This window comes from Pseudomonas mendocina, from assembly GCF_003008615.1.
GTDB lineage: Bacteria > Pseudomonadota > Gammaproteobacteria > Pseudomonadales > Pseudomonadaceae > Aquipseudomonas > Aquipseudomonas mendocina_C.
Genome location: NZ_CP027657.1, coordinates 3,566,227 through 3,622,116, shown reverse-complemented (window position 1 = coordinate 3,622,116; position 55,890 = coordinate 3,566,227). Strand labels below are relative to the sequence as shown.

General features: G+C 58.6%; 59 protein-coding genes, 1 tRNA gene and 2 pseudogenes (2 of these 62 cut by a window edge). 50 read left to right on the top strand and 12 right to left on the bottom strand.

The features are described 5' to 3' along the window. Positions 1 to 200, top strand: partial view of a redox-regulated ATPase YchF gene (gene ychF, locus C7A17_RS16955; protein WP_106739116.1) — the final stretch only. It extends 901 nt beyond the left edge of the window; the window shows 200 of its 1,101 coding nt (coding positions 902–1,101); its start codon lies off the left edge, out of view; it ends in the stop codon at positions 198 to 200. A 218-nt stretch (positions 201 to 418) separates the two neighbouring features. Here ychF and C7A17_RS16950 read toward each other — a convergent pair whose 3' ends face one another. Both C7A17_RS16950 and C7A17_RS16945 read right to left on the bottom strand, forming a co-directional pair. After that, a complete protein-coding gene (locus tag C7A17_RS16950; RefSeq protein WP_106739115.1) occupies positions 419 to 2,161 on the bottom strand; it encodes an ATP-dependent nuclease in 1,743 nt (580 codons plus the stop codon). A 12-nt stretch (positions 2,162 to 2,173) separates the two neighbouring features. Beyond that, positions 2,174 to 3,178 (bottom strand): DNA cytosine methyltransferase, encoded by a 1,005-nt coding sequence (locus C7A17_RS16945; protein WP_106739114.1) that lies wholly within the window; start codon positions 3,176 to 3,178, stop codon positions 2,174 to 2,176. A gap of 788 nt (positions 3,179 to 3,966) precedes the next feature. Between C7A17_RS16945 and C7A17_RS16930 the strand changes: the two genes are divergently transcribed. From C7A17_RS16930 to C7A17_RS16890, 8 genes and pseudogenes are all read left to right on the top strand, one after another. Continuing rightward, the gene (locus C7A17_RS16930; protein WP_106739112.1) at positions 3,967 to 4,467 is read left to right on the top strand and encodes a BRO-N domain-containing protein; all 501 of its coding nucleotides are present in this window, start codon (positions 3,967 to 3,969) and stop codon (positions 4,465 to 4,467) included. Next, complete coding sequence (locus C7A17_RS27120) at positions 4,467 to 4,739, top strand: FitA-like ribbon-helix-helix domain-containing protein (RefSeq protein WP_234035809.1); 273 nt, start codon at positions 4,467 to 4,469, stop codon at positions 4,737 to 4,739. The genes C7A17_RS16930 and C7A17_RS27120 overlap by 1 nt, the downstream gene beginning before the upstream one ends. A 239-nt stretch (positions 4,740 to 4,978) precedes the next feature. Then, positions 4,979 to 5,256, top strand: a pseudogene (locus C7A17_RS16915) (type II toxin-antitoxin system RelE/ParE family toxin). After that, positions 5,256 to 5,543: a HigA family addiction module antitoxin gene (locus C7A17_RS16910; protein ID WP_106739111.1), complete on the top strand. Its 288-nt coding sequence runs from the start codon at positions 5,256 to 5,258 to the stop codon at positions 5,541 to 5,543. The pseudogene C7A17_RS16915 and the gene C7A17_RS16910 overlap by 1 nt, the downstream one beginning before the upstream one ends. Further along, entirely contained in the window at positions 5,486 to 5,752 is a 267-nt protein-coding gene (locus tag C7A17_RS27345; protein ID WP_394337044.1) for a YhfG family protein, read from the top strand. The genes C7A17_RS16910 and C7A17_RS27345 overlap by 58 nt, the downstream gene beginning before the upstream one ends. Before the next feature lie 300 nt (positions 5,753 to 6,052). Beyond that, positions 6,053 to 6,892, top strand: coding sequence for a restriction endonuclease (locus C7A17_RS16900; protein ID WP_106739109.1), 840 nt, complete (start codon positions 6,053 to 6,055; stop codon positions 6,890 to 6,892). Between the two features lie 15 nt (positions 6,893 to 6,907). Further along, entirely contained in the window at positions 6,908 to 8,005 is a 1,098-nt protein-coding gene (locus tag C7A17_RS16895) for a nucleoid-associated protein (RefSeq protein ID WP_106739108.1), read from the top strand. Continuing rightward, the gene (locus C7A17_RS16890) at positions 8,002 to 8,982 is read left to right on the top strand and encodes a GTP pyrophosphokinase (protein ID WP_106739107.1); all 981 of its coding nucleotides are present in this window, start codon (positions 8,002 to 8,004) and stop codon (positions 8,980 to 8,982) included. The genes C7A17_RS16895 and C7A17_RS16890 overlap by 4 nt, the downstream gene beginning before the upstream one ends. Here C7A17_RS16890 and C7A17_RS16885 read toward each other — a convergent pair. Beyond that, entirely contained in the window at positions 8,979 to 9,440 is a 462-nt protein-coding gene (locus C7A17_RS16885; protein WP_106739106.1) for a hypothetical protein, read from the bottom strand. The two genes, C7A17_RS16890 and C7A17_RS16885, sit on opposite strands and share 4 nt — an antisense overlap. Before the next feature lie 439 nt (positions 9,441 to 9,879). On the opposite strand from C7A17_RS16885, the gene C7A17_RS16875 reads away from it, so the two are divergent. The 14 genes and pseudogenes from C7A17_RS16875 to C7A17_RS16810 all read left to right on the top strand — a co-directional run bounded on the left by C7A17_RS16875 (position 9,880) and on the right by C7A17_RS16810 (position 18,547). After that, positions 9,880 to 10,152 (top strand): MerR family transcriptional regulator, encoded by a 273-nt coding sequence (locus tag C7A17_RS16875; protein ID WP_080558732.1) that lies wholly within the window; start codon positions 9,880 to 9,882, stop codon positions 10,150 to 10,152. Beyond that, positions 10,145 to 10,267 (top strand): annotated as a pseudogene (locus C7A17_RS27205) (Arc family DNA-binding protein); the annotation flags it as partial. The gene C7A17_RS16875 and the pseudogene C7A17_RS27205, both read left to right, overlap by 8 nt. 34 nt (positions 10,268 to 10,301) lie before the next feature. Further along, positions 10,302 to 10,676 (top strand): lysogeny maintenance protein PflM, encoded by a 375-nt coding sequence (gene pflM, locus C7A17_RS16870; RefSeq protein WP_234035808.1) that lies wholly within the window; start codon positions 10,302 to 10,304, stop codon positions 10,674 to 10,676. 4 nt (positions 10,677 to 10,680) lie between these two features. Next, entirely contained in the window at positions 10,681 to 10,998 is a 318-nt protein-coding gene (locus C7A17_RS16865; protein ID WP_106739104.1) for a hypothetical protein, read from the top strand. A 253-nt stretch (positions 10,999 to 11,251) separates the two neighbouring features. After that, positions 11,252 to 11,632, top strand: coding sequence for a hypothetical protein (locus C7A17_RS16860; protein WP_106739103.1), 381 nt, complete (start codon positions 11,252 to 11,254; stop codon positions 11,630 to 11,632). A gap of 15 nt (positions 11,633 to 11,647) precedes the next feature. Then, positions 11,648 to 11,827, top strand: a complete 180-nt coding sequence (locus C7A17_RS16855; protein WP_106739102.1) for a hypothetical protein — start codon at positions 11,648 to 11,650, stop codon at positions 11,825 to 11,827. Positions 11,828 to 11,838: 11 nt separating this feature from the next. After that, complete coding sequence (locus tag C7A17_RS16850; RefSeq protein WP_106739101.1) at positions 11,839 to 12,087, top strand: hypothetical protein; 249 nt, start codon at positions 11,839 to 11,841, stop codon at positions 12,085 to 12,087. Between the two features lie 5 nt (positions 12,088 to 12,092). Then, a complete protein-coding gene (locus tag C7A17_RS16845) occupies positions 12,093 to 12,353 on the top strand; it encodes a major capsid protein (RefSeq protein WP_106739100.1) in 261 nt (86 codons plus the stop codon). Between the two features lie 176 nt (positions 12,354 to 12,529). After that, positions 12,530 to 14,101: a hypothetical protein gene (locus C7A17_RS26800; protein WP_158704673.1), complete on the top strand. Its 1,572-nt coding sequence runs from the start codon at positions 12,530 to 12,532 to the stop codon at positions 14,099 to 14,101. A 5-nt stretch (positions 14,102 to 14,106) separates the two neighbouring features. Beyond that, positions 14,107 to 14,466, top strand: a complete 360-nt coding sequence (locus C7A17_RS16830) for a DUF2523 family protein (protein WP_106739097.1) — start codon at positions 14,107 to 14,109, stop codon at positions 14,464 to 14,466. Positions 14,467 to 14,468: 2 nt separating this feature from the next. Beyond that, entirely contained in the window at positions 14,469 to 15,770 is a 1,302-nt protein-coding gene (locus C7A17_RS16825) for a zonular occludens toxin domain-containing protein (RefSeq protein WP_106739096.1), read from the top strand. Positions 15,771 to 15,891: 121 nt separating this feature from the next. After that, a complete protein-coding gene (locus C7A17_RS16820; protein ID WP_106739095.1) occupies positions 15,892 to 17,175 on the top strand; it encodes a hypothetical protein in 1,284 nt (427 codons plus the stop codon). Continuing rightward, entirely contained in the window at positions 17,172 to 18,170 is a 999-nt protein-coding gene (locus C7A17_RS16815; RefSeq protein WP_106739094.1) for a phage integrase, read from the top strand. Before C7A17_RS16820 ends, C7A17_RS16815 begins: the two co-directional genes overlap by 4 nt. 50 nt (positions 18,171 to 18,220) lie before the next feature. Further along, positions 18,221 to 18,547 carry an excalibur calcium-binding domain-containing protein gene (locus C7A17_RS16810; protein ID WP_106739093.1) on the top strand — a complete coding sequence of 109 codons (327 nt, stop codon included), beginning with the start codon at positions 18,221 to 18,223 and terminating at the stop codon, positions 18,545 to 18,547. Between the two features lie 78 nt (positions 18,548 to 18,625). Here C7A17_RS16810 and C7A17_RS16805 read toward each other — a convergent pair. Beyond that, a tRNA-Met gene (locus C7A17_RS16805) sits at positions 18,626 to 18,702 on the bottom strand. Positions 18,703 to 18,937: 235 nt separating this feature from the next. Here C7A17_RS16805 and C7A17_RS16800 point away from each other — a divergent pair. Then, positions 18,938 to 19,165, top strand: coding sequence for a hypothetical protein (locus C7A17_RS16800; protein WP_106742981.1), 228 nt, complete (start codon positions 18,938 to 18,940; stop codon positions 19,163 to 19,165). Here the strand turns inward: C7A17_RS16800 and C7A17_RS16795 are convergent. Beyond that, a complete protein-coding gene (locus tag C7A17_RS16795) occupies positions 19,162 to 19,518 on the bottom strand; it encodes an excalibur calcium-binding domain-containing protein (RefSeq protein ID WP_106739092.1) in 357 nt (118 codons plus the stop codon). The genes C7A17_RS16800 and C7A17_RS16795 overlap by 4 nt on opposite strands. Positions 19,519 to 19,661: 143 nt before the next feature. Between C7A17_RS16795 and C7A17_RS26940 the strand changes: the two genes are divergently transcribed. Next, positions 19,662 to 19,835, top strand: a complete 174-nt coding sequence (locus C7A17_RS26940) for a hypothetical protein (RefSeq protein ID WP_199796333.1) — start codon at positions 19,662 to 19,664, stop codon at positions 19,833 to 19,835. A 26-nt stretch (positions 19,836 to 19,861) separates the two neighbouring features. Further along, complete coding sequence (locus C7A17_RS16790; protein WP_106739091.1) at positions 19,862 to 20,308, top strand: hypothetical protein; 447 nt, start codon at positions 19,862 to 19,864, stop codon at positions 20,306 to 20,308. A 52-nt stretch (positions 20,309 to 20,360) separates the two neighbouring features. On the opposite strand, the gene C7A17_RS16785 is transcribed toward C7A17_RS16790, so the two are convergent. Next, complete coding sequence (locus tag C7A17_RS16785; protein WP_106739090.1) at positions 20,361 to 21,275, bottom strand: DMT family transporter; 915 nt, start codon at positions 21,273 to 21,275, stop codon at positions 20,361 to 20,363. Positions 21,276 to 21,537: 262 nt separating this feature from the next. Continuing rightward, entirely contained in the window at positions 21,538 to 23,454 is a 1,917-nt protein-coding gene (locus C7A17_RS16780; protein ID WP_106739089.1) for a bifunctional metallophosphatase/5'-nucleotidase, read from the bottom strand. A gap of 173 nt (positions 23,455 to 23,627) precedes the next feature. On the opposite strand from C7A17_RS16780, the gene C7A17_RS26935 reads away from it, so the two are divergent. Beyond that, the gene (locus tag C7A17_RS26935; RefSeq protein ID WP_170965248.1) at positions 23,628 to 23,792 is read left to right on the top strand and encodes a hypothetical protein; all 165 of its coding nucleotides are present in this window, start codon (positions 23,628 to 23,630) and stop codon (positions 23,790 to 23,792) included. Between the two features lie 303 nt (positions 23,793 to 24,095). On the opposite strand, the gene moaE is transcribed toward C7A17_RS26935, so the two are convergent. The 4 genes from moaE to C7A17_RS16760 all read right to left on the bottom strand — a co-directional run bounded on the left by moaE (position 24,096) and on the right by C7A17_RS16760 (position 27,053). Next, on the bottom strand, positions 24,096 to 24,551 hold the full coding sequence (gene moaE, locus C7A17_RS16775) for a molybdopterin synthase catalytic subunit MoaE (RefSeq protein ID WP_106739088.1): 456 nt from the start codon (positions 24,549 to 24,551) through the stop codon (positions 24,096 to 24,098). A 129-nt stretch (positions 24,552 to 24,680) separates the two neighbouring features. After that, entirely contained in the window at positions 24,681 to 24,923 is a 243-nt protein-coding gene (locus tag C7A17_RS16770) for a MoaD/ThiS family protein (protein WP_003459467.1), read from the bottom strand. Further along, positions 24,920 to 25,396, bottom strand: coding sequence for a cyclic pyranopterin monophosphate synthase MoaC (gene moaC / locus C7A17_RS16765; protein WP_003459465.1), 477 nt, complete (start codon positions 25,394 to 25,396; stop codon positions 24,920 to 24,922). The genes C7A17_RS16770 and moaC overlap by 4 nt, the downstream gene beginning before the upstream one ends. 265 nt (positions 25,397 to 25,661) lie before the next feature. Beyond that, positions 25,662 to 27,053 (bottom strand): PhoH family protein, encoded by a 1,392-nt coding sequence (locus C7A17_RS16760; RefSeq protein WP_106739087.1) that lies wholly within the window; start codon positions 27,051 to 27,053, stop codon positions 25,662 to 25,664. Between the two features lie 422 nt (positions 27,054 to 27,475). Here C7A17_RS16760 and yaaA point away from each other — a divergent pair, with 422 nt between their 5' ends. From yaaA to C7A17_RS16675, 17 genes are all read left to right on the top strand, one after another. Further along, entirely contained in the window at positions 27,476 to 28,255 is a 780-nt protein-coding gene (gene yaaA, locus C7A17_RS16755) for a peroxide stress protein YaaA (RefSeq protein ID WP_106739086.1), read from the top strand. 707 nt (positions 28,256 to 28,962) lie between these two features. Then, complete coding sequence (gene algD, locus C7A17_RS16750) at positions 28,963 to 30,273, top strand: GDP-mannose 6-dehydrogenase (protein WP_106739085.1); 1,311 nt, start codon at positions 28,963 to 28,965, stop codon at positions 30,271 to 30,273. Positions 30,274 to 30,322: 49 nt separating this feature from the next. After that, positions 30,323 to 31,804, top strand: coding sequence for a glycosyltransferase family 2 protein (locus tag C7A17_RS16745; protein ID WP_106739084.1), 1,482 nt, complete (start codon positions 30,323 to 30,325; stop codon positions 31,802 to 31,804). A gap of 26 nt (positions 31,805 to 31,830) precedes the next feature. Beyond that, entirely contained in the window at positions 31,831 to 32,994 is a 1,164-nt protein-coding gene (locus C7A17_RS16740) for an alginate biosynthesis protein Alg44 (protein ID WP_106739083.1), read from the top strand. A gap of 13 nt (positions 32,995 to 33,007) precedes the next feature. Continuing rightward, on the top strand, positions 33,008 to 34,384 hold the full coding sequence (algK, locus tag C7A17_RS16735; RefSeq protein WP_106739082.1) for an alginate biosynthesis TPR repeat lipoprotein AlgK: 1,377 nt from the start codon (positions 33,008 to 33,010) through the stop codon (positions 34,382 to 34,384). 14 nt (positions 34,385 to 34,398) lie between these two features. After that, on the top strand, positions 34,399 to 35,838 hold the full coding sequence (locus C7A17_RS16730; RefSeq protein WP_106739081.1) for an alginate export family protein: 1,440 nt from the start codon (positions 34,399 to 34,401) through the stop codon (positions 35,836 to 35,838). Positions 35,839 to 35,849: 11 nt separating this feature from the next. Next, positions 35,850 to 37,385 carry a mannuronan 5-epimerase AlgG gene (gene algG / locus C7A17_RS16725; protein WP_106739080.1) on the top strand — a complete coding sequence of 512 codons (1,536 nt, stop codon included), beginning with the start codon at positions 35,850 to 35,852 and terminating at the stop codon, positions 37,383 to 37,385. A gap of 12 nt (positions 37,386 to 37,397) precedes the next feature. Then, on the top strand, positions 37,398 to 38,828 hold the full coding sequence (locus C7A17_RS16720) for an alginate O-acetyltransferase (RefSeq protein WP_106739079.1): 1,431 nt from the start codon (positions 37,398 to 37,400) through the stop codon (positions 38,826 to 38,828). Positions 38,829 to 38,838: 10 nt separating this feature from the next. Beyond that, a complete protein-coding gene (locus C7A17_RS16715) occupies positions 38,839 to 39,915 on the top strand; it encodes a mannuronate-specific alginate lyase (RefSeq protein WP_106739078.1) in 1,077 nt (358 codons plus the stop codon). Positions 39,916 to 40,075: 160 nt separating this feature from the next. Beyond that, positions 40,076 to 41,542 (top strand): MBOAT family O-acyltransferase, encoded by a 1,467-nt coding sequence (locus C7A17_RS16710; RefSeq protein ID WP_106739077.1) that lies wholly within the window; start codon positions 40,076 to 40,078, stop codon positions 41,540 to 41,542. Between the two features lie 13 nt (positions 41,543 to 41,555). Further along, positions 41,556 to 42,695 carry an alginate O-acetyltransferase gene (locus C7A17_RS16705; protein WP_106739076.1) on the top strand — a complete coding sequence of 380 codons (1,140 nt, stop codon included), beginning with the start codon at positions 41,556 to 41,558 and terminating at the stop codon, positions 42,693 to 42,695. 15 nt (positions 42,696 to 42,710) lie between these two features. Then, entirely contained in the window at positions 42,711 to 43,373 is a 663-nt protein-coding gene (locus tag C7A17_RS16700; protein WP_394337043.1) for an alginate O-acetyltransferase AlgF, read from the top strand. Positions 43,374 to 43,468: 95 nt separating this feature from the next. Then, on the top strand, positions 43,469 to 44,905 hold the full coding sequence (locus C7A17_RS16695; protein ID WP_106739074.1) for a mannose-1-phosphate guanylyltransferase/mannose-6-phosphate isomerase: 1,437 nt from the start codon (positions 43,469 to 43,471) through the stop codon (positions 44,903 to 44,905). 161 nt (positions 44,906 to 45,066) lie between these two features. Further along, positions 45,067 to 45,531 carry a multidrug transporter gene (locus C7A17_RS16690; protein WP_106739073.1) on the top strand — a complete coding sequence of 155 codons (465 nt, stop codon included), beginning with the start codon at positions 45,067 to 45,069 and terminating at the stop codon, positions 45,529 to 45,531. Positions 45,532 to 45,608: 77 nt separating this feature from the next. Then, positions 45,609 to 46,439: an SDR family oxidoreductase gene (locus C7A17_RS16685; protein ID WP_106739072.1), complete on the top strand. Its 831-nt coding sequence runs from the start codon at positions 45,609 to 45,611 to the stop codon at positions 46,437 to 46,439. Further along, on the top strand, positions 46,436 to 46,804 hold the full coding sequence (locus C7A17_RS16680) for a hypothetical protein (protein WP_106739071.1): 369 nt from the start codon (positions 46,436 to 46,438) through the stop codon (positions 46,802 to 46,804). The genes C7A17_RS16685 and C7A17_RS16680 overlap by 4 nt, the downstream gene beginning before the upstream one ends. 20 nt (positions 46,805 to 46,824) lie before the next feature. Beyond that, complete coding sequence (locus tag C7A17_RS16675) at positions 46,825 to 47,985, top strand: AAA family ATPase (RefSeq protein WP_106739070.1); 1,161 nt, start codon at positions 46,825 to 46,827, stop codon at positions 47,983 to 47,985. Positions 47,986 to 48,021: 36 nt separating this feature from the next. Here C7A17_RS16675 and thiO read toward each other — a convergent pair whose 3' ends face one another. Then, the gene (gene thiO, locus C7A17_RS16670; protein ID WP_106739069.1) at positions 48,022 to 49,125 is read right to left on the bottom strand and encodes a glycine oxidase ThiO; all 1,104 of its coding nucleotides are present in this window, start codon (positions 49,123 to 49,125) and stop codon (positions 48,022 to 48,024) included. Between the two features lie 55 nt (positions 49,126 to 49,180). Here thiO and C7A17_RS16665 point away from each other — a divergent pair, with 55 nt between their 5' ends. The 6 genes from C7A17_RS16665 to C7A17_RS26795 form a co-directional block, all read left to right on the top strand. Further along, positions 49,181 to 49,690 (top strand): GspH/FimT family pseudopilin, encoded by a 510-nt coding sequence (locus tag C7A17_RS16665; protein ID WP_106739068.1) that lies wholly within the window; start codon positions 49,181 to 49,183, stop codon positions 49,688 to 49,690. A 145-nt stretch (positions 49,691 to 49,835) separates the two neighbouring features. Next, a complete protein-coding gene (locus tag C7A17_RS27105; protein WP_106739067.1) occupies positions 49,836 to 50,255 on the top strand; it encodes a GspH/FimT family pseudopilin in 420 nt (139 codons plus the stop codon). Positions 50,256 to 50,269: 14 nt separating this feature from the next. Beyond that, positions 50,270 to 50,788 carry a type IV pilus modification protein PilV gene (pilV, locus tag C7A17_RS16655; RefSeq protein WP_106739066.1) on the top strand — a complete coding sequence of 173 codons (519 nt, stop codon included), beginning with the start codon at positions 50,270 to 50,272 and terminating at the stop codon, positions 50,786 to 50,788. Continuing rightward, positions 50,785 to 51,357 (top strand): PilW family protein, encoded by a 573-nt coding sequence (locus C7A17_RS16650; protein WP_106739065.1) that lies wholly within the window; start codon positions 50,785 to 50,787, stop codon positions 51,355 to 51,357. Before pilV ends, C7A17_RS16650 begins: the two co-directional genes overlap by 4 nt. Further along, on the top strand, positions 51,354 to 51,800 hold the full coding sequence (locus C7A17_RS16645; protein WP_106739064.1) for a pilus assembly PilX family protein: 447 nt from the start codon (positions 51,354 to 51,356) through the stop codon (positions 51,798 to 51,800). The genes C7A17_RS16650 and C7A17_RS16645 overlap by 4 nt, the downstream gene beginning before the upstream one ends. Positions 51,801 to 51,850: 50 nt before the next feature. Continuing rightward, a protein-coding gene (locus C7A17_RS26795; RefSeq protein WP_158704672.1) for a pilus assembly protein PilY crosses the window boundary here: on the top strand, positions 51,851 to 55,890 show its 5' portion. It continues 661 nt past the right edge of the window; the window shows 4,040 of its 4,701 coding nt (coding positions 1–4,040); the start codon lies at positions 51,851 to 51,853; its stop codon lies beyond the right edge, outside the window.

Genomic DNA, 55,890 nt, shown 5'->3' with positions numbered 1-55,890 from the left:
GCGCCACCGCCCCGCAATCGGCTGCTGCCATCCACACCGACTTCGAAAAAGGCTTCATCCGCGCCGAAGTCATCGCCTACGACGACTTCATCCAGTACAAGGGCGAAGCCGGCGCCAAGGAAGCCGGCAAATGGCGCCTGGAAGGCAAGGAATACATCGTCAAAGACGGCGACGTGATGCACTTCCGCTTTAACGTTTGATAGTTGTAAGCAGTGTATAAACAGAACCCCGCGAAAGCGGGGTTCTGTTGTTTTTGGGGTTTGGAATTATTGGGTTGGGGATTATGAATCCGCTACGAACCGCCCACTAAGCCAGGAAGCTTCCATAAACAGCGGCTCTCAACCGGCTCTCATGTTTACTATCTCATAACACAACAGAGTTTTTGATTGATGTAGTCACCAACGCAATCCAGAGCCCACTATGTCAGTTTGACTGAAAGGAATTTCTTTAGCGCTTTGCGCAGCTCCACAACCGAACTATTATTATCCTTCTGAGGCGTGATTCTAAATTGCATTAACGAACGCAAGCCACTTGCGTCATGTTTGAAATGCATTTTTATAACCTCTTCCTTTAACCGATCCTTGGCTTGCTGATTGGTTTTTGCTTTCTTATTAGCCTGCTCAGCACCCAAAATATCCCTGAGAAGGACGAGTTCTGGGCAAATTGTGTCCAAGCAAACGACTCGATCTCTCAACCAAATAAGGTAAGCTCTTTGCGCCTTAAAGTCCTCAGCGCTTATATAGCTAGGCTCACACTCAAGAGCTTTAATTACTATCTTATAAAGTTTATTTAGATGCTTATCACCCAAGTCTTCAACCTCTTCAAGGTCTTCTTGGATCTCCTGATCCCCATCAACTATGAAGAATATGTTTCTTTTTTCATGAATGCTACTTGGGATAAGGTTTTTAAAAATATCGGAGGCCCCAGCCGGGGGAATGTATAGCTTTATCGCCTCTCTTTCCCCAGGATCTAAATCTATCGCAGCTATTTCCACTAAACTTGATAGCAAGTCATCTTCAACCACGACTGTTATCTTATTTTCATCCATATGCCCAAGCCGATTAAATGCCACTTGTGGATGAGTAACATCTACCGCTTTCATTCGACCTGTCGGAGACTCTTCCATCGCCTTAATTGACTTTGCCGGCATTCCTTCAATAATTGTAGGCGAGTGAGTTGAAGCGACCACCTGCAACTTCTTCTTTATTATCTGATCCAGCAAGAATTTTATTAGTCGTTTCTGAGCCCCTGGATGAAGAGATGTTTCCGGTTCGTCTAGCAAAATAAGCGTATTATTTTCACACTTAAGAATCTCTATCACAGCCCTAACTACTGCAAGCTCCCCGCTCCCAGCAAAAGCTTCTGAATAAACCAAATCTTTCCGTTTAAATATTACGCTTGGAGCCTCCATATTACCGTAGAGCCTATGAAGTACATATCTAGCCTCAATGTATTCACGTCCAAGAATAAAGCTTACCCATTTGAGCTCTACATCCGTTAACTCTCTATTCTCAAATATTGCCTCCTTCCCACCCGGCTTATAGGATTGCCTCCCAGTTGCAATAACTTTCTGTAATTTCTTAGCCGACTTCTTTATCGAATCCTGTCTTTCCTCGTTGGAAAGCTCAGTTGAAAAATAGAAGAACTTATCAAACGCACTGAACTCACACTTGAAATTTAAGTAGATAACCGGTCGCTTCACCGGATTCCACCTATCTTTAGAACGAAATGGCGCATTTTTGTCACTGAACGGTGGAAGCTCGTCCATCCCATCGCTTTTTAGTGCTCTGGCTGGCTCCCAGTAGTCACTTCTTCGCCTCCCTCTAACCTTTTTAGTTTGTAGATAGGCTTTTAACTCTCTGCACCAGTGTGTATACCAGTATCTGTTGATACCATAATCTCCCCCTTCTTCAATGGGGTCTATCGCCGTCGAGAACCAAAATCTACTTGTACTAGACCTAAAAGGCATTCCCCAAAGAGCATGAAGCAGGGAACTCTTTCCTGATCCATTCCCGCCAACCACAAAGGTAATCGGAAAATCGAACGCTATCTTCGTATAAGGAACAATATTTTTAAAATTCGGAAAAGTAGCGTCTTTTATAAAAGTATCAAAATGATTTTCGATACTCATACCTTCCAACTTTTTAATTAAGTCTTCCATGGCCACCCCAAATTAAAACGTTTCAGCAATAGCAAGAGCCTGATGCTTAATGAAAGGCGGAGGCAGCGCATTACCAATCATAAGCGCAATAGACTCCTTCCCATGACTAACAATAAACTTGTAGTCCACTGGAAATCCCTGAAGCATTGAAGCCTCTCGCAAAGTTATAGTTCTATTCTCTTCCGGATGTAAAAATCTGCCTTTTGAGGGATTATGGCAACCACTTGTTATCGTTGGCGCAAGCTCATCCCATGACATACGCCCATACACATCATAGAAGCCCTTTGTTTGCTTATGGCACTCCAGCACAAGATGCTCGGGCAAATCTGATCGGCTCCCCCCATCTAGCGGGATATTTTTAATAATCTCTTTAACCTTCTCAGATCTATTCTCAGGAATATCGTGTAGATCATCGCCCGAACTACCAGGCTTGGGCATATTCTCGATCACCGACCTAACAGTAATTTTACTGCACACCGGAGCGGCAATGAATGGCTCAGAATCTATAGATGCAGACAATATCAACCGCTTCCTGCGTTGAGCAACACCATATTTTGACACATCCAAAATCTCGTACTTAAATCGGTACCCGAGTGCTCTTAAATTTGACAAGAAATTCTGAAATCTATAGTGCGTCGCAAGGCCGGGTACGTTTTCGAGCATTATCCGCTTAGGCATTAGCTCTGTAACGAATCTAGAGAACTCGTTAATTAGTGAGTTTCTTTCGTCCAATGCCGGACGCGGTTTATTTAGTTTTCTTATCCTGCTAAAGCCTTGACATGGAGGGCAGCCCGCAAGCAAATCCAACTCTCCCGGTTTCAAACCCAGAACAGCGGTATCAACCTTCCGAATATCCATATTTATTAGATTGACATCAGGGTGATTAGCCCTGAACGTGCTAGAAGCCTTGTCGTCAATTTCTACTGCGTGCAGAACTTTAAACCCTGCAGATTTGAGCCCTTCTGTTAGCCCTCCGCAACCGCAGAATAAATCGATGGCTGTAAATTTAGATTGCATTCCGTTTAACCTACCATCTCACGTATTAATTACGTGTCATTCTGTATAGAAACTTTCCAGTAAAATTTATGTAGAACAGCAGCAAATTTTCGAAAAGCCTTATATTTTGCGGGCGTACTAGCGCCTAGCTACCACTTGCTGAACGATCGCTATCCCGCGTTTGGATTGGCTTCGTCGTAATCAGGACTTACGTGGCCGTTCTCGGGCTCGATCCGGCCGGATATCAGCCATAACGCGTATTCAGGGTACGCGTCTGCAAGCACGCCCACCTCTACAGTGCTGATTCGGATAGCTCCCCGACTGATGTTCTTCCATCTGTCGTGATTCTTGCCGCCCAGCTCGCTCAGCTGCTTCGGGCCTATCCGCTTGATCAATTGAAGCGCTCTATCTCTAACCGCGTCCATTTATAAAAAATCAATAGGAGTGAATTTTACTCCAAAAGAATCTTGGCGTAATATTCACTCCAAGAGTAAAAATTACGCTTTAGGAGCACCGCATTAGGTTCCTAAAAGTGGAACTTTAGGTCGGATTATAGGGGTAATTACATGGAACAGTCTGGTGTAGTGGGGTTTTAGATTTCGGGAGACGGCCAAGGCGTAACGGATTTCCACGACGCACCGTTCTGCACGAAATACGTGCTGGCTCAGCTCCTAGGCATGAAGCAAATCATCGGAGACGTGGAACGCAGCTGGATCGAAAGCCACGCCCTGCCGACTCACGGTGCCGCGTCATCAACATGAACAACGTCCAAGGCATCAGCTTGCTTACCTGAATCCACGGAGGCCTTTATGGAAGAAAGCTATATCCCATTGCTGCTGATGCGCCACAACCGCCCGCTGCGCGGCGTGATGATCGACCGCCAGCCCTGGGTCTGTGCCAAGGAGTTTGGCCTGTTGATGGGGCACCGTCACCCGGAGCGGATCTGCCGACTGATGGATGACGACCAGGTGCGTACGGTGATCTTCCGCACCCACCAGGGCGATGCGGAGCCTGTGCAGATGCTCAGCGAATCCGCGCTTTATCGCGCCCTGTGCCGTTTCAGCCATCCCGAGAATCGCCACCTGCGCCGCTGGCTCACTCACGAAGCCCTGCCCGCCTTGCGCGACGCCTGGGAGCATCGCACACAGGAACCAAAACGCACGCTGATGGCCTGGGATCGCCAACGCATCAGCCTGCTGGAATGGCAAGGTGACCTGTGGATCGCTCTACGCGATATGCCGCGCTTCGCCCCACCGCCAGCACCCGGTGAGCGTTCGTTGCGAGCCTTGCTTAATCGCTGGTGGCGCTGATGGCCAGCCTGACCATTCGCAACCTGGATGCCGACCTCAAGGAACATTTACGCGCCCAGGCAACTCGTAATGGGCGCTCGATGGCAGAGGAAGTGCGGCAGATGCTGCGTGAGGCGCTGTTTATCGAACAGCCCAAGGCCAAGACCTGCCGAATACTGGCCGATACCGCCGTATCGCTGGCTGACTTCAGGAAAGCCCCAATAGGCATCCTTCACGAATGCGGCGGCGAGACACGATCACAACGCACCTGTCTTCTATGCCGTTCCCACTGAGCAGTACGAGGCCATGCTGGAAATGATCGAAGATACTCGTCTGGCCGAAACCGTACGTACGCGGAAAGGCAGCCCCGTAGTTAGTGCACGATATCGATGTGCTCATCGCACAGGCCGGCGGAGCCGACTAGATTGGCGCAGCAGCCCGAGACTCCAGCACCCGGATCGAGGTGCAGTCCACACAAGACTCTGAGCATTTACGCATTATTGCGCGTTGCGCAACACGCTAGACTCCCGTAATGATCAAATCTTTCCAGCACAAAGGGCTGCGCAAGCTGTTCGGAACGGGCAGCACGGCTGGCGTACAAGCAGCCACGCCAAGCGATTAAGAATGCAACTGGCAGCGCTGGATACCGCTATGACGATAGATGATATGGATATCCCTGGCTTTCGCTTGCACCCACTCAAGGGAGAAATGCGTGGGCGCTGGTCGATCATGGTAAACGGTAACTGGCGGCTGACGTTCGAGTTTCGCGACGGAAACGCTTATGTCCTGGACTATGAGGATTACCACTGATGAACATGCACAACCCACCCCATCCCGGTGAGTTCATCACCGATATCTACCTGGAGCCCAACGGCATTAGCGGCCGCGAGTTGGCCGAGAAGCTAGGCGTAGCACCCTCGACACTGAGTCGTGTACTCAAAGGCAGTAGCCGTGTAACGCCGGAAATGGCCCTGCGCCTGTCAGTAGCACTGGGGCGCTCGCCGGAAAGCTGGCTGGCCATGCAGGACGCTTATGATCTATGGATCGCCCGTCAGCACGTAGACCTCAAACAGGTGGGCAAACTGGCGTTCGCCTGATCGCTGAAACGATTGTCACAGTCGATAGAGTTAGCGTCATGTCGCCCCCATCTTTGCAGATCAAAAAGACCTACTTCGCCAGGGGGCGTCGTTCCAACTACTTTGCCAGCCTGCGCTTGGCGGGTTTTCAGGTCACGCCTACCGATGCGGAGCGCCCATTACCTTCACGCGAAACGGTATTGAGCCAGCTTCGCTCTAACGGCGACTGAAAGGGACAAAATTCGGCCCAAATAAAAAGGGGCTAGCTTGCGCTAACCCCTTGAAATTTATGGTGGCTACACCGGGACTTGAACCTGGGACATCAGCATTATGAATCCGCTACAAACCGCCCGACTGAGCCAGAAAGCCCCATAAATCTGGGTTTCCAGCCCTCCCCTACGCTGGCTAGACCAGTCCTTTCCAGAAAATTCGACCAATGTAGTCACCCCTCCCTCTTTACGGCCCACCTCTCACAAGATAGCTTTCCCCTACTGGCAATGTGCCAATTCAAGGACTGCTCAGAGGTAAGGATGGCCCGTCGTAGTAAAACCTCGCCTTTCGAAGATCTCATCTTTATCGCTAGCCGCCTTCCATGGTGGGTTAGCCTGCTGATCGCTTTTGCGGCTTGGCTTTTCTTTCACTCTGTCGCTACTAGCCCGGCACCCACCGTCGCCAGTACCAAGCAACTAGGTGAAATGATGGTCGGGCAGATGTTCCGCACTTTCTCGATGTTCCTCCAGTACATCGTGCCTGCTGCCTTTGTGTTCGGTTCCATAGCATCTGTCATTGGTCGATCTAAGCGCCGTAAGCTGCTTAACGATGCGGCCTCTGCTGCTCAGTCGGCACAGGTTATTGATGGCATGAGCTGGCGTGAGTTTGAACAACTAGTTGGCGAAGCCTTTCGTCGTAAGGGCTTCACTGTCACTGAGACAGGCGGCAACGGCCCTGACGGCGGTATCGACTTAGTTCTTCGCATGGGCTCTGACAAATATCTAGTCCAATGCAAACAATGGAAATCAGTAAAAGTCGGCGTTACCGTTATACGTGAATTCTTCGGAGTCATGACTGCATCAGGCGCAGCTGGTGGATTCATCGTTACTTCAGGCTCATATACTCAAGATGCTATATCTTTCGCTGAAGGCCGAAATATACAGCTAATATCTGGCGAGCACTTGGGCAAATGGATTAAAGAAAACAGATCAAGCCAAATATCCTATACCCCAAGCGCTCAGAAGGTAAATGAACAGCCCGCTTGCCCTATCTGTGGCAACGAAATGACACTACGAGTAGCCAAACGCGGCCCTAACTTCGGCGGCAAGTTTTGGGGATGCAAATCCTTCCCAAAATGCAAAGGTCTAATTAACATTTAATTTCGAGAGCACCTAATGGATCTTATAAACTTAGAAATAGACAGAATTATTATCCACCAAGTTTATCAACGCGACCCAGAAGGGAAAGTAGTTCCCCCACTACAAAGTCACGAATATACAAGATTTGACAAAACCGCTATGACTACCTTCAAGACTAGAGTTAGAGAAGCTCTCGGTCGCGATTCTAAGGCGGTGAAGATGGATATTATTAACCAAGCCAATAATGACATGGCATCCATTGTAAACAAAATGATAGATCAAGACGATGCAACCTTTGCAGCATCCTCTTACGATATGGCGTTGAAGCTTACCGAAGCACAGAAAGCTCGTTCCATCCCTGGTGGAATCGTCGTTATATTTACAGGCAGGCAAGGACACCCCCACAGAAAGTTCCTTGGAATAATAAAGGCTGAGATTCACAGTGCATACGAAAAAGAAGTAAACGACATAACCAAAGAAATATCTCTAAAGTTTGTCGAGGAGGTTTTATTAACCCCCGCCACCAAGCTCTATAAAACCGCTGGTTTTTTTGAGAAACCTGAACATAACGACCAATGTGAAGACCTTAATGAAAAATGGTCTGTCTTGGTCTCAGACTCACAAATAAACCAAACTGACGGCAAGGCTGCTGCACAGTACTTTTACTCTCGTTTTTTAGGGTGCGGCTACCCCAAAACCAGCGCTAGAGATACTAAGAGCTTTTATGATGCAACTTGCTCATTCATCAAAAAGCTTAACATCGACCCTATTCAACGCAATGACCTTTTAAATGCTCTTATCACTTATCTCAAGGTAGAAAAATCCTCTACTATCAGCACCTCAGAATTTTCATCCAGATTCTTTTCTGATGTAGACACTCAGGACGAATTCTCTAGCCACATGGATAAACACGGCGTACCAAGCACAGACATAACCAAGGATATAACTCACATCGAAAGCAATTTAAGATTTCGCAAAATCAGCTTCGGTGGAAACGTTAAGATCCTTGCCCCCTCTGAGGCTTTCAAAGCACTAGTAAGCATTGAACCTATTGAAGGAGATATTGACGAATATGGTATGCACGCAGAATGGACTAAAGTCATCATCAAAGACAAAGTGATTCAACAAGAATGAACGAACAAGAGTTCATATCTCTTTGGCAGAAAGAGAAGCCAATTTACTCGGCCTGGGGCTTATTCATTATTGAGCAAATTAAAGCCTCACTCGAGGAGCAGGGCAAAGACCTCAAAACATTTCTAAAAATTGATATCCAAGAGCCCAGACTAAAGTCTGACGAATCAATTTTAGACAAGGCATTCCATCGCCCTGAAAAAAGCTATCAAGATCCATATCATCAGATTGAAGACAAAGTAGGCATCAGGTTTGTTGTGTTGCTAACCGAAGACATTGACTTCATATGCGAAACAATCCAGCGTAACTCATTATGGAAATTTGATAACTGCAAGCACTTTGCCCAAGAAAAGATTTCCGAACCTCTGCTTTTTTCGTACCAATCAGTTCATTATGTATTACGACCGACAGAAGACTTTATTTACAACGATATAGAAATACCTTCCAATACACCCTGCGAAGTACAGATAAGAACTCTACTTCAACATGCCCATGCCGAACTGACCCACGATTCAATATACAAAGCTCAGAAGAAAGTGCATCCTGAGGTTCATAGGACAGTTGCCAAGAGCATGGCGCTGATTGAAACAACTGATGAATTTTTCTCTCAGGCGACAAAAAAACTTAATTACGGGCCACTTCAAGAGCACGGAATAGCTGAAGGGCTAGACTCACTATTCTTAAAAAACACAGAATTAAAACCAATATCTCAGCGCTCATCGCTTGTAGTCTATGACGCTTTCGAACAGTTCCTTGATGACTCCACGCTAGAATCGATTAGCGATTTCTTAGAAAGAAACTCATTTATTTTTGAGAAAATCAAAGATAGATATTTCTCAGAAGTTTTTTTCAAACAGAGCGTTGTGCTGTTTGTTTACTGGATGATGCGGAACAAAAAGCGACGCCTAAATCAGGATTGGCCTTTATCTCGCTCGCTGCTTGAAAACATAGCCAATGACCTAGGCATTAGCATTGATTAGATCTCTACGCCATGCCTTAACGTGAGAGTTGAAAAATCCAGATAAGGTTTACCACCATAGAGAAAGCTCACCCAGTCGCCCGGCATCAAAGCAGGTGCGAGCATTATAACAACCAAGGTCACATAACCTATAACAAACGGTATAGATCGCTTTACACTTATAGTTCTTCTAGCTTCCTTTTCAACAAACGCGTAGTACTCACTATCCGATTTCTTCCTCAATGCAACAACTCTCTCTAGAGTTGCCATCTTCCCTTTTTTATTTACAACATGCCCCGCCACAATAAACACAAGACTAATCATCGCCCAAAGTTGAGGCATGCTAGTTCCTAATGAAGCAACGGCAAATGTGAATGCGAAATACCCAACATTATCGTTTAGGTATTTTTCCCACTCCTTAACTTCACGCTGAATATTTCGGTAATCTTCAACCGGATCAGGCTTGCTCTCATGAGCCATGTCACTACTCCCTGTGTCATTCCTTTCGGGCGTACCAGCGCCTAGCTACTTCCTGTGTGATCGCTATCCCGCGTTTGGATTGGCCAAGTTTCGGTTGGCTTCGTCGAATTCGGGGCTGGTCTGGCCTATCTCCGGCGCGATCTCGCCGCTGACCAGCCATAGCGAATACTGAGGAAACACCTTCACGACGGCATCTATCTCTGCGTCAGACAGGCGGGCCTTCCCGCTGCGGATGTTGCCCCATCGGTATCGGTCGATACCGGTTTCCTTCTCAAACCAGACGCTCGTCCGCTTACTGTCGAAAAGGCTTATAAGCCGATCTCTTATCATTCCTAAAAATTCTACTTAGTAGCTTGTACTTAGTAGGAAAGCGCCCGACAATGGGGCTACCTAGTAAATATTACTTAGTTGGTCTGTCAGGCAATTATAGGACATTCGCATGGAACAGTCTGGTGTAGTGGGGCTTTCGATTTCGGGAGACGCCCAACGCGTAACGGATTTCCGCGACGCACCGTTCTGCACGAAATACGTGCTGGCTCAGCTCCTGGGCATGGAGCAAATCACCGAAGACGTGGTGCGCGGCTGGATCGAAAGCCACACCGTCCCGACCGTGAAAATCGGCCGTCACCGCGTCATCAACCTGCACCGCATCCGCCGCGACCTCGACCGAGGCAAAACCATCTTCTGCGCGGGGGATTACAGCGATGACTAGGGAGCACCCGCAATTCAAGTTGCGCATGCCGCCAGCCCTGCGCGCCCAGGTAAAGCAAGCCGCCGAACAGGCCAACCGCTCCCTGAACGCCGAAATCGTCACCCGCCTTCAAGCCAGCTTCACCCAGGCAAAGCCAGAGGTGTCGGCCAATGACCAACACGAGCCAGTACCTGCTATCGCACCACAAGGATTGCGGCTGCCAGAGCTGCTTTGCGCGCAATCCACGGGGCAAGACGTTCGCCTTTCACCGGCACCCGCACGCCGACAACTGCGACTGCTCTGTGTGCTGGTTGAACCGCAACTGGGTGCCGGTACGCCGCGTTACCTCCCCTTCCACACCATGCACCGAGTGCCGCCCCGCGCAATGGTCAAAGGTAAATGGTCGCAACCACGTTACGCCGGCCTTTACCTGCGAGAAACACACGCCACCGTCCCGACCGGAGAAGTATTGGAGCGTTGTGAGCGACACCGGCAAACCCACGCCTTTCGTGCCCCTGCGCGAACCGTTCGAACTGGTGGGGTGATCGCATGACCGTCTCTTTCCGCGTCGGCCGCTATCTGGTCGCCCTGCTCTGGTCATGGTCGCTGCCCTTTCTGATCGGCGCATCACTTGGCGGCCTCTATATCAGTCACGCTCACATAGAGATTCTGGAAGCGAACGACGATCTGTTTCTTCGTTCATTCGAGGCCGTCATCGACCAATGCAAAGCAGCCCCCAGCGATCCGGCCAACGCCACCGATGCTGAACAGATCAAGGGCCGCGCCCCCGGCTTGTCCGAACACGCTCCACCGTTCGGTCAAACGGAGGCACGGGCGGAGCGCACCCTTGAACACCCACCACCTTAAATAGCCTCCGCTCGTGAGTGTGGGGCAGCTCCACCGCCCCGCGCTCCCGAGCCCTCGGCGGCAAGAGTGGGATGACAAGGGCAAAGCCCTTGGTGTTGAACAACTAACCCGCTGCACCAGCGGCGCTAACTGAAAACCTCGGCAAGTCGAGAAAACCACCTGGGCAAAAACGCGAAGTTTGCCCGTGTGGACTCGCTCGGCCTGCTGAAAGGCAAACCCGCGCACTAACGCGCAATTAAGCGAGGAAACACACATGGCACGCACCACTATGGAACTGGCATTCATCAGCGCTGAGCGCGTGAAGTTCGACAACGTGGATCTGGTGAAGCTGTACCTGGGCGACGAACCGGACGGCGAGAAAGACCTCGGCGTCTCCCTGCTTTCCATGCAGGTAGCAGAAGGCTCCCTGGACGAGGTCTGGGCGTCCTGCAAAGGCCTCGATGTACTGGAGACCGTCCGCGTCACCGTAGAGATTGATCGCGGCTCCAAGAACGCGGGCAAGTTCATCGTCCTGCACGTCGAGTCGGCCAAGCCTGCTCGCGGTGCTGCTGACCCAACCAGCGAGGCCCGCAAGCTCGCCGCCCAGCAACAAGCCAAACCGACCGGCACTCAGCCGGACGCGGCCAAGGCCTAACGGGAGGGCGCCGCCGTGCTGATCGTTGATCGCGTGCTGTGCGACTGCTGCGGGCAGCCCATGGGCCAGCTCTACAGCCAGCCTGCCCCACAGCCCGACCTGCTGCCCGATCTGAACCAGGCGCCCCACCAAACCCTGTGCCCCGACTGCCTGGACATGGCTGAGGTCATCCGCGACCCCAGCCTGGCTGAGTAACAGGGGCCTGTATGTCGGTCGTTGCCGTTCACGTGTGCATGGAGTGGGTCACCAACGCGGATGCGTCGGTGTCCTGCTCGCAATACGGATGGCAACAGGCCTACCTGATCCCGCCCGAGGCCGCTGGCTATGTGGACATTCTGGTCTCCGGGGGATTCTCGCCTGAAGCCTTCGCCATTGGTTTTGGCGGAACGCTGATGGCATTCGCAATCGGCCTTTCCGGTGGATTGGTCGCATCTGTTCTACGACGCATGAGGTAACAACCATGAAACAACTGAAAACCCAGCTGCAAAACGGCGCTACCGCCTTCGGTCGTGCTCGTCGCTTCGCTCGCAACGCCTGCATCGGCGCTGCCGTCTCCGTCGCCACCGTCCCGGCCTTCGCTGCCGTGGTCGACACCGCCGCTATTCAGGCGCAGATCCAGGAAGGCCAAGGCGACGCCAGCACCATCGCCGGTTACATCGCTCTGGCACTGGCCGTCCTGGCCTGCGTCGGCGTGGTGTTCTCCATGCTGCGCAAAGCCTAACGGCCCGCGCCAATGCTCTGGTCAGTAATGCTCGGCGCGTTCATTGCCGGTGCCTTCATCACCGGCTTTCGAATCGGCGAGTTCTTCTGACCAGTAGAGCCGTTGCAACAAACCCCGCTTCGGCGGGGTTTTCTTCGAATGGGTTGGATATGTGTGAGCGCGAACGCAATAGCTTGATGGTTGCCCTGCTGGTGTTTTGGGTGGGGGCTCTTTTCCTATCGCCTCGTGCCCAAGCCCAGGACTATCAATGGGAGCTTCTCAGTAACCCAGGCTTCGGTAAGTTCTCGACCAGCCTTGAGGTTCGCGATGCTCGACTCGCGTACTTTGTATCTCAGGGCTCCTACCCTAGTGGCCTAACGTTCGAAACGGTCACGTCTACATCACCCGACCAAATTTCTTATCGCTACAGAATCAACGGCTGCACTGCCGGCTCATGCCGCATCACCATCGCTACGGTACGACTGGGTACCGCCTGTCCTCCTGGTACTACCTACGATCCCACCATCACCGACGGGTCTAACCAATGCCTGGCGCCGCTTGAGCCTGGTGGCGAAAAGTGCGGTGAAGAAATCATCGGCGGCGCGACCATCCCCAAGATAACCAACGCCCAGGGCGAGTGCGTAGCGTTCTACGATGCGGACAAACCATCGCAGTGCTCTCACTTCGCTGAGTCCACCCGCTTCACCACCATCTATGTTTCCGTCGATAGCCAAGGCAATCCGATCCAGCCCCCAACCGTCACCGAGCAAGGCTGCGTCGCCAATGTCATCGACTTCAGCCATTGCAAAGCCCCTGCGCCCAAAAGCATCGGCGGCATTAGCCTTGGGCCTGCTCCGGTCAAATGCCGCGTTGCGCTCGACTTCACTGGCGCCGTTGCAGATGGTGATGCTCCCCAGTGGACGGCACCACCCGGCGAACCCGGGGATATCTGTGAACCTGGTGCCGACTGCAAGCCAACCGATGAACCGCTGATCAACGAAAAGGAACCCTGCGTTTATGTCTTCGTGCAGGACAGCCTGGGCGGTCACCTGGCCTGCAAATCCTCCGACTACACCGGCAAGCCGGGTGATTACACCAACTGCGGCAGTTTCAATAACGGCCCGTTCAAGTGCTACGGCAAGAACCCCAGCTCCACCGGCACCATGACCGACACCAAGGTCGAAACCAAGCAGAACGCCGACGGCTCCAGCACGACCACCAAGACCGACACGCAAACCAAAGTGGTCTGCTCCGGGGTGGGTGCCTGCACCACACAAGTCACCACCAACGTCAGCAATACCACCAAGGACTCCAACGGCAACGTCACCTCGGAAAGCTCCAAATGCACCGGCCCGAACTGCAAGGGCACGGGCGGCATCAAGGACGGTGACGGCTCAGGTAATGGCAACGGCGATAGCCAGGGTGAAGAAGAGGAAGAAGAAGGCCCGCCCGGCCCCTCTCGCAACCTCCAGCAAGGTGAGCAGGGCAGCTTCGCCGAAGGCCTCAGTGAATGGGACGAGCGCATAGCCGGTGCCCGCGCCGAGCTTGACCAGAAACTGGCGGAATACGGCGCGCTGTTCAAAGGCGTGTTCGACCTCAACCTCGGTGCCAGTAGCGGCTCGCTCCCCTGCGAAACCTTCTCCATCAGCACGGGTGGCGTCTCCCTGCGCATCTGCCCAGCTGACTACTCCGACCAGCTTTCCTACCTGCGTTACGTCCTGCTCCTAGCGGCTGCCGCACTGGCCGCCATCATCGTCCTTAGAGGGTAACCACCATGCTTGATTGGCTCGCTGGCTTTCTCGACCAGATCCTCGCTTTCTTCCAGTTCGTCTGGGACTTCCTCAGCTCCGGCATCTACGACTTCGTCAAAGACGGCCTCGTCCTGCTCACCAAGGCTGCGATCTATTCCTGGGTACAGATTCAGCTACTCGCCCTGGAGGTCGCCTATGAGGCGGCCCAAGGGGTCATGGACGATATCGGCCTGGCCGAAGCCGTCCGCCAGCGCTGGGGCGCTCTGCCTGCTGAAGTCGTCAACGCGCTCAACTTCTTCGGCATTCCCCAGGCGCTGAACATCATCTTCTCGGCGCTCTCCACCCGCTTCGCGCTCAAGTTCGTGCCGTTCATAGGGCGTTAACCATGTCGATCAAAATCCACCATGGCCCCAACGGCTCCTACAAAACCAGCGGCGCCATTCAAGACGACGCGGTGCCGGCCCTCAAAGAGGGTCGGTTGATCATCACCAACGTTCGCGGCTTCACCCTGGAGCGCGTGCTGCAGGTCATGCCCGATCTGCCGGAAAGCGTCGACATCATCAACCTCGACCTTGAACAGCAAGCCGATATGGAACGCATGCGCACGTGGTTCCAATGGGCACCCCGCGGCGCGTTCATCATCTTCGACGAAACCCAGCTGGTCTTCCCCAAGGCCTGGCGCGAACGCGACCTCGAGCGCTTCGACTTCCCCGGCGGATCCGAAGCCGCCCAAGCCGCTGACCGGCCAATGAACTGGCTCGACGGTTGGACTCGCCACCGCCATTGGAACTGGGACGTGGTGCTGACCACCCCGAACATCAGCTACATCCGTGACGACATCCGCATGACCTGCGAGATGGCCTACAAGCATTCCAACCTCGCCGTCATCGGCATCAAAGGTCGCTACAAGGAGGCCCAGCATGACGCCCAGCTCAACCGGCCACCCGCCGAAGGCACCATCATTGAATACAAGCGAATCAAGCAAGACACCTTCCGGCTCTATCAATCCACCGCCACCGGAAAGACCCAGGACACCAAAGCCGGAAAGAGCCTCCTCAAGTCACCTAAGCTACTTTTTCTACTGGCATTTATTGCCTGTCTGTTTGTCGCTCTACTATCTCTTGGCACACCTAAGTTCGGTGCTCCTAGCAGCGCTCAAGCCCCTGCGAACGCTGCTGCTCCAGCTACTTCACCCGGTGTGGCGAGTCCTGCGCTTCCTGCTGATGCGCGCACTGATCCTGCTGGTGATCTTCTGGTTAACCAGCCGCCTGATGTTCTGGCTGGTGAGCTGAACCACCCGTTCGCCCCACGCACCTTTGCGGTTCGGGCACTGATGACCGCCCAGGCCGAAGGCAAGCCCAAAGAGTTGGGCCTGTTCGACGTGATCGACAGTGACGGCCAGGTGCTCGGCCAATCCCTGGCCGACCTTCGCCAGCTCGGCTACCTCGTCCGCGTTCTTGGCCCCTGCATGGCGCATATCAGCCACCCCATGGGCTACGCCGGCCATGTCATGTGCCGTGGGCGACCACAGCAACGAGACAGCGGCAGTAACCGGTCGGAAGCCAACGGCATATCCGCTGCGTCTTCGATTCGGTCGGATGGCTCCAACCGCTCGCAGTCCACCTATTCCCAGACGCGGCTGACCATCGTGCCGGACAGCGAATACGCCTCAAGGCCGTGGCGGTGAGCGCGCCGCGAGCGAGCGGTTCAGTTCAGAGGGAGCGAGCGGCGCGCACGCCGCTGACGTCCCTGTAGCACGTCAGATAAACAGATTTAAGCGTCCACATTGCACCAGAGAGATACAGAGAATGAGCGCACCAAAGGACTACTACCGCATTGATATTGAGACCGGGAAAGAAGACCCGAAAAGTCGTCTCTTCTGTGATCCTCGAGCGGGTGGTTTCGTGGATCTGTCCAACGTCCGAATCCTGGCCTGTAGCGTCGATACCGTCCGCCAGTTGTATCGTGGTCTGATCCGTCCTGAAATCATGTGCCTGTTCGAGAAACCCGGCACCATCGTGGACTTTGCTGGCCAGCGCTGGCATTCCGGGCGTGTCAGCAAGGATTCCGGCTACCAGTACAAACTCCAAAATGCTGACCTGGGCATCATCCTGCTGGTGAAGAACTTCAACGCCAAGCTGGAGAACATCGGGCCACACCTGAAAGTCGAAGTCTCGCCCCACGCCATCGACACCTTCTCGCCTGAGCGCCTGCAAGAGCGCTTGGACTATTACGCCAGCCACGTTCTGACCAACGTCGAACGCAACCAATGCGCTGTTCACCTCGCGCTAGACCTGCAAGGCTGGCAACCACCCGCCGATCTGGTAGCCCGTATGCACTGCCGTGCACGTGCTGCCCGTGATATTTCCGGCATCAAGGAAATCCAGTGGACACTGGAGTCTGCCACCTACGGCAAAGGCCAGTCGTATCTATTCGGCTCCGCTGGTGGCGTCCAGCTCGGGATCTACAACAAGACCGAACAGGCCCGAGCCATCGATAAGCTCGACTATTGGGAAAACGTCTGGCGTCGCCGTGACAGCTTCGACGAAGCAGACCCGGACAACTACAACCCCGAGCAAGACGTGTGGCGTGTCGAGCTGCGCTACCACCACTCGGTTATCCAGCAATTCGCCTCGGGCTCTGTCGATCTTCACACCGGTGCGGCCATCGAAACAAACAGCTACGCCGCCTTTGCTCCGCACCTCGACGGCCTGTGGCGCTATGGCCTGCGCCAATTCAAATTGCTGGCTCGCCCTGGTTACTTCGAACCTATCTGGACGCTGATCCGTGACGACGTGCGCGTCGATCTGCCGGTCGATTCCCTGGTGGATGAAACCGAGTACAAGCGCCAATACAAGACCTCGCGGGGCTTCTCCGGCAAGAACGTGGAGCTGTTCTTGGGAAACTTCGTCAGCCTGCTGGCACGGGAGCGAGTGGGCGCTAGAAAGGCTTTCTATCGGCTCAAGGATTGGGAGTGCTGGCCGGTGATCCGCGACCACTATGCAGCCAAAGGCATGGATGAAGACGGACTGTACAAGCACATCAAAGGCATCCTGGAAGAACGCCATATCCGCTGGGGGCGTGCTGTATGACGGCCAGGAAAGACGGCAGCACCTGGACAGCTGACTTCTACGAAAACGGTCGCTCTGGCCGTCGTATTCGCAAGAAGGGTTTCAAAACCAAAGCAGCAGCCCAGCGCTATGAATCGGAGTTCTTCGCCAGCCTGAACACTACCGGCCGACCGCTCGATGATCGCCTGTCGGATCTGGTGACGCTCTGGCATGAATTGCACGGCTGCTCACTCAAGGATGCCAAGCATCGGCTTGCCCGCACCCTGGCCACTGTCGAACGTCTCGGCAATCCGATGGCCTCCAACTTCGATGCCCTCGCCTGGGCACGCTATCGCCAGTCCCGCCTGAAAGATGTCAGCCCGCACACCGTCAACCACGAACAGCGCTACCTGTCGGCAGTGTTCTCCGAACTCATCCGCCTGGGTGCCTGGGCCGGCAACAACCCATTGGCCAAGGTTCGCCAGATTAAGACCGATCAGACCGAGCTGACGTTTCTGACCTTGCAGCAGGTCGAACAACTGCTTGAAGAGTGCAAACGCTCGACCAACAACCATACCTATCCGGTTGCACTGATCTGCTTGGCCACTGGCGCCCGATGGGACGAAGCGGAATCCCTGTCACGGGGAGCTCTGTTCGGGGGTAAGGCACACTTTCACCGAACCAAAAACCGTCAGTCCCGGTCGGTGCCGATCCCTAAAGAGGTCGAAGAAATTGCATTAAAGGTGGGTATGCCTGGGAATGGCCGGTTGTTCATGCCCTGCCGGTCGGCATTCCGGTCTGCTTACCAGCGTTGCGGTTTCCACACACCTGGACAGATGACTCACATTCTCCGGCACACCTTCGCCAGCCATTACATGATGGGCGGTGGTGACATCCTGGGTCTGCAACGCATCCTCGGGCACTCCACCATCACGATGACCATGCGCTATGCACACCTGTCGCCAGATCATCTGGAGTCTGCGCTTCGTCTATCTCCACTCAATCAAAGCGGTCATACTGTGATAACAGGGAGGTGAGACGGTTCGTCATATATCGCCCTTATGCTACTTAGCTTACGGGGTCAAAATTGAAGAATCTGATCATTGCTCTACTGATCGGCGCTGCTGTCTGGCAATTTTATCTGAAACCTAATTCAGAGCGCTCTGATAGCTCGACCTCATACCCTGCTAGTCAACCGACAACTAGCGTCTCCAGTGGTATACCAACTAGCTTAACTCAGCCATCTATCAGCCCTGCGAGGCCTGCTACTCCGTCTTACTCTTGTGACGGTCGAACCCATTGTTCTCAAATGACTTCGTGCGCTGAGGCCACTTTTTTCCTTCGTAATTGCCCTGGCACGAAGATGGACGGCAACAACGATGGCGTGCCATGTGAACGGCAATGGTGCCGCTAGTAGACAGGGTGTAGTCACTTCGTAGTCACTACCCCAGAAACGACAAAGGGCTAGCCGAAGCTAACCCTTTGATAAATATGGTGGCTACACCGGGACTTGAACCTGGGACATCAGCATTATGAATGCTGCGCTCTAACCGACTGAGCTATGTAGCCAACGGCGCGCATTTTCCGCGTCTCGAATAGCGCTGTCAACCCCAGCACATCGATAAATTTACGTTTTATCAAGCGGTTAGGCTTCGGGGGAATCGGGCAGAGCAGGTGGTGGGCTCAAGGCTCGCGACACGCATCTTCACCTGCCTGCGCGGCGCACGGACGGTGCTTGCGGGGCCGTGAGGCGATGCAGGAAAATTCGCCCCAGCCAGGCTGCAGCGCCGCCGCGCGCTGGCCCATGAACCAGGAGAGCACCTTGAGAGCGAGAGACGACTTCGACGATTTGCGGGCGGAGCGCGATATGCCGACGCGCTACCGAAACGAGCCCAACCGCTTCGCCGGACTGTGGAAGCAGATCGCGATTGGTATCGTCGTCGGCTACAGCGTGCTCGGGATCGTCAGCGCGGTTGCCTGGATGATCGTCGCCCGACTCGTGCTCGGCGACCTCTCCATCAATCTGCCTTAACGGCCGCACCATTGCCCTTCACAGGGCACGCCATCGTTGTCGCCGTCCATTTTCGTGCCGGGGCAGTTGCGCAGAAAGTAGGTGGCTTCAGCGCAGGAGGTCATCTGCGAACAATGGGTACGGCCATCGCAGCGATATTGACTGCTGCCCACCTGGGCGGCCGGCTGGTTGATCGAAGGTGGCGACCGCAGGCTGTCCAGCGAGAAAGAGGACGAGCTGGACTGGGTGACCACCGGGCTTTCCATCACCGAGCCGTCGCTGGCGATGTTACTGATCACCGGGCTGCCGGGTTTGCTCAGGTAGAACTGCCAGAAGGCGGCGCCCAGCAGCAGGATGATGATCAGCTTCTTCATTGCGCAGTCCCTTGCCGATTATGCGGAGTGACCACCAGTATTGGCTCGCCGAGCCGGCAACGCCAGGGTTGGGCACTGACACACTTGCCATCCCCTGCCCGCCTCTTCATCCTGCCCCATTGTTTTCGCAAAAGAGCCCTGTCATGACGCCCATCCAGAATATCGGCCTGGCGCTATTCGTCCTGCTTTCCATCGGTCTCGCCATCGGCCACAAGACCGAGTGCGGCGATGGCCGCGTGGTGGAAACCTATCTGGCCAAGGGGCTGGCATCAAAGGTGCTGGGGCATGATCTTTGCCAGCAACCACAGCAACCCTGAACCAACCGAGCATTAAGGAAGATGTGATGAAAAAGTTCGCCCTGCTGTTCAGTTGCAGTCTTCTCGGCGCCTGCGCCAACTTCGGCTCGCAGCCGCCAGTGCCGATTACCTCGCCCGTGGTGCAGGCGTTTCGCGATATCTGCCTGCAGACTGCACCGAGCTTTGCCGAGGCGCATCGCGTGGCGCGCCAGCATGGCATCACCGAGATGACCGATATGGGCTTTGCCACCATCGGCTTCAATGCGGACAAGAGCCTGAGCATTCAGGTCAAGGTCAGCCACGAGTGCGTGGTGACCAGCGAGCCGCAGCAGGATGCGACGCTGACCAGCCAGTTGTTGACGGCCGCGGCGGTGAACGCCGGCACCACAGTGCCACGCAAGACGCCGGCGAAGATGATGATCGCCGGGCAGCCGTTCATCCTGATGCATGACCGCGAGGGTGGTGAGGCGTTCTTGATGCTCAAGCCGGAGTGAAGAAAGGCGGCTAGCCCTCTCCCACAATCAGGAGAGGGTCGTGATGCTGAACTCAGGCGCTTTTACTCGGCCGTGTGGCCACCAGCAGGCCGCCGAAAATCATCGCAGCACCTAGCCAGTGGTAGATCTCCAGGCTCTCGTTCAGCAGCACCCAGCCCAACAGCGCAGTGAATACCGGCATCACGTAGTTGGTCAGTGCCGCCTTGGCCGCGCCGACCACTCGGATGCCGTGATTCCAGGCCAGATAGGCGAGCAGCGAGGCGAATACAGCGGTGTAGGCGACAGCCGAGAGGTTGGCGGCGTTGAGCGCCAGATGGGCGCCCTGACTCAGCTCGTATAAATAGAAGGGCAGGATCAGCGGCACGCCGAGCAGAATGAATGCACCGAGCAATGCCAGCGGCGGAATCGGTTGCAGGTAGGCCGACCAGCGCCGCAGCAGCAGCGAGTACAGCGCCCAATCGACCACGGCCAGCAGCATGATCAGGTCACCCTGATTGAACGACAGGCTGGCGATGCGGCTCCATTGCCCATGGCTGATCAGCACCGCCAGACCAATCACGGCAACGCCCATTCCCCACCAGGCACGCCGCGCGGGCCATTCGTTGAGCAACAAGCCGGCGCCGATGAAGGTCACCAGCGGCAGGCAGGTATTGACCAGCGAGATGTTGATCGCGGCGGTAGTCTGCGCCGCGCTGTAGAGCAGCGAGTTGTAGCCTGCGATACCGAGGCCGCCGAGCACCAGCAGGCGCCAGCCCGCGTGACGCAGTGCAGCGCGATGACGCCACAAAGGTATGGCGACGAAGGGCAGCAGCAGCGCCAGCGCCAGGCACCAGCGCCAGAACGACAGGGTGAACGGGGCGATTTCACCGGCGAAGGCGCGCGCCACCAAGGCGTTGCCGGACCAGCAGAGATTGGCCAGCAACAGGCCGAACAGCGCCAGCGGGCGCGAGTGATTGAGTGCGGTCATAAGGCTTGGGCCACGCCAACGACGTGACGGATATCCGAGAGGGTCTTGGCCGGCTGTGCGCGGTCACCGAGCGGGCAGTGCTGAGCAATCATTGCGTAGCTTCCGAATCAGGCGGCTTTGCACCATACGGAGGCAGGCAATGCTTGGCAAGATTGCGGGCGGGGCGATGTAGGGTGCGCCGTGCGCACCGAAGTCGTTACGCACCGAAAGAGCCGGCGCACGCAGCCTAGGCAGCCCCGCGCACCTGCGGTTCAGTAGCGCATCAGTGCCGGCGGCGCAGCGGGCGGGTGAGCAGCCAGAGGATCAGCAGCACACAGGCCAGGATCACCACGCTGACGCCCCATTGCATCGTTCCCGCCAGGCGGAACATTTCCGCCGGGTGCAGGCTGGGCGCACGCACCATGCGCTCTTCGGCTGCGGCGCCAGTAGTGGGAATGTCGGGCAGGCCGTCGCCATCGAGATCCGGCAGGCTGCGGATATGGTCGAGCAGTGCCTGCCACTCCTTGAGTTCCTGCACACCTTCCTTGCCCGGATCCTGGTCGACGATGGCGTCTTCGATGCGCGGCAGCGGTTTGCCCTCGGCGTCCTTGGGCACGACATCGAGCAGGCCCTTGGTCAGATCCGGCACCAGCCAGGTGAAGCTGCCGACATAGCTGGTGGCACCGATGCTGTAGAGGCGTGTGTCATTCAGATCCAGATCACGGTAGCCATTGCGCGGATCACCGATCTCGATGCGGCTGACCCGGTCGAACGGCACGCGCCAGGGGTTGTAGGTGAAGCGCACGCCGGAGACGCGCGGGTAATAGCTCTGGCTATCGCGCAACTGGTAGGCGAGCAGCAGCACTTCCAGCAGCGACTTGATTTCGCGGGCACTGACATAGGCCTTGATCAGCGGATAGCCGGGCTCGTCATCGAAGTGACCAATGCCCAGCGGGGCAATGCGAAACAGGTCGGACACGTCCTGTACGCCATGGCGGCCCTTGAGCAGGTCATCGCGGATGGTGCCGTTGCCGGTGAAGGCAAGGTCGGCATCCACGGCGTGGCGCAGGGCGTCGGTCACCAGGTTGGCCAGGGTGTTGTCGCTGAAGTCGCGGCCCAGACTCTGGTCGACCTTGGCCAGCGGTTGATCGAAGCGATAGCCCTTGGGCGCCAGCATACGTTCGCTGACCACCTGCTTGAAGTCTTCGACCTTGGCGGTGATGGTCGCGTCGCCGGCAATGCTGTCGTTGATCGGGTGCAGGCGGTAATCGCGCACGCGCGGTACGCCGTCGTCACCGAGGGTCATGCGCAACTCGCCGAGGTACTGGATTTCCGAACCGGCCTGCACTATCGGGGTATGCCCGTTGACCAGCACCGGCTGTGGCAGCGCCACATGCGAATGTCCGCCGACGACGATGTCGATGCCCGGCACCTGCTCGACCAGTTCCACTTCCTCGCCGCGCCAGTTGCCATCGGCCTGCTGAGTGACGCCCATGTGCGACAGCAGAATGACCACCTCGGCGCCCTCCTCACGCAGCTTGGCCACGGTTTCCTTGGCGATGGCCACCGGGTCGGCGAAGGTCAGCGGCTTGATCATCGGGCTGACCGCTACGGCGTTGTTACCGAGCAGGCCGAACAGGCCGAAGCGAATGCCGCCGCGCTCGATCAGCGTGTACGGCAGGATACGTCCAGCATCGTAGTGCGCCTGCAGGCTGTCATCGGCCTTGCTCGTGGCATCGAAACGCATGTTGCTCGACAACAACGGCAACAGCGCATCGCCCTTGGCCTTGTGCGCGGAGCTGATCATCGCGGCGAGGCCAGCCGGGCGGAAGTCGAACTCATGGTTGCCGATCACCGCCGCGTCGTAGCCCAGGTCGGTCATCAGACGCAGCTCGCTGCCCATCTCACGGGCTATGGTGTGAAACAACGTGCCCATGGTGAAGTCGCCGCCATCGAGCAGCAGCAAGGGTTCTTCGCCAGCCGCCGCGCGACGCTCACCCAATAGCGTGGCCAGGCGGGCAACACCGCCGACGGTGTCGTCATCGTTCACCGTCGCCGGGGTGTATTCGTTGTTGGGGCCAAACCCGAGCAGCCGCGACTGCCAGTCGTTGCTGTGCAGGATGGTGAAGCTGCGTTCGGCAGCGGCCAGCGGCGTTGCGGTCAGCAGGCCGGCGAGCAGGAGTGAGGAGAACAGGTGCATGGACGATCCTTGACGATGACTACGCACAGTATGGAGCAGGCCGTGACGCCAGACAGCGACCAATCGGGCCGCGTATTGTCGCCAATCGAGTCAGTCGTATTGCCCCAGGTCAGCACCGAAGGCCAATGGAGGGGCTAGTCTGTAAACAGAGGGCTGCGAAACGGAGAAGAGCGATGGATCACTATCACCTGATGCTGCTGCTATTGGTTGGCGGCTTCCTGCTGCTGGGAGTCGGCTTCAACTTTCGCGAACACGAATGGGGCATACGCGTGCTGGGCCTGGGCGTGTTGCTGATGCTGGTGCCGATTGCGCTGCGGGTGCATCTGGCGCTGGCTTAGGGCTTCAAAGAGTCGCGGCTACCGTGAGTGCGCCATGCGCCTCAAGCGATCTTGAGGGTGTCGCGATTCATTCGGTCAGGGTGTGCGAGGAGCCGGTGCGCACGGCGCACCCTACGGATCGCGATCACCGGAGGTCATGAGTATCAGGTGATATGGGTGGACACGCGCGGAGTACCCTGCGGGTTCGGAATCACGCGCCGCATCGTAGGGTGCGCCATGCGCACAGAACGGTATCGAGGGGGACGCGCTGTGCGGTCATCCGCCGTGCGAGGAATTGCGAAAAACCGGTGTGCGCGGCACACCCTACTGACGCTGCCAACGTTCGGCAGCGCTCTGGTCGCTGCAGCGCCCTTCGACCCAGCGCGGGCCTTCGCTGGTGTCTTCCTTCTTCCAGAACGGTGCGCGGGTCTTCAGGTAATCCATGATGAAGTTGCAGGCGTCGAATGCCGCCTGCCGGTGGGCGCTGCTGGTGCCGACGAAGACGATAGGCTCGCCCGGCTCCAGGCGGCCAATGCGGTGGATGATCTCGATACCCAGCAGCGGCCAGCGCTCACGCGCTTCATCGGCGATCTTGGCCAAGGCCTTCTCGGTCATGCCGGGGAAGTGTTCGAGAAACATGCCGCCGACTTCACGCCCATCGTTGAAGTCACGCACGTAACCAACGAAGGTGACCACCGCGCCGATGCCGAGGTTGGCGGCATGCAGGGCATTGAGCTCGGTGCCGGGGTCGAAGGGTTGGGCTTGGACGCGGATGGTCATGGGGTGTCTCGTTTGATGGGGCTGTGGTCAAGGACGGTCGGCGGGTGATTGGTGGGCTGAAGCGGAGCGCCGCCCGGCCCACCCTACAAGGTTGAAGCGGAACACCGCCCGACCGCTCCTACAGGGTGATCAGCCGCCGGTTACGGTGGGGAAGAAGGCCACTTCATCACCTTCGGCCAACGGCTCGTCGAGGCTGCACAGCTCCTGGTTGCGTGCGCACATCAGGTTCTGCTCCCCCAGCACCTCCCACTCGCCGCCACGGGCAACCAGGTGCAGGCGCAGGTCGTCGAGGGTGGCGAAATCGCCGCTGAGTTGTTCGTCGTCACGGCCCAGGGCTTCGCGGTAGCGGGCGAAATACTGCACGCGGATCATGCTTGCTCCTCCAGCTTGTAGTGACCGCTCTTGCCGCCGAGTTTTTCCAGCAGGCGTACCTGCTCGATGACCATGCCGCGATCCACGGCCTTGCACATGTCATAGATGGTCAGCGCGGCGACGCTGGCGGCAGTCAGTGCTTCCATCTCGACACCGGTTTGCCCGGACAGTTTGCATCGCGCGGTGATATGCACGCTGTCATCACCCTCCGCACGCAGTTCGACCTTGACGCCGGTGAGCATCAGCGGATGGCACAGCGGGATCAGATCGCTGGTTTTCTTCGCCGCCTGGATACCGGCGATGCGCGCCACGGCGAACACGTCGCCCTTGGGGTGCTCGCCGGCAACGATCATCTGCAGGGTGGCAGGCAGCATGCGCACACGTGCTTCGGCGGTGGCCTCGCGGAAGGTGGTCGCCTTGTCGGTGACGTCGACCATATGCGCGCGGCCTTGGGAATCGAGGTGGGTCAGCACGGGAAAGCTCCTGGCGAGAATCGGCCGATTGTAAACCTGCAGGTCAGGATTTCGTAGCCCGGATGAAACCCGGGGCCAGAGCGGCAAAAATCCCCGGATTTCATCCGGGCTACTAACTGCATTCGGCTACACAACTGTAGGAGCGGATTTATCCGCGATCATCGCGGCTGAAGCCGCTCCCACGAGACCTGTAGAAATTCGTTAATGCAGACTAAAACGCCCCTGCTCTTGCGAGCAGGGGCGCCAGTGTTTAACAGACCGAGGGTTACATATGGGTTTCCGCGTATTCCGCCAGGATCGAGCGTGGTACGCCTTGCAGGGTGATGTGGACGCCGTGCGGGAAGTCCTTGAAGCGTTCGGTGAGGTAGGTCAGCCCCGAGCTGGGCGCTGACAGGTAGGGCGTATCGATCTGCGCCAGGTTGCCCAGGCATACTACCTTCGAGCCACTGCCGGCACGGGTGATGATGGTCTTCATCTGGTGCGGGGTGAGGTTCTGGCACTCGTCGATGAGGATCAGGCTCTGCTGGAAGCTACGCCCGCGGATGTAGTTGAGCGACTTAAATTGCAGCGGCACCTTCTGCAGGATGTAGTCGACACTGCCATGAGTGCTCTCGTCATCCATGTGCAGAGCCTCGAGGTTGTCGGTAATGGCGCCGAGCCAGGGTTCCATCTTCTCCGCCTCGGTGCCAGGCAGGAAGCCGATCTCCTGATCCAGCCCCTGCACGCTGCGCGTCGCGATGATGCGCCGGTAGCGCTTGCTCACCATGGTCTGCTCGATGGCCGCAGCCAGCGCCAGGATGGTCTTGCCCGAGCCGGCAGCGCCGGACAGGTTGACCAGATGGATGTCCGGATCGAGCAGGGCGAACAGCGCCAGCGCCTGATGGATGTCACGCGGTTTCAGGCCCCAGGCTTCCTGGTGCAGCAGCGGCTCCTGATGCATGTCGAGGATCACCAGCTCGCCATCCTTGACTGCCTTGATCCAGCCGACGAAGCCCTGCTCGTCGAGGATGAACTCGTTGACGTGCACCGATGGCAAGTTGTCGGTGAGCTGCACGCGGTGCCAGGTACGACCGTGATCCTGCCGGGTCTCGACCTTGCTCACGCGATCCCAGAACGAGCCGCTCATGTCGTGGTAGCCCTTGGACAACAGCGACACGTCGTCGACCAGTTGGTCGGTGTGGTAGTCCTCGGCATCGATGCCGCAGGCGCGCGCCTTCAGGCGCATGTTGATGTCCTTGGTCACCAGCACCACGGACAGCCCGGGGTTACGCGACTTCAGCTCCACCAACTGGTTGATGATCTTGTTGTCGTTGAGGTTTTCCGGCAGCCAGGTCACCGGCGCCGCGCTCTTGCTCATGAGGATGGAAAGGCGCCCACAGGGGCCGCTCTTGCCGCGCTGGATGGGTACCCCGTGCTCGACGTCCTCTGGTTCGGCCCCTGCGAGAATCTGATCGATCAGGCGGATGGCCTGGCGACATTCAGCGGCAACACCGTGTTTGCCGGACTTCAGCTTGTCGAGTTCCTCCAACACCGTCATCGGGATGGCGACGTGGTGTTCTTCGAAGTTGAGCAAGGCGTTGGGATCGTGAATCAGGACATTGGTGTCGAGGGCGTAGAGGGTTGGAGCGGTGGGCTTGGAGCGTCCGTGGTCATCCATACTCGGTCACCTTCTTGTAGTAGCCAGGCGACGCAATACCAGGGCGGTGCTGCGCCGTACAGAGACCGCCGACTTTTCAGGTCGGGGCCGAAAGGTGGCAAGCAAGGTGAGGGCCAATGGCCGCCACCTGTCTGCAGGTTTCGGCGGTCTTGCTTTTTTATTACTCCAATTCACATGACAGAAAAACGTTTTTTTATCGCCATGCAGGTTTATTTGCAGAGGCGACAGATAGTGCTTGGCGAGGTGCCAGCTCCCCGTTAAAGTCCGAAGTCCTACCTGCTGTAACCCTCCTTGACTCCCCGCCCCTACTTGCAGCACGCCGCGCCAATCGGGTGCAGCGGTCTCTTTCAATCGCCCCGATAGGTGGTCTTGCCGATCCCCGACCTCTAGAATCGCCGTCACGCTTTCTGGAGATTCCGCAGATGTTGATGGTGATTTCACCGGCCAAGACCCTCGATTACGAGACCCCGCCAGCCACCCCGCGCTTCACCCAACCCGAACACCTCGACCACGCGCAGGAACTGATCGCCCAACTGCGCGACTTCAGCCCTGCGCAGATCGCCGAGCTGATGGGCCTGTCGGACAAGCTCGCCGGCCTCAACGCCGCGCGCTTCGGCAGTTGGGAGCGACCGTTCAACCCGTCCAACGCCAAACAGGCGCTGCTGGCGTTCAAGGGCGACGTCTACACCGGCCTGAACGCCGAGGATTTTTCCGAGGACGACTTCGATTTCGCCCAGAGCCACCTGCGCATGCTCTCCGGCCTCTATGGCGTGCTGCGCCCGCTGGATCTGATGCAGGCCTATCGCCTGGAAATGGGCACCAAGCTGGTCAACGGTCGTGGCAAGGATCTGTACGCCTTCTGGGGCGAGCGCATCAGCGGCTGGCTGAATGAAGCGCTGGCTGCGCAGGGCGACGACGTGTTGCTCAACCTCGCCTCCAACGAGTACTTCGGTGCGGTCAAGCGCAAGGCACTGAACGCGCGGATCATCGACACCGAGTTCAAGGATCTGAAGAACGGCCAGTACAAGATCATCAGCTTCTACGCCAAGAAGGCCCGCGGCCTGATGGCGCGCTACGTGATCAAGGAGCGCCTGACCAACCCCGACGGTCTGAAGGACTTCAACTATCAGGGTTACCGCTACTCGGCCGAGCACTCCAAGACCGATAGTCTGGTTTTTCTGCGCGACCAGCCGCAGGACTGACGCCACGCCCTCCCCCACCCCGTGCACCACTCATCGGTTACTGCACGGGGTCGGCACCTGCGCTTATCACCTGCCTCCCGCCCTCGCCCGCCGCTTCGCTGCCCCCTGAGCACTGCGCTTTGCCGGGACTCCCACGCCACGCTTCTTGCGCGTGAAAACCTGCTTGGCGTCACACTTTCAGCGCCACTGCACTTTCTCGCGAACTTATTGCGCCCCTTAGTTATCCGATAGTTTCACACTTATTAATGCACGTATTGCCATCATGCATTTTGCAAGTTGCCACTATATTGCGATCAACTTACCCGTTCAGCTCCCGTTCAGCTACGGACGAACGGTAGGAACTATCGGAAAAGACCGCCACTCATACAGCCCGTAACACATTTCAACTCATAACTTTCTTATCAACCGAAACTGCCTATTTGCGAATAAACATTCGCCAGGCTGCTTCACCCCAACGAAAGTTTGTGCGTTTCACAGGGAGACATAGAAACCCCGAAAGCATCGAGACAGAGGCCTCAAGCGAGGCAGCAAAGACAATATCAAAGAGCCACGAATTTATATAAGGCTCGCATCTGACGCCACACTTCCGGCGTCACAACTCTCTTATGCCTGAATGAACTTGCTCAATTCAAAACAGCAAGTTCACGGACTAGTTTTGGCCATAAGGCCAGTATTTTAAACTGCATCGAACGGACGAGGTGAATACCATGCGAATCAGCATCTTCGGTTTGGGTTATGTAGGCGCTGTTTGTGCCGGTTGTTTGTCGGCACGCGGCCATGACGTGATTGGCGTGGATATCTCCACGCACAAGATCGATCTGATCAACAACGGTAAATCGCCCATCGTCGAGCCGGGTCTGGAAGAGCTGCTGCAACAAGGCCTGCGTCAGGGTCGTCTGCGCGGCACCACTGACGTCGCCGCAGCGGTATTGGAAAGCGACGTGTCGTTCATCTGCGTCGGTACGCCGAGCAAGAAGAACGGCGATCTGGAACTGGATTACATCGAAGGCGTATGCCGTGAAATCGGTTTCGCCCTGCGTGACAAGGCCGAGCGCCACACCGTGGTGGTACGCAGCACCGTACTGCCGGGTACGGCGAAGAATGTGGTACTGCCGATCATCGAAGATTGCTCCGGGAAGAAAGCCGGCATCGACTTCGGCCTGGCGGTGAACCCCGAGTTCCTGCGCGAGAGCACCGCGATCCAGGACTACGACTACCCACCGATGACCGTCATCGGCGAGCTGGACAAGGCCTCCGGTGATCTGCTGGAAAGCATCTACAGCGAGCTGGACGCACCGATCATCCGCAAGGACATCGAAGTCGCCGAGATGATCAAGTACACCTGCAACGTCTGGCACGCCGCCAAGGTCACCTTCGCCAACGAGATCGGCAACATCGCCAAGGCGGTCGGCGTCGATGGTCGCGAGGTGATGGAAGTGATCTGCCAGGATCACAAGCTCAACCTCTCCAAGTACTACATGAAGCCTGGCTTCGCCTTCGGCGGCTCCTGCCTGCCCAAGGACGTGCGCGCCCTGAACTACCGCGCCGGCAGCCTGGACGTCGAAGCACCGCTGATCGGCTCGCTGATGCGCAGCAACGCCGCCCAGGTACAGAAGGCCTTCGACATCATCGCCAACCACGACACCCGCAAGGTCGCCCTGCTCGGCCTGAGCTTCAAGGCCGGCACCGATGATCTGCGCGAAAGCCCACTGGTGGAACTGGCCGAGATGCTGATCGGCAAGGGCTACGACCTGGGTATCTACGACCGCAACGTCGAATACGCCCGCGTGCACGGCGCCAACAAGGACTACATCGAGTCGAAGATCCCGCACGTTTCCTCGCTGCTCAACAGCGACCTGGAAGAGGTGGTAGCCAAGGCCGACATCATCATTCTCGGCAACCGCGACGAACGCTTCGCCAAGCTGGCCGAGCAGGCGCCGAGCGGCAAGCGGGTGATCGACCTGGTCGGTTTCATGCCCCACGCCAGCAACGGCGTGGCCGAAGGCATCTGCTGGTAAGGACCCGAGCCTACCTGCGCGCCTGGCGCGCAGGTAGCCGGAGACGCATATGGACAAGCTCAAGAACGGCCTCAATCAAGCCAGCGGCTGGCTGCTCTACCTCAGCCTGCTGATGCTTCTGGCACTGGCCCTGCCACGTTCGGTGTTCGACCCCGAAGCGCGGGACTTCCTCCTGCTCATCGGCATCGTCGGCATCTGGCGCTATTCCATGGGCGCCCTGCACTTCGTGCGCGGCTGCCTGTTCCTTTACCTGGTGTACCCCTGGTATCGCCGCAAGGTGAAAAAACTCGGCAAGGACGCCGACCCCTCTCATGTGTATCTGCTGGTCACCAGCTTTCGCATCGAAGCGCTGACCACCGCCATGGTCTACCGCTCGGTGATCCGCGAGGCCATCGACTGCGGCTACCCATGCACCGTGGTGTGCTCGATCGTCGAGCTCTCCGACGAGCTGCTGATCAAGAACCTCTGGGCTCAGGCCGAGCCGCCGGCGCACGTCACCCTGGATATCGTGCGTATCCCCGGCACCGGCAAGCGTGACGGCCTGGCCCATGGTTTTCGCGCCATCTCGCGGCAGATGCCGGATCGCGATGCGGTGGTAGCGGTGATCGACGGCGACACCGTGCTCGAGCCGGACGTGGTGACCAAGACCGTGCCCTGGTTCAAGCTCTTCCCCAATGTCGGCGGGCTGACCACCAACGAGTTCTGCGAGGTGCGCGGCAGCTACCTGATGAGCGAATGGCACAAGCTGCGCTTCGCCCAGCGCCACCTCAACATGTGCTCGATGGCACTGAGCAAGCGCGTGCTGACCATGACCGGGCGCATGTCGGTGTTCCGCGCCAGCGTGGTCACCGACCCCGAGTTCATCCGCGACGTGGAAAGCGATCACCTGGAGCACTGGCGCCTGGGTCGCTTCCAGTTCCTCACCGGTGACGATAAGTCCAGCTGGTACAGCCTGATGCGCCTGGGCTACGACACCTTCTACGTACCGGATGCCGCCATCAACACGGTCGAGCACCCGCCGGAGAAGAGCTTCGTCAAGGCCAGCCGCAAGCTGATGTTCCGCTGGTACGGCAACAACCTGCGGCAGAACTCGCGCGCCCTGCGTCTGGGCATGAACCGCCTCGGCGCGTTCACCAGCCTGGTGCTGTTCGACCAGCGCGTATCGATGTGGACCTGCCTGCTCGGCCTGTGCGTGGCAATCATCGCCAGCATCAAGTACAGCGTGATGTACCTGCTGATCTACCTGCTGTGGATCGGCATCACGCGCCTGATCCTGACGCTGCTGCTGATGCTCTCCGGGCACCGCATCGGCCCGGCCTACCCGGCCCTGCTCTATTACAACCAGATCGTCGGCGCGCTGGTGAAGATCTACGTGTTCTTCCGCCTCGATCAACAGTCCTGGACGCGCCAGAACACCAAGCTCAACCGCGGCCTGTCCAGCTTCGCCAACTGGTTCAACAGCTGGTCGTCGCGCGCCATGACCTTCTCTGCCGCCTCTGTCTTCATCGCCGCGCTGCTGGCGCTGGTGTGACCGTACTCGAATAGGAACTAGCCACCATGAACTCCGTCGCCAATCTCAACGTCGTCCATGAGTCCGAAGCCCAGCGCCAGCACGCCCGCGTCAAGCTGCCTGGGCGCCTGCGTTACACCAATGCCCAGCGCGAACGCATCGATGCGCGCCTGCAGGATGTGTCTGCCGGCGGCTTCAGCTTCACCAGCGAGAACACCACGCACAAGGTCGGCGATTTCCATCGCGGCCAGCTGCAGTTCCAGCTCGACAGCCTGGTGCTGGGGCTGGATGTGGAATTTCAGGTCAGCTCGGTACAACCGGAGCACAACCGCGTCGGCTGCCAGTTCCACAACCTCGGCGCCCGCGAGGTCGCGGCCCTGCGCCATCTGATCAGCAGCCACCTGGCCGGTGAGCTGGTCAACGTCGGCGAGGTGCTGCACATCCTGCAACGCGACAACTTCACCAAGGCGCGCAAGAACGGTTCCGGCGGCGGTATGGGCGTGTTCGGCCGCCTGCGTGCGGTGGCGTTCAGCGGCGCGATCTTCGTCGTCGGCCTGGCCGCCTTCGGTTACATCGGCAAGTCGATCTACGGACTGTACTTCGTCACCCACGCACAATCGGCACAGGTCAGCCTGCCCGCACTGCAAGTGACCATGCCGCGCGAAGGCAGCGTGCAGAGCCTGGTGCAGCCCGATGGCGTGATCGAGAAAGGCGCGCCCATCGCCACCTTCACCACCAGCATGCTGGAAATGCTCAAGGGCCACCTCGGTGACGACCAGCTCGAACCGAGCCAGATCGAAGCGCTGTTCGCCCGCGAAATGCAGGGCACCCTGACCAGCCCGTGCAACTGCAAGGTCGCCCGCCAACTGGTGGCCGACGGTCAGTTCGCCAGCAAGGGCGACGTGATCTTCGAACTAGTACCGCAGGACGGCGTCGCCAGCGTCAGCGCCAGCTTCCCCTACCGCCATCTGGAACAAGCGCGCCCCGGCACGCCGGTGAGCTTCCGTGTGGCCGGCGAGAACGAAAGCCGCCGTGGCGAGATCATCAGCAGCAACCTGCACGAGGGCGGGCTGTCCTCGGACATCCGTGTACAGATCAAGCCCGACGACCTGCTGCCAGCCAGCCTCGCCGGGCAGCCGGTGGAAGTGGTGATCGATCGCGGCCCGTCGCTGAGCTGGCTGGTCGACCGCGCCGTCGCGGCTGGCCGCTAAGGAGAACCACGCCGTGAGCATGCCCCTTCTTCGTCCTGCCCTGCTGGGCCTCGCCGTCAGCGCCACGCTGGCCGGTTGCACCGGTCTGCCGGATCAGCGCCTGGCCCGCGAAGCCCTGCAGAGCGGCGACCAGCAGACCGCCGAGTGGCATTTCCGCCAGCTTGCCGAGATGGGTTACAGCGACGCACAGATCGGCCTGGCCGACATCTACGCCGCCAATGGCCAGACCCAGGATCTGGATGAGGCCGAGCGCATCTACCGCCAGGCCCTGGACGGCTCGCCGCGTGCCGAAGCACGCCTCGGCAAGCTGCTGGCGCGCAAGCCCGGCAGCACCCTGGCCGAACGCCAGGAGGCCGCCGAGCTGCTGGAGAGCGCAGCCCGCGCCCGCGAGCCCAGTGCGCTGCTGCCGCTGACCGAACTCTACCTGTTCTACCCACAGGACTTTCCCGCCATGAACCTCGCGCAACGTATCCAAGACTGGCGCCAGCAGGGTCTGCCACAGGCAGAACTGGCGCAGATTCTCCTGTACCGCACCGACGGCACCTACGACCAGCACCTGGGCGAGATCGAGCGCATCTGCCAGGCGCGCCTGGCCAGCAACGACGCCTGCTACGCCGAGCTGGCGACGGTGTACCAGAAGCAGAACCGCGAAGACGACCGCGAAGCGCTGATCGAGCAACTGCTGACTGGCTACCGCGCCGGCAACGTCTCGCCCAACCAGGTCGACTCCGTGGCCCAAGTACTCAGCGACCCGGAGCTGGGCCAGCCGCAACCACAGCGCGCGCAGGAGCTGCTCGAAGCCATCGCACCGAGCTATCCCGCCGCCTGGGTAAGCCTGGCGCGCCTGCTCTACGACTACCCGGCACAGGGCGATACCGAGACCCTGCTCGGCTATCTGGACAAGGGCCGTGAGGCCGCTCTGCCACGCGCCGAGCTGCTGCTCGGGCGTCTCTACTACGAAGGCAAGCTGCTGCCGCAGGAGCCGAAGAAAGCCGAGGAGCACCTGCGCAAGGCCGCGCCCAGCGAGCCCAGCGCCAATTACTACCTGGGGCAGATCTACCTGCGCGGTCACCTCGGCGAAGTCTATGCCCAGCAGGCACTCGACCACCTGCTCAGCGCCGCCCGCGCCGGCCAGCTCAGCGCCGACTTCGCCCTGGCGCAGATGTTCAGCCAGGGCCGTGGGGTCAAACCCAACCCGGTCAATGCCTACGTATTCAGCCAACTGGCCCTGCCCCGCAACACGCCGCCGACCTTCGAGTTGGCGCACGAGGTGGCCGAGAGCCTGACCCCGGCGCAACTGGCCGAAGGCCAACGCCTGCTGCGCGAAGAGCGCAATGCACGCGGCATCGTCCTGCAGCAGCAGGCCGCTCTGCAGGTCAGCCAGCCATGAACAGGGATGCACGCATGCAGCTAAACCGTATCGTTAGTCAGCTCGGGCTGAGTGCCAGCCTGCTGGCAGCCAGCGCCGCCTGGGCGGCGGATGCGCCGAAGCACTTCGGCCTGGATGTGAAGATCACCGCGCAATCGGAAGACGACCGCGACCTCGGCACCCGCGACGGTGGCGATGTCAACGGTATCGGTCTCGACCTGCGCCCGTGGGCCTACGGCGAACGCGGCGACTGGAGCGCATTCGCCATGGGCCAGGCGGTTACCGCCACCGACACCATCGAAACCGACCCGCTGCAGGACGATGGCGAAGACAGCAGCCAGCGCAGCGACGCGCGCCAGCCGGACAAGAACTACCTGGCCATGCGCGAGTTCTGGGTCGACTACGCCGGCCTCACCGCCTACCCCGGCGAGCACCTGCGCGTCGGTCGCCAACGCCTGCGCAGTGACGAAGGCACCTGGTGGGACACCAACATCGAGGCCATCAACTGGCGCTTCGATACCACCCTGCTGCAGGCCACGGTCGGCGTTGCCGAGCGGTTCTCCGACTACCGCACCGACCTCGACGACCTGGCGCCCGAGGACGAAGACCGCCAGCACTTCTTTGCCGGCCTCGACTACCAGTGGACGCCCGGCCACCGCATCGGCGCCAAGCTGCACCACAGCCGTGACGACGGCCACCTGGCCAATCAGGGCGAGCGCGTCGACGAACTGAGCAAGCGCTACACCGGTGACCTGACCTGGTTCGGCCTGCACGCCGATGGCGGCTTCTTCGAGCGTAATTCGCGCAACCGTCTCAACTACTGGGCGCAGCTGACCTGGCTGCAGGGCGACACCGACCAGTTGCAGCAACAAGTGGTCGGCAACGAACGCATCGCCACCGGCTCGCGCAGCCAGGACGTGGATGCCTGGGCGATGGATCTGGGCCTGCGCTACAGCCTCGACGACAACTGGAAGATTGGCGCCGCCTACGCCCGTGGCAGCGGCGGTGGTGACGAAGGCAAGTCGCGGCAGTTCATGCAGACCGGCCTGCACAGCAACCGGGCCAACTTCACCGGCGTCGAATCGCGCCTGCACCGCTACGGCGAGGCCTTTCGCGGTGAGCTGTCCAACCTGCAGGTGGCCAGCGCGTTCAGTTCCTGGCAGTTGGGCGAGGACTACGACGCCAGCGTCGTCTATCACCGTTTCTGGCGCGTCGATGGCGACCAGGATGTCGGCGACAGCGGCATCACCGCACCGCTGGTGGCTGGCGAGAAAGACATCGGCCAGGAAGTCGACCTGGTGCTGACCCGCTATTTCAAGCAGGGCCTGCTGCCGGCCTCGGTGGCCGAACAACTCGACGACCGCTCGGCGCTGGTGCGCCTGCGCGCCGGCGTGTTCCTGCCCGGCGACGCCTATGGCAGCGGTACCGACTCGGTGATGCACCGCGCCTTCGTCGACTTCATCTGGCGCTTCTGAGGGATCGGATCATGCAACCCAACGGCTTAGCCCTACCCCTGCTGCTCAGCGCGATGTGTCTCGCCGCGCCACTGGCCCAGGCCAACCCGCAGGAACACCAGTTCGACTACCGCGTGCGTAGCGCCCCGGCCGCCGAACTGCACATGGAGGCGCCCGCGCTGCCGGATCTGTCCGGCTACACCAAGGAAGCGGTGCTGGCCAAGATTCCGCAAGGCAACAAGGGCAAGGTGGTGGTGCGGCGCATGCTGCGCCAGGACGCCCTGAAGGACTTCACCGGCGGCAACGAACGCCTGCGCGAATGGATTCAGCGCCAGCAGGGCATGCCCATGGCGATCTTCATCGAAGGTGGCCTGGTCACCGCGCAGGACATCGCCAAGGCGCTGCCCGACAGCCAGTTCGCCGAACAGGAAGACGGCGTGTACCTTGCCCGCCTGCCCATCGTGGTGGCCGAGGGCGCGGCGCTGCACGTCGGCAAGGACACCCGCGAGCTGCGCCTGTCGCAGGAGCGCGGTGCGTTTCTGGTCAACGACGGCCTGATGTTCATCACCGACACCCGCGTCACCGCCTGGCGCGAGGCCGACAACGGCCCGGCGACCATGCGCGACGAGGGCAAGGAATTCCGCCCGTTCCTGGTGTCCTGGGGCGGCAGCGAGCTGTATATCGCCAGCAGCGTGCTGACCAGCCTGGGCTACGACAACTCCAAGTCCTACGGCGTGTCGATCACCCAGTACACGCCGAGCATGCACGAGCGCCTCAAGCGCGATGAACCGACCGGCTGGCTGATCGATTCGGAGTTCGTCGATCACTGGTACGGCTTCTACTGCTACGAAGCGCAGAACGTGGTGATCAAGGGCAACACCTACCGCGACAACATCGTCTACGGCATCGACCCGCACGACCGCTCGCACGGGCTGATCATCGCCGAGAACACCGTGTTCGGTACCAAGAAGAAGCACGGCATCATCATCTCGCGCGAGGTCAACGACAGCTGGATCATCAACAACGAGAGCTACGACAACAAGCTCTCCGGCGTGGTCATCGACCGCAGCAGCGAGCGCAACCTGATCGCCTACAACCGCGTGCACGGCAATCATGCCGACGGCATCACCCTGTACGAGAGCGGCGACAATTTGCTGTGGGGCAACCAGGTGATGCGCAACCAGCGCCACGGCATTCGCATCCGCAACAGCGAGAACATCCGCCTGTACGAGAACCTTTCGGCGCTCAACCAGCTGACCGGCATCTACGGCCATATCAGGGATCTGTCGGATACCGATCGCGACCTGGATCTCGACCCCTTCGACGCCAAGATCTCGATGATCATCGTCGGCGGCACCCTGGCCGGCAACGGCTCCAGCCCGATCAACATCGACTCGCCGCTGTCGGTCGAGCTGTACCGCGTGAAGATGCTCGCGCCGCGCAAGAGCAGCGGCATCCAACTCGCCGGCATCCTCGGCGAGAAACAGGACGAAATCCTCGACCTCATGGTGCGCCAGCGCCAGCCCGTGCTGATCGACCCGATCGAGCCCGAGCAGATGACCAACTGACGAGGCCCCAGAATGCGCGTATCCCAACTCAAGACCCTCGCCCTGGCGGTGACCTGCGCCGCCTTCGGCAGCAGCCTGCAAGCCCAGGAGCGCCAGGCGCCGCAGTACCAGGTCGAAGACTGCTGCTCGCTGTGCCCGGCGGCGCACGATGCCAGCCGCTACACCACCAACTACATGAAGAACTTCGTCACCCTGCTCGATGCCGACGAGGGCTGGCTGTTCCGCAGTGTCGAAGACCTGCGTACCGAGTTCGGCACCACGGAGGTCGGCTACCAGCGCCTCAAGGAACTGCGCGACGGCCTCAAGCAGCGCGGCGTGGAACTGGTGGTGGTCTATCAACCGACCCGCGGCCTGGTCAATCGCAGCAAGCTACGCCCGGCCGACTACGAGCGCTTCGACTACGACACGGCGCTGCACAACTATCGCCAGGCGTTGACGCGCTTCGAACAGCTGGGCATCTGGGTGCCGGATCTGACCCCGCTGACCGACGAGGACAGCGACCAGGAGTTCTACTTCCGCCGCGACCAGCACTGGACGCCCTACGGCGCCGAGCGCACCGCGCGCCTGGTGGCCGAAACCGTCAAACGCATCCCTGGCTTCGCCGACATTCCACAGAAGGAATTCGTCACCGAACGCATTGGCCTGATGGGCAAGACCGGAACCATGCAGAACGTCGCCAGCCAGCTGTGCGGCACCGGTTATGCGGTGCAGTACGTCGATCAGTTCAGCACCGAGCCGAAGGACGCCAGCGCTGGCGACGCGCTGTTCGGCGACGACGCCAGCCCGCGTGTTGCCCTGGTCGGCACCAGCCACAGCGGCAAGAATTACAACTTCGGTGGCTTCCTCGAACAGTACCTGGGCACCGACGTGCTCAACGCCGCCTTCCCCGGCGGTGGCCTGGAAGGCGCGATGCTCGAATACCTGGCCAGCGACTCGTTCCAGAACGACCCGCCGCAGATTCTCATCTGGGAATTCTCGCCGCTCTACGACCTGGCCTCGGACAAGATCCACCGCCAGTTGATGGCCAGCCTGAACAACGGCTGCAGCGGCCAGCGCGAAGTGCTCGCCAACGAAACACGCCTGCGCCCCGGCAGCAACGAGGTGCTGGTCAACGGTGAGAACAAGCTGCTGAACCTGGCCGGCAACCGCCACCAGCTCGACCTGCGCTTCAGTGATCCATCGGTCAAACGCGTCGACGCCACCATCTGGTACCTCAACGGCCAGCGCGAAAAGCTCAAGTTGGAGAAACCCAATACCGTCGACACCGATGGCCGCTTCGCCGTGGAACTTCGCGACGAACCGGGCTGGGGCGAGCAGAACTTCTTCGCTCTGGAAATCGAAAAGCCCGAAGACAGCGCCGATGACCTGAAGGTACAGGCCAGCCTGTGCCAGCGTCCGAACGGCGCCAATCAGCAAGTCGCCCAGCACCATGCGGGCGATTGAGGAGGCCCTTATGCCCACACGACTCGCACCTCTGACGCTCATGGCCTTGCTGCTCAGCGGCCCGGCTTTCGCCGCTCTACAAGCGCCGGTCGGCTATCACGCAGCGGTTGGCCAGCGTGAGGGCAAGGCGCCCGCCTGCCAGGCGACGCCGCAGCCCTACACCGGCGAGCTGCAGTTCACCAGCAAGTACGCTGGCTCCGACAGCGCGCGCGCCACCCTGAACCAGCAGGCCGAGCGAGACTTTCGCAAGCAGACCGAAGCCATCACCCGCCTGGAGAAAGAGGCCGGGCGGCTGATCACCGGTTACATGCGTACCGGCCAACGTGAACGCCTGGATTGCGCCATCACCTGGCTCGACCAGTGGGCCAGCGCCGATGCGCTGGAGTCGGAGCAGTTCAACCACACCGGCAAGTCGATGCGCAAATGGGCGCTGGGCAGCCTGGCCGGCGCCTGGCTGCGCCTGAAATTCTCCGAGTCGCAGCCGCTGGCCGCGTACCCCGAGCAGAGCGAACGAATCGAAGCCTGGTTCACTCGCCTGGCCGAGCACACGGTGCGCGAATGGAGCGACCTGCCGCTGCGCAAGATCAACAACCACAGCTACTGGGCCGCCTGGTCGGTGATGGCAGTGGCGGTGATCGCGGATCGCCGCGACCTGTTCGACTGGTCCGTCGATCAATTCCGCATCGCCGCCAACCAGGTGGACGACGACGGCTACCTGGCCAACGAAATGCGTCGTAGCCAACGTGCCCTGGCCTACCACAACTATGCCCTGCCGCCGCTGGCGATGATTGCTGCCTTCGCCCAGGCCAATGGCGTCGACCTGCGCGAGGAAAACCATGGAGCCCTGCAGCGCCTGGCCGAGCGAGTGCTGCAAGGCGCGCAAGACCCAGCCGCCTTCGCCCAGCGCACCGGCGCCAAACAGGACATGAGCGAGCTGCGCAAGGACTTCAAGTACGCCTGGCTGGCGCCCTACTGCAGCCTCTATGCCTGCAGCGCGCAGACCCAGGAACTGAACAAGGAAATGGGCCCGTTCAACAGCTTCCGCCTCGGCGGTGAGGTGACCCAGGTATTCGGTGACGGGCACTGATGCACACATCCTGTAGGAGCGGCTGGGCGGCATTCCGCTTCAGCCGCGATTTTCGCGGATAAATCCGCTCCTACAAATATGCGGCGACATGGCAAAAACAAACCCTCCGCTCGCGGGGGGAAAGGGGGGCGCTGCCCCGGCTATTCACGGAGAAGCACGGATGGTCTTTTCATCCAACATATTCCTGTTTCTGTTCCTGCCGACCTTCCTCGGCCTGTACTACCTGTGCCCCAACCGGCACCGCAACCTGCTGGTACTGGTCGGCAGCTACCTGTTCTACGCCTGGTGGCGGGTGGACTTCCTCCTGCTGTTCGCCGCGGTGACCCTGTGGAACTACCTGTTCGCCCTGCGCATCCACGCCAACGCTGGCACCGAGGTGGCGCGTAAATGGGTGGTGGCCGGGGTAGTCGGCAACCTGGCCACACTGGGCTACTTCAAGTACGCCAACTTCGGTGCGGCCAACATCAATGCAGCGCTCGAGGCGATGGGTTTCGAGCCCTTCCTGTTCACGGCGGTGATCCTGCCGATCGGTATTTCCTTCTACATCTTCCAGTCGATCAGCTACCTGATCGACGTGCACCGCAAGGACACCGAGCCGACCCGCAACCTGATCGACTTCGCCGCCTTCATCGCCCTCTTCCCGCAACTGATCGCCGGCCCCGTGCTGCGCTACAAGGACATGGCCGACCAGTTCACCAGCCGTACCCACAGTCTGGACAAGTTCTCCGAAGGCGCCACGCGCTTCATGCAGGGCTTCGTCAAGAAGGTATTCATCGCCGACAGCCTGGCGCCACTGGTCGACCATTGCTTCGCCCTGGAGAACCCCAGCACCGGTGACGCCTGGCTGGGCATGGTCGCCTACACCGCGCAGCTGTACTTCGACTTCTCCGGTTACAGCGACATGGCCATCGGCCTCGGCCTGATGATGGGCTTTCGCTTCGTCGAGAACTTCAACCAGCCCTATATCAGCCAGTCGATCACCGAGTTCTGGCGGCGCTGGCACATCAGCCTGTCGAACTGGCTACGCGACTACCTCTACGTGCCGCTGGGGGGCAATCGTCACGGTACGTTCAACACCTACCGCAACCTGTTCCTGACCATGCTGCTGGGCGGTTTCTGGCACGGCGCGAACTGGACGTTCCTGATCTGGGGCGCCTGGCACGGCACCTGGCTGGCCATCGAGCGCGCACTCGGGGTCAAGGCCTCACCAACGCTGTTCAGCCCGGTGAAGTGGGCCTTCACCCTGCTGCTGGTGATGCTCGGCTGGGTGATCTTCCGCGCCGAGAACCTGGAAGTTGCCGGGCGCATGTACGCCGCCCTGTTCGCCTTCGGCGACTGGCAGCTCAGCGACGCCGTGCTGGCCCAGACCAGCAGCCTGCAGCTGGCCACCCTGGGCCTGGCCTGGGTGGTAATTGCGGTCAACGGTGCCCGTCAGCATTTCGCCCAGCGCCGTATCGACGCGGTCGACACGCCAGCGCTGGCCCTCGCCGGTGGCGGCAGCCTGGCGGCGACCTCGGTGGACGTGCGCTCACTGCTGATGCACGGCGCCTTGCTGCTGCTGTTCTGCGCCTCGCTGCTCAAGCTCTCGGCGCAAAGCTACTCCCCCTTCCTGTACTTCCAGTTCTGAACGGAGACACGCCATGAGTCGTCGCCCCCAAGTCGTCTATGTCGTTCTGTTCCTCGCCCTGCTCTTGCCGGCCAGTCTGCTCGCCCTGGGCAGCCTGGCCAGCTACCGGATTCCCAGCCAGCCGACGCTGCTCGACGGCGGCCTGACCCGTAGCATGGAACGTCACTACGACGAGCATTTCCCACTCAAGCAGGCCGGCATCAATCTGTGGGCCGCGTTGGAGTACCTGATGTTCGGCGAAGGCCGCATCGGCCTGGTGGTCGGTGAGGATGGCTGGCTGTACTCGGACGAAGAATTCGCCCCGGTCGCCAACGGCCAGCGTCAGCTGCGCGACAACCTGGCGCTGATCCGTGGCGTGCAGCAGCGCCTGGCCGAGCAGGACGTGCATCTGCTGCTGGCGATCATCCCGGCCAAGTCGCGCCTGTATCCCGAGCACACCGACGGCCACCAGCCCAGCGCCCTGCAACGCAGCCTCTATCCGCGCTTTCACCAGGCGGCGCGCTCGGCCGGCATCGCCGCGCCGGATCTGCTCACGCCACTGCAGGCCGGCAAGGATCAGGCATCGATGTTCCTGCGCACCGATACCCACTGGACACCGGAAGGCGCCGACGTCACCGCCCAAGCGCTGAGCCAGGTGATCGGCAGCGCCGTGAAGCTGCGCGGCGAGCCCAAGCAGTTCGTCACCGAGACGCTGGACGTGCGCCAGCACCAGGGCGACCTGACCCGCTTCCTGCCCCTGGCACCGCTGTTCGAAGGCCTGCTGCCGGAGGCGGATCGCATCAGCCAGCGCGAGACCCGCGCCGACGATGACAGCGGCGCTGACGCCCTGTTCGCCGAACAGGATCTGCCCGTGGCACTGGTCGGCACCAGCTACAGCGCCAACCCGGCCTGGAACTTCGCCGGTGCGCTGCGCCAACACCTGCAGCGCGACCTGAGCAACCACGCCGAGGAAGGCGGCGGCCCGCTGGTGCCGATGCTCAAGTACCTGCAAAGCGACGATTTCGCCCAGCACCCGCCGCAGGTGGTGATCTGGGAATTCCCAGAACGCTATCTGCCGGTGGCAGGCGACCTGACCGCCTTCGACCCGCAATGGCTGGCCGCCCTCAAGCAGGCCGGCACCACCCAGAACCTGGCCCATACGGCCAGTCGCTGAATTCATCCGCAACCCATGGAGGAACCTCCGATGACTACTCGTACTTTTCTGCACCGTGGTGTCCTGGGCGCCTGCGCCCTGGCACTGAGCGTCGGCATGCTCCAGGCCCAGGCCGACGATGGCGCGCTGTATGGCCCCAAAGCGCCAAAAGGCTCGGCTTTCGTCCGCGCCTATAACGCCAGCAGCGCCGAGCTCGACGTCAATGTCGGCGAAGCGCAGCTCAAGCAGGTCGGGCCGCTGGGCTCCAGCGACTTCAAGTTCCTCCCGGCCGGCAGCTACCAGGCACAGGTCGGTAACACCCAGTTGCCGGTGCAGCTGCAAGCCGACCGCTACTACACCCTGGTCAGCCAGACCGGCGCCGCGCCGCGCCTGGTCGAGGAGCCGCCCTTCACCAGCCGGCAGAAAGCCCTGCTGCGCGTGCAGAACCTCAGCGGCAGCACCCTCAGCCTGAAAACCGCCGACGGCAAGACCGACGTGGTCGCCGACGTCAAACCGGACGGCCGTGGCGACCGTGAGATCAATCCGGTCAAGGTCGGCCTGGCGCTGTTCGACGGCGAACGCAAGGTCGCCGATCTCAAGCCGGTCACCCTGGCACGCGGCGAAGTGGTGTGCCTGTACATCACCGACGCCCAGGGCAAGTTGTCGCCAGTGTGGGTCAAGCGCCCGGCCGACAGCTGAAGCGCAACGAATCTCAGAACAAGGAAAACGGCGGGCACACGCCGCACCGACACGACACGGGCACTCATCTCGAAAAATCGTTCAGGAGAGACACCATGACCCCCATTATCCTTTCCGGTGGCAGCGGTTCCAGACTCTGGCCTCTTTCGCGCAAGCTGTATCCCAAGCAGTTCCTCGCCCTCACGGGTGAACACACGCTGTTCCAGCAGACCCTGCAGCGCCTCTCCATCGAAGGCATGCAACCCCCGATACTGGTGTCCAACCAGGAACACCGTTTCATCGTTCAGGAACAACTGGAGCAGATCGACCAGCAGGCGCAGTTGCTGCTGCTCGAGCCCTTCGGTCGTAACACCGCGCCAGCCGTGGCCATGGCCGCGCTGCAACTGATGGCCGAGGGTCGTGACGAGCTGATGCTGGTGCTGCCGGCCGACCACGTGCTGGATGATCAGCAGGCGTTCCGCCAGGCTCTGGCGCTGGCCACCGTGGCCGCCGAGAAGGGCGAGATGGTGCTGTTCGGCGTACCGGCCAACCGCCCGGAAACCGGTTACGGCTACATCCGCGGGCAGGCCGACGGCAACCTACCCGACGGCGTGGCACGGGTCGCCAGCTTCGTCGAGAAGCCCGACGCCAAGCGCGCCACCGAGTATGTGAAGAGCGGCGACTACTACTGGAACAGTGGCATGTTCCTGTTCCGCGCCAGCCGCTTCCTCGAAGAACTCAAGCATCACGACGTGGACATCTACGACACCTGCCTGCTGGCTCTGGAACGCAGCCAGCGCGACGGCATGCAGATCGCCATCGACCCGGCTACCTTCGCCTGCTGCCCGGACAACTCCATCGACTACGCGGTGATGGAAAAAACCCAGCGCGCCTGCGTGGTGCCGCTGGCCGCCGGCTGGAACGATGTCGGCAGTTGGTCGTCGATCTGGGAGGTGCACGACAAGGACGCCGACGGCAACGTCACCAAGGGCGACGTGATGGTCGAGGACAGTCGCAACTGCCTGGTACACGGCAATGGCAAGCTGGTCTCGGTGCTCGGCCTCGACGATATCGTCGTCGTGGAAACCAAGGACGCCATGATGGTGGCGCACAAGGATCGCGTGCAGGACGTGAAGAAACTGGTCGGCCGCCTCGACGAACAGGGCCGCTGCGAAACGCAGAACCACTGCGCCGTGTACCGCCCCTGGGGCTCGTACGACTCGGTGGACATGGGCGGCCGTTTCCAGGTCAAGCACATCACCGTCAAGCCGGGTGCGCAGCTCTCGCTGCAGATGCACCACCACCGCGCAGAGCACTGGATCGTGGTCTCCGGCACGGCCAAGGTGACTTGTGACGACCGTGAGTTCCTGCTCACCGAAAACCAGTCCACCTACATCCCGATGACCTCGGTTCACCGCCTGAGCAACCCGGGCAAGATCCCCCTGGAAATCATCGAAGTGCAATCGGGCACCTACCTGGGCGAAGACGACATCGAACGTCTGGAAGACGTGTATGGCCGCAGTGATGCGGTGACCGCCGGCGCTGCTCACTGAGCGCTTCGTAGCCCGGATGCAATCCGGGGATATCTGCATGACATTCCCCGGATTGCATCCGGGCTACGCCTCCCCTGTCACACCCTGCGACAGCCCATGCGGTTAACCTGGCCAGGTACCTTGTGTAGGATGGGTGGCAGACTCTTACCAAGGTTGCCTCCATGCTCTTCGGTGTCGTGCTCGTCATTACCTGGCTGATCCTGCTGATCCGCTATCCGACCAAAGCCCTGCCGGTGTCCATGGCCGCGCTGGTCGGCCTCGGCCTGGTAGCGACCTGGGTGCTCTGGCAGGAAACTCGTGACGAGCGCTACCTCGCGCACCTCGAACTGCGCCTGAGCTACGACCCGCAGCAATGCCCCGCCGACCGCCCCCTGGCCATCAATCTGAAGAACGGCAGCGATGCCGCGCTGCTGGAGCTGCGCTGGGAAGTCGCCGCCTACCGCCCCGGCAACGCCACCAACCTGGCCCAACGCCTCTATGAATCGCCGCGCTACACTGGCCCCGGCGAACTGCTGCCTGGCGCCAGCTGGAACGACTGCATGCCATTGCCCGACCTGCGCAGCGGCTATCGCCCGGCTACGCTGGAGTTTCGCGCAGAACGCCTGCAAGGCCAGTTCATCCGCTAAGGTAGGGTGACGCGGGGCCACCCAGGCCGTGCGCACCGACGACTCGCCCATCGCAGCACAGCCCAAGGAACCCCGCCATGTCCCAACCCAGCGTCCTGATCACCGGTTGCTCCAGCGGCATCGGCCGCGCCCTCGCCGATGTATTCAAGACCGCGGGCTACGCCGTATGGGCCACCGCGCGCAAGGACAGCGACCTTGCTGCACTCGCCGAGGCCGGCTTTCACGCAGTGGCCCTCGATGTCAACGACGGCGAAGCAGCGCAACGTCTGGCCGAACGCCTCGCAATCGAGATCGGCGGCCTCGACGTGCTGATCAACAACGCGGGGTACGGCGCCATGGGCCCGCTGCTCGACGGAGGCGCGGAAGCCATGCGCAAACAGTTCGAGACCAACGTGTTCTCCATCGTCGGCGTGACCCACGCCTTCTTCCCGCTGCTACGCCGCAGCCGCGGTCTGGTGGTGAACATCGGCAGCGTTTCATCCGTGCTGGTGACGCCCTTTGCCGGTGCCTACTGCGCGTCCAAGGCGGCGGTGCATGCCTTGAGCGATGCGCTGCGCATGGAACTGGCGCCCTTTTCCATCGAGGTGATGGAAGTGCAGCCTGGCGCCATCGCCTCCAGCTTCGGTGCCAACGCCAGCCAGCAGGCCGAAGCGCTGATCCGTGAAGACTCGCCCTGGTGGCCGCTACGCGAAGGCATTCGCGCCCGTGCCAACGCCTCGCAGGACAACCCGACGCCAGCCCTGCACTTCGCCCGCCAGTTATTGGCCGCCGTGCAGGCCAGCAAACGGCCGCGCCTGCTGCGCCTGGGCAATGGCAGCCGCGCCCTGCCGCTGATGGCGACACTGCTACCCAAGGCCCTGCTGGAGCGGGTGCTGAGCAAACGCTTCGGCCTGGCGCAGAAACTGTGAGCCAAGGCCTGCAACTGCATTACTACGCCATCGCCGGCGTGATCGCGGCCGTGCTGCTGAACCTGCTGCTGCGCACCTTCGTGCGCCTCGGCGGTGTATTCACCACCCTGCTGATCGCTGCAGCCATCGCCGCTGGCCTGGCGCTGGTATTCCACTGGCGCCAGGGCCGCGCACCGAGCAACACCGAACGCTGGCGCTTCACTGTTCTCTATGGCGGTGTGCTCGGTCTGCTTTACCTGGGGTTACTGGGCATGATGTTCCTGCAGGACGCACCCAGCCCCATGGGCCTGTTCCTCTTCAGCCTGCACTACCTATGCTATCCCGCGCTGGCGTGGCTGGCCTTCTCGCCGCGTTATGGCCGCTGATTCCTAGTCTGGACACCCGCATGCTGCACACTCTCGCCGTCGCCAACTACCGCTCGATCAACAGCCTGATCCTGCCACTGGGCCGGCTCAACCTCATCACCGGCGCCAACGGCAGCGGCAAATCCAATCTCTACCGTGCCCTGCGCCTGCTGGCGGAGACCGCTCAGGGTGGGGTGGTCAACGCACTGGCCCGCGAAGGCGGACTGGAGTCGAGCTTCTGGGCAGGCCCGGAGAAAATCTCCCGACGCATGCTGGGCGGCGAGGTGCCGGTACAGGGTGGCCCCCGGCAGAACGTGATCCGCCTGCGCCTGGGTTTTGCTGGTGAGGACTTCGGCTACTCAATCGCCCTAGGCCTGCCAGAGCCGAGCACCTCGGCCTTCGCCCTCGACCCGGAAATCAAGCGCGAATGCATCTGGGCCGGCGCCAGCTACCGCCCGGCCTCGCTGCTGGTGGATCGCGCCGGGCCCATGGTGCGCATGCGCGAAGGCCGCAGTTGGCAGGTACTGGCCCAGCATGTGCCGAACTACGACAGCCTATTCGATCAGATCGGCAACGACCCGAACTGCCCCGAAGTGTTCCAGCTGCGCGAGACCATCCGCCGCTGGCGCTTCTACGATCACTTTCGCAGCGACGCCGACGCCCCGGCGCGCCAACCACAACTGGGCACACGCACGCCGGTGCTGCATCACGACGGGCGTGATCTCGCCGCCGCACTGCAGACCATCCGCGAAATTGGTGATCGCACCGCGCTGGACGCTGCGATCGACGATGCCTTCCCTGGCAGCCGCCTGCACATCGACTTCCAGGCGGGCGGGCGCTTCGCCGTCGAACTGCGCCAGGAAGGTTTGCTGCGCCCCCTGAGCGCCGCCGAGCTGTCCGACGGAACCCTGCGCTACCTGCTGCTGGTCGCTGCGCTGCTCACCTCCAGACCGCCCTCGTTGATGGTGCTCAACGAACCGGAAACCAGTCTGCACCCGGATCTGCTGCCAGCCCTGGGCCGCCTGATCATCGCCGCCTCGAAGCAGACCCAGGTATGGGTGGTGTCACACGCCAGCCGGCTGATCGCCACGCTGAAGGAAAGCCCTGAATGCAACACCCTGGAGCTGGACAAACAGCTCGGCCAAACCCGCATCCGCGGCCAAGGCATGCTCGACGAGCCGCCCTGGCATTGGCCGGATTGAGCATTCCTTGAGCGGTGCCCAGAAATACCTCAGGTATCAATCCAGCAGTCTGGCCGGCGTATAAGGCGCAGGATCGATGATCGGCTCATGTTTGAGCATGAGATCGACCAACAACTGGCAGGATGCCGGAGCCAGTACCAGCCCATTGCGGAAATGCCCGCAGTTGAGCCATAGGCCAGGGTGAGAAGGCACCTCACCAATAAAGGGAATCCCCTCAGGCGATCCAGGCCGCAAACCGGCCCAGTGCCCCACCACCTCGGCGTCCTTGAGTGCGGGCAATAGCTCTTCAGCCGATGCCTTAAGGCTTTCCAACGCCTTGTCGGTCGGCGTCTTGTCGAACCCCGCGTATTCCAGCGTGCTACCGATCAGGATATGCCCATCGCGCCGAGGGATCGCATAACGCCCCTTGGCCAGCACCATACTCGGCAGAAAATCCTCGGCACATTTATAGAGAATCATCTGCCCCTTGACCGGCTCGACCGGTAACGCCAGTCCTAGCGTCCTGAGCAACTCACCACTCCAGGCCCCCGCCGCCAGCACCACACGCTCGGCACGAATCTCGCCATCTACCGTGGTCACTCCGCAGATACGGCCTTTTTCCTGAATAAAACCCGTGACCGGACAATGCTCACGCAACTCCACGTTCGGCATGGCCAACAACGCCGCTCGCAGCGCTTTCACCAAACGGGGATTACGCACATTGGCCACACCCGGCATATGAATGGCGCGCTTAAAACCACCGCCCAGAACAGGTACCTGCTGATAAGCCTCAGCGACATCCACCGAAAACAACGGACGCCCCTCGCGCTGAGCCCAGGCCAGCGCCTCGACCTCATCATCCAGATCCAGCCAATACAGCCCGGTGACATGCACCTCGGGATCGACCCCCGTCTCGTCCAACAAACGCTGACCAAAGTCGGGATAGAAATCCTGCGACCAATGCGCCAGCGCCGTCACAGCTGCGCTGTAACGCCAGGGGTAGAGAGGGGAAACGATGCCCCCGCCGGCCCAGGAGGATTCGCGGCCGGTATCTTCCTTATCAAGGACACACACTCGCGCCCCCGAAAGCCCCAGCAAGAGAGCCGATAGCATTCCTATCGCACCGCCTCCAACCAACAACACCTTCCCATCACTTTTCATGCGGTGATCCTGAGCTACTCTGTTCTACACAACCAACTGGCAAGGATGCTGGAACATGCCCCGAAAAATCTACGGGCGTACGCTCATCGAAACGATGAGCGCTCTCGCCATACTATCGATACTTCTCACGATCGCCCTCCCAAACCTGCAAGACATGCGTGATAACAATGAACGTACCCAAGCCGTCAATCAGATGATTGCAGTGATTCATCATGCTCGTAGTAGTGCGGTTTTTGGTCGAACGGTTGTTAGTGTGTGCCCAGGGAAAAGTAACTGCACAGGTGACAAGCACTGGCACACACGCCTGTTGATATTTCGAGACGGAAATGCAAATGGTTATTTGGATCTGGATGACGATTTACTGCACCAGGTAAAAATCGCTGATGAGTTTCATTGGCAATGGAACAGAAACAAAGGCCACCTCCAGTTCGAAGCAGATGGTTCCACAAGAGCTCTGAATGGAACTCTTACCTTGTGCAAAGGTGCCATCCCCCTTCAGCAAGTAGTGATTAGCCTATCAGGACGCACACGAACTCAGCCCCCTAAAAAAGGGACAAGCTGTTAAGGTTTGCGTGACATCTGTCACGGACCTCGCTTGATACCAACCCCTCATCAGCCAATTTGCCCGCTTGTCTGCGGGCGTCAGCTTTCGGTAAACCCTGACGCTAAATTATCCTTGCAGTTTTGCGTTTGCCGTCGCCGGAGCATTCATGGAATCAAGCAAGGGGTTCACGTTAATAGAGCTGATGGTTGTCATTGCGCTGATTGCCATCGTCGCAAGCATCGCCGTGCCAAGCTACCAGGCGATGATGGAGGGTGGCCGCCAGACCTCTGCGAGGAACGGCTTGCTGGGAGCGCTACAACTGGCTCGCAGCGAGGCTGTCGCCAGAAATATCGCTGTCAGTGTCACTACAGTTGGGTCAACGTGGGTCGTCAATGACGGCACCGAAGATTTGCGAGTAATTGCCATACCGAATGGAGTCGCAGCGGACAACGTCGCAATCACCTTTCAAGCTAACGGCCGCCCCCAAGCAGCAACCAGCATAGATGTAGGCGGACGTGATATTGAAGTAAATGCCATAGGTCGAGCAAGCGCAGCAGCTACACACCAGCAGACAACGACACCGTAAGCCAGGGATATCGAATGAGCACTTTAAGCAATTACGGAAGTCGCGGCTTCACCTTGGTAGAAGTCATGGTTGCCGTCGTGATCTTGGCCATCGGTCTATTAGGTATGGCCACCCTTATGATGAATAGCCTGCAATCCAGTGAAAGCGCTTACTCTCGCAGTCAGGCAACCATGCTGGCTTATGACATCATCGACCGTATGCGAGCCAACAAGGTTTTGGACGCAAACAGTCCTTATCAAAACTTTCGCGTCACTCATGCGTCACTGAGCAACGACTATGTACTCGCTAATCCTGCGGCCTGCCCTGCTGCTAATGCAGGGAATGCCAATGCCTCAGGTGTGACAAAAGCTCAGTACGATTTAGGCCAGTGGTGCCGCCAACTACAAACCAGCCTCCCCAACGTACTCCCTGGAACCAATATCAGTCGTAATGGCGCTATCTACACCGTAGACCTACGCTGGCAAGAGGTTTATGACAGCGATGGTGATGGCAATCAGGATGTCGGCACTCTAGTAGTGGAGGCCGAACTATGAAGCAACAGCAAGGTTTATCTCTGATTGAACTAATGGTCGCCATTGTAATTAGCTCATTACTAATTCTTGGCGTAACAGAAATCTTCTCTCGCACCTTCTTCGCTGATCGTGACAACACTGAACTTACCTATATGCAAGAAAGTGGTCGGCTTGCCTTGGAAATCATTGGGCAAGACGCAAGGAGAGCAGGCTTTCAAGGCTGCGTAGCATCAGATACCGTAACTGCTTTCGCGCCAGACAATACCACCCTACCTCGCGATGCAGTCAGCAGTACGGATGCAAACAGCCTTACTTTCCGTTATGCAACCCCCGGAAGTGGCTGTGGCACAATCGCACTAAATTTTGAGCCACCTATCACCTATACCAACACGAATGGTGGAATCAGCCGCAATGGCGATCCGATTTTAGATAATGCAACTCTGGCCTTCAATTTCATTCCAAACAACGACCCTATAGCTGCGAGCGCCATTCACGTTCAAATAACTGTATCTGACTCACGTACTGCAGGTACACCACTAAGTGCTCGAACCTTCAGTGCCACTTATGAAATGAGGAATCGCCTGCAATGAAGCCTAAACAGGAAGGTATGGTATTGCTGGTCAGTTTGGTATTACTTCTTATGCTCACCATCATTGCCATAACCGCCGCCTCGCAATCCAATTTGCAGCTACGTATTTCCTCCAATAGCCAACAGCAAAACATTGCATTTCAAGCGGCAGAAAGTGGCTTGCAACGCTGGGCCAATGATTACTTCTCGCGCACCGATGCTGACCCAAGCTTAGTCGGCGCGATAGATGGAGACAGCCCTCATTGGCAGTTTCAAGCGTCCCCCAGCTTAGCGACCAACTTGCCTCTCTCTGAAGGAATGGGCATTACCGAGCCTGGTCTCCGAGTCTACCGTTTCGAAGTGCGCAGTGTCGGAGAAGCCTGCGGAAGTAATGGTGGTGACTGCAATGTTAGCGCCGCTCATCGACAAGGCTTTCAGAATCGAAGCTTTAGCACCAACAACTAATCTTTGCACTTATTCATCACGACTGCGCGGCAGTATTTGAGGACATCCCCATGAAACGCCTGAACCAATTGCGCGTTTTTGCTACTTCAGCACTGGCCAGCACATTTATTTTATCAAGTGCTCTGAGCCATGCAGATGATACCGAGGTATTCTTCGGTGGCCCTGCTATTGACGACACCATCAAGCCAAACGTTTTTTTCATTCTTGACAACTCTGGCTCTATGGCATGGAGGTTAGATCGAGACAGCACACCAACTAGTGCCTCTCACGGCCCTGCACGCATGACAGTACTCAAGGAAGCTTTCAACGAGATTCTTAATACGACAAGCGGTGTTAACATAGGAGTGATGGCGCTCAACAGCCGCACGGACTTCTACAAAGATCGCCTAGTTTATCCAGTGGAATACATCGACAACACACTGGGTATTTCCTCTGTGGCACCAGAAATTTTGGTTTCGGCAGACGACGCCACCCGCCAAACAACCAATCCATCATCCACTAACATCAACAACCCAACATTGGTGATGGGCTACATAAAAAACCCTGCGGGCAATACAATCATACGTGACCTCAGCACCCCAAATACTCAAGGGTACTCTAACAACAACTCCAGCTATTACCTTAAAAGCGGATATACTTGCTCAGTAAAAATCGGAACAGCACGCGACTATTGTGATACGGGTGCAAAAACCAGACTCAACGCACGCAACAACACATCCTCAGGTCAAACGGGACTTTTTCTATTCCGAAACTTGAACATTCCAAAAGGAGTCACAATTACAAGCGCCACTCTTACCGTCACTCCAGAGACAAGCAATGGAACCAAGCCCGGTGTTAGAGTACGGATCGAGAACAGCAAAGCTCCTGCTGCACTCAATGATGCAACGCTGCTAGATGATCGTGACTTCACCACTATTTCAACTGGAAACTTGGCCAACAATAACGCCAAACTCGCCGGCAGCAACTGGACAGTCAACACCGCCTTCAATATTGACCTCACCAGCGAAGTACAGAATCTACAAAACAGCACTCCAAGCGCCGACCCTATCTCTGACCTTCTATTGGAGTTTCGTGTCACCAACGATGCCAACTACTACTATCGCGTTGGCGACACCACTGCCTCGCCCAAATTAACCATAACTTACTCAGGGAACGAAGATAACTCTCGCACTACCGGCCTGCGTTTTCAAAACGTCGCAATCCCCCAAGGCGCGACTATCACATCAGCTCGTCTAGACTTTGTCGCTGCTGGTTCTGATGACCGCCCGGTTACTTTCGCCATTAGTGCACAAAACACGGGAAATGCTGCAGAATTCAACACAACTGAAGACTTTACTGGCCGCGCAAAGACTGGAGCAGTGAACTGGACTCCCCAAGAATGGCGAACAGAAAACCCTCCAGTTTACCTAGAAGGGCCAAGCGTCATCAGTCAAGTACAGCAAGTCGTCAATAATTCCGCCTGGTGCGGAAACAACGCCATGGCATTCTTTGTTACACCCACCAGTGGTGATGGCTCACGTACAACCTATAGCGTCGATGGATCCAATCTACGACCAGTTTTACGAGTCACCTATAGCGGTGGAGATAATGGATGCCTGCAACCGGTTTTGGAAGCTCGAGTCATCAGTTCCAAGAACGATGCAAGACAAAGTGGCAGTGCCGTTTCCCTAAACCAAACGACACTTAGTATTGGCAATAACGTCACCGTCGCCGCTCGATTCGAGAACCTGCCAGTTTTACGAAATGCTCAGGTTCTTGAATCCCAGGTGATTGTCACTCGCAGCGGTACCAGCGGCACATCCAACGTCACACTTCACATAGAAAACTCAGCCAACTCCAGTGAGTTGCAGGCTAGCAACAACAACCTGAGCAGCCGTTCAACTTATACAGGCCCCTCGTGTGTCCTCAACGGAGAACGAACCATATGCTCTGGCACCGCCCTTAACACTGCTTTACAGAACGTATTTGCCAAAACTGGATGGAGCGATGGTAATTCTCTATCTGTTATGCTCAAAGCAACCAATAGTGGCAATGACTACATAACTCATGCTTTTGATGGCAGCCCGACTCAAGCAATAAAACTGCGCATGAAGTTATCCAGCGGCAGCCTCGGCAGTAATGCGCGCACAGTCAAACAGCATGTCGACGGGCTGGTACAGCAAATGAATGCCAGCGGTGGAACACCTATCGTTCCTGCCCTATACGACGCAGCACGCTATCTATCTGAAAAACGTGGCAACAGTGGAGTATTTGGGGTTACAAGTCCAATCACTAGTGCATGCCAACCGACTCACTTGGTATTGCTAACTGACGGTAAACCAGAGGGAACCAGCACCGCTGCAACCAGCGGCATACCATCAATGACAGGAGCCAGTTGCAGTACTAGCGGAATTGGTTATAGCGATGAGCTGTGTGCCCGTGAATTGGTTCGATGGATGGCTAACGAAGATCAGTCTAGTTTCGAGGGTGATAATTTTATAACCACCCACACAGTAGGCTTCGCGCTTAATGCGCGACCAACTGAGTCGGCTCAGATTCAAAGATTTCTACGGGATTTGGCAACTGAGGGTAAAGGTGGTTTCTATACCGCAGATGACGCCTCAACCCTGGCCGATTCATTCAGCAAGATTATTCAAGAAGTACTCGCAACAGACACAACATTCGTTAGTGCCAGTGCGGCGGTTAACACTTTCAACCGCCAAGATAACAAAGACGAAGTTTATTTCTCTCTGTTTCGTCCATCAGATACTGATCGCTGGCCCGGAAACCTCAAACGCTATCGAATGATGGTCGAGAATGGCCGTATCTGGCTGGCTGACGCCGACAATACCCCAGCTATCGATGCCAATACAGGTTTCTTCAAAGCTGAAGCCCGCAGTTGGTGGTCGGCAAGCCGGGATGGAAGCAACGTTGCAGCAGGAGGTGCAGCTTCTCGGCTCCCAGCCATGGGCAGCCGAAAGCTTTTGACTAATGTTAGCCCGACATCCAATGCGCTGAGCAACATCGAAACCGGCAACGCTGCGTTGACTCAGGAAAAGCTCAACGTCACCAATGCAACAGACCGAGCCAACCTGATCAGCTACATTCGTGGCGCAGACTCAAGCACACCAGCCCTCGATAGAAAGGCCCTAGGCGATCCGCTGCACTCTACTCCTACGCTGATCACCTATGCATGCAATAGCTATAACGCTCAGAATATTTGCGAAAGCGAGGATCAATCCGCAATTATTGGTACAAACGAAGGCTTTGTACATCTCTTTAATACCAGCACAGGTGCAGAACAATTTGCCTTCATGCCCGAAGTACTGCTGCCTAATATCAAACAATTGCGAGAGAACGCTAAGTCTACATCTCCTAAACCTCGCCTGTATGGTATGGATAATACTGTTACCGTTTGGTCTAACGACGCCAATGGCAATGGCGTGATTTTCGGGGGTAAAGACCCTAGCAATCCAAGTAATACTCTCAGCGGACTGAACCCTAACGAGTTCGTCTACGCGTACGCCACAATGGGTCGCGGCGGCTCAGATATCTATGCCCTAGATATTACCAACCGCTCATCTCCAACATTGCTGTGGAAGATCCAGGGCGGGATCACCCCGGGTTTTGAAAGACTAGGTCAGACTTGGTCAGCCCCCGTAAAGACCAAAATCAATGTGGGCGGCACCATTACTGATGTTCTTATATTTGGAGGCGGCTACGACCCTAACCAAGACAATGTCGACGTCCGTACTGTCGATAGCCGCGGCAACGCAATCTATATCGTCAATGCCAAAACAGGCGCACGTATCTGGTCTGCTAGTAATGTCGCTGGGCACAGTACTACTCTGAACCAGATGCGTTACAGTATTCCTGCACGAGTATCTGTCGTTGGACTGCAGCCTGATAGCGCAGGTAATGCAGTAGTTAATCCACAAGGCTTGGCTGGACAGATTTTTGTAGGTGATATGGGCGGGCAGGTCTGGCGCTTCTACATAAACAATGGCAGTAGCGGCAGCTCGCTTATTACTCCTGCAGGCAATGGAGGAAGCGGAGTATTGGCCAGTATCGGAGGAGCCGCCCCCGAAAGTGCCCGCCGCTTTTACCACGA

Bases quoted from the DNA above. Each gene is read 5' to 3' on its own strand.
- C7A17_RS16950 (WP_106739115.1), bottom strand. From the start codon at position 2,161: ATGGAAGACTTAATTAAAAAGTTGGAAGGTATGAGTATCGAAAATCAT.
- C7A17_RS16945 (WP_106739114.1), bottom strand. From the start codon at position 3,178: ATGCAATCTAAATTTACAGCCATCGATTTATTCTGCGGTTGCGGAGGG.
- C7A17_RS16930 (WP_106739112.1), top strand. From the start codon at position 3,967: ATGGAAGAAAGCTATATCCCATTGCTGCTGATGCGCCACAACCGCCCG.
- C7A17_RS27120 (WP_234035809.1), top strand. From the start codon at position 4,467: ATGGCCAGCCTGACCATTCGCAACCTGGATGCCGACCTCAAGGAACAT.
- C7A17_RS16910 (WP_106739111.1), top strand. From the start codon at position 5,256: ATGAACATGCACAACCCACCCCATCCCGGTGAGTTCATCACCGATATC.
- C7A17_RS27345 (WP_394337044.1), top strand. From the start codon at position 5,486: ATGGATCGCCCGTCAGCACGTAGACCTCAAACAGGTGGGCAAACTGGC.
- C7A17_RS16900 (WP_106739109.1), top strand. From the start codon at position 6,053: ATGGCCCGTCGTAGTAAAACCTCGCCTTTCGAAGATCTCATCTTTATC.
- C7A17_RS16895 (WP_106739108.1), top strand. From the start codon at position 6,908: ATGGATCTTATAAACTTAGAAATAGACAGAATTATTATCCACCAAGTT.
- C7A17_RS16890 (WP_106739107.1), top strand. From the start codon at position 8,002: ATGAACGAACAAGAGTTCATATCTCTTTGGCAGAAAGAGAAGCCAATT.
- C7A17_RS16885 (WP_106739106.1), bottom strand. From the start codon at position 9,440: ATGGCTCATGAGAGCAAGCCTGATCCGGTTGAAGATTACCGAAATATT.
- C7A17_RS16875 (WP_080558732.1), top strand. From the start codon at position 9,880: ATGGAACAGTCTGGTGTAGTGGGGCTTTCGATTTCGGGAGACGCCCAA.
- pflM (WP_234035808.1), top strand. From the start codon at position 10,302: ATGACCAACACGAGCCAGTACCTGCTATCGCACCACAAGGATTGCGGC.
- C7A17_RS16865 (WP_106739104.1), top strand. From the start codon at position 10,681: ATGACCGTCTCTTTCCGCGTCGGCCGCTATCTGGTCGCCCTGCTCTGG.
- C7A17_RS16860 (WP_106739103.1), top strand. From the start codon at position 11,252: ATGGCACGCACCACTATGGAACTGGCATTCATCAGCGCTGAGCGCGTG.
- C7A17_RS16850 (WP_106739101.1), top strand. From the start codon at position 11,839: ATGTCGGTCGTTGCCGTTCACGTGTGCATGGAGTGGGTCACCAACGCG.
- C7A17_RS16845 (WP_106739100.1), top strand. From the start codon at position 12,093: ATGAAACAACTGAAAACCCAGCTGCAAAACGGCGCTACCGCCTTCGGT.
- C7A17_RS26800 (WP_158704673.1), top strand. From the start codon at position 12,530: ATGGTTGCCCTGCTGGTGTTTTGGGTGGGGGCTCTTTTCCTATCGCCT.
- C7A17_RS16830 (WP_106739097.1), top strand. From the start codon at position 14,107: ATGCTTGATTGGCTCGCTGGCTTTCTCGACCAGATCCTCGCTTTCTTC.
- C7A17_RS16825 (WP_106739096.1), top strand. From the start codon at position 14,469: ATGTCGATCAAAATCCACCATGGCCCCAACGGCTCCTACAAAACCAGC.
- C7A17_RS16820 (WP_106739095.1), top strand. From the start codon at position 15,892: ATGAGCGCACCAAAGGACTACTACCGCATTGATATTGAGACCGGGAAA.
- C7A17_RS16815 (WP_106739094.1), top strand. From the start codon at position 17,172: ATGACGGCCAGGAAAGACGGCAGCACCTGGACAGCTGACTTCTACGAA.
- C7A17_RS16800 (WP_106742981.1), top strand. From the start codon at position 18,938: ATGAACCAGGAGAGCACCTTGAGAGCGAGAGACGACTTCGACGATTTG.
- C7A17_RS16795 (WP_106739092.1), bottom strand. From the start codon at position 19,518: ATGAAGAAGCTGATCATCATCCTGCTGCTGGGCGCCGCCTTCTGGCAG.
- C7A17_RS26940 (WP_199796333.1), top strand. From the start codon at position 19,662: ATGACGCCCATCCAGAATATCGGCCTGGCGCTATTCGTCCTGCTTTCC.
- C7A17_RS16790 (WP_106739091.1), top strand. From the start codon at position 19,862: ATGAAAAAGTTCGCCCTGCTGTTCAGTTGCAGTCTTCTCGGCGCCTGC.
- C7A17_RS16785 (WP_106739090.1), bottom strand. From the start codon at position 21,275: ATGACCGCACTCAATCACTCGCGCCCGCTGGCGCTGTTCGGCCTGTTG.
- C7A17_RS16780 (WP_106739089.1), bottom strand. From the start codon at position 23,454: ATGCACCTGTTCTCCTCACTCCTGCTCGCCGGCCTGCTGACCGCAACG.
- C7A17_RS26935 (WP_170965248.1), top strand. From the start codon at position 23,628: ATGGATCACTATCACCTGATGCTGCTGCTATTGGTTGGCGGCTTCCTG.
- moaE (WP_106739088.1), bottom strand. From the start codon at position 24,551: ATGACCATCCGCGTCCAAGCCCAACCCTTCGACCCCGGCACCGAGCTC.
- C7A17_RS16770 (WP_003459467.1), bottom strand. From the start codon at position 24,923: ATGATCCGCGTGCAGTATTTCGCCCGCTACCGCGAAGCCCTGGGCCGT.
- C7A17_RS16760 (WP_106739087.1), bottom strand. From the start codon at position 27,053: ATGGATGACCACGGACGCTCCAAGCCCACCGCTCCAACCCTCTACGCC.
- yaaA (WP_106739086.1), top strand. From the start codon at position 27,476: ATGTTGATGGTGATTTCACCGGCCAAGACCCTCGATTACGAGACCCCG.
- algD (WP_106739085.1), top strand. From the start codon at position 28,963: ATGCGAATCAGCATCTTCGGTTTGGGTTATGTAGGCGCTGTTTGTGCC.
- C7A17_RS16745 (WP_106739084.1), top strand. From the start codon at position 30,323: ATGGACAAGCTCAAGAACGGCCTCAATCAAGCCAGCGGCTGGCTGCTC.
- C7A17_RS16740 (WP_106739083.1), top strand. From the start codon at position 31,831: ATGAACTCCGTCGCCAATCTCAACGTCGTCCATGAGTCCGAAGCCCAG.
- C7A17_RS16730 (WP_106739081.1), top strand. From the start codon at position 34,399: ATGCAGCTAAACCGTATCGTTAGTCAGCTCGGGCTGAGTGCCAGCCTG.
- algG (WP_106739080.1), top strand. From the start codon at position 35,850: ATGCAACCCAACGGCTTAGCCCTACCCCTGCTGCTCAGCGCGATGTGT.
- C7A17_RS16720 (WP_106739079.1), top strand. From the start codon at position 37,398: ATGCGCGTATCCCAACTCAAGACCCTCGCCCTGGCGGTGACCTGCGCC.
- C7A17_RS16715 (WP_106739078.1), top strand. From the start codon at position 38,839: ATGCCCACACGACTCGCACCTCTGACGCTCATGGCCTTGCTGCTCAGC.
- C7A17_RS16710 (WP_106739077.1), top strand. From the start codon at position 40,076: ATGGTCTTTTCATCCAACATATTCCTGTTTCTGTTCCTGCCGACCTTC.
- C7A17_RS16705 (WP_106739076.1), top strand. From the start codon at position 41,556: ATGAGTCGTCGCCCCCAAGTCGTCTATGTCGTTCTGTTCCTCGCCCTG.
- C7A17_RS16700 (WP_394337043.1), top strand. From the start codon at position 42,711: ATGGAGGAACCTCCGATGACTACTCGTACTTTTCTGCACCGTGGTGTC.
- C7A17_RS16695 (WP_106739074.1), top strand. From the start codon at position 43,469: ATGACCCCCATTATCCTTTCCGGTGGCAGCGGTTCCAGACTCTGGCCT.
- C7A17_RS16690 (WP_106739073.1), top strand. From the start codon at position 45,067: ATGCTCTTCGGTGTCGTGCTCGTCATTACCTGGCTGATCCTGCTGATC.
- C7A17_RS16685 (WP_106739072.1), top strand. From the start codon at position 45,609: ATGTCCCAACCCAGCGTCCTGATCACCGGTTGCTCCAGCGGCATCGGC.
- C7A17_RS16675 (WP_106739070.1), top strand. From the start codon at position 46,825: ATGCTGCACACTCTCGCCGTCGCCAACTACCGCTCGATCAACAGCCTG.
- thiO (WP_106739069.1), bottom strand. From the start codon at position 49,125: ATGAAAAGTGATGGGAAGGTGTTGTTGGTTGGAGGCGGTGCGATAGGA.
- C7A17_RS16665 (WP_106739068.1), top strand. From the start codon at position 49,181: ATGCCCCGAAAAATCTACGGGCGTACGCTCATCGAAACGATGAGCGCT.
- C7A17_RS27105 (WP_106739067.1), top strand. From the start codon at position 49,836: ATGGAATCAAGCAAGGGGTTCACGTTAATAGAGCTGATGGTTGTCATT.
- pilV (WP_106739066.1), top strand. From the start codon at position 50,270: ATGAGCACTTTAAGCAATTACGGAAGTCGCGGCTTCACCTTGGTAGAA.
- C7A17_RS16650 (WP_106739065.1), top strand. From the start codon at position 50,785: ATGAAGCAACAGCAAGGTTTATCTCTGATTGAACTAATGGTCGCCATT.
- C7A17_RS16645 (WP_106739064.1), top strand. From the start codon at position 51,354: ATGAAGCCTAAACAGGAAGGTATGGTATTGCTGGTCAGTTTGGTATTA.